The 55,932-nt window shown below is 70.3% G+C and carries 54 protein-coding genes, 2 tRNA genes and 1 riboswitch (1 of these 57 only partly in view); of the genes, 26 read left to right on the forward strand and 30 right to left on the reverse strand.

Going from position 1 to position 55,932, the window contains the following annotated elements; all coding sequences use genetic code 11:
* Positions 1 to 277 precede the first annotated feature (277 nt).
* On the reverse strand, positions 278 to 1,684 hold the full coding sequence (locus AOJ26_RS10095; protein WP_053847889.1) for a family 2B encapsulin nanocompartment shell protein: 1,407 nt from the start codon (positions 1,682 to 1,684) through the stop codon (positions 278 to 280).
* Between the two features lie 312 nt (positions 1,685 to 1,996).
* On the opposite strand from AOJ26_RS10095, the gene AOJ26_RS10100 reads away from it, so the two are divergent.
* On the forward strand, positions 1,997 to 2,587 hold the full coding sequence (locus tag AOJ26_RS10100; RefSeq protein WP_053847890.1) for an N-acetylmuramoyl-L-alanine amidase: 591 nt from the start codon (positions 1,997 to 1,999) through the stop codon (positions 2,585 to 2,587).
* Between the two features lie 22 nt (positions 2,588 to 2,609).
* Complete coding sequence (locus AOJ26_RS10105; protein WP_053847891.1) at positions 2,610 to 3,503, forward strand: 1-aminocyclopropane-1-carboxylate deaminase/D-cysteine desulfhydrase; 894 nt, start codon at positions 2,610 to 2,612, stop codon at positions 3,501 to 3,503.
* Positions 3,504 to 3,514: 11 nt separating this feature from the next.
* Here the strand turns inward: AOJ26_RS10105 and AOJ26_RS10110 are convergent, their stop codons facing one another.
* Positions 3,515 to 5,113 (reverse strand): Na+/H+ antiporter, encoded by a 1,599-nt coding sequence (locus AOJ26_RS10110; protein WP_053847892.1) that lies wholly within the window; start codon positions 5,111 to 5,113, stop codon positions 3,515 to 3,517.
* Between the two features lie 85 nt (positions 5,114 to 5,198).
* Here AOJ26_RS10110 and AOJ26_RS10115 point away from each other — a divergent pair, with 85 nt between their 5' ends.
* From AOJ26_RS10115 to AOJ26_RS10125, 3 genes are all read left to right on the forward strand, one after another.
* A complete protein-coding gene (locus AOJ26_RS10115) occupies positions 5,199 to 5,459 on the forward strand; it encodes a UBP-type zinc finger domain-containing protein (protein WP_053847893.1) in 261 nt (86 codons plus the stop codon).
* Between the two features lie 259 nt (positions 5,460 to 5,718).
* Positions 5,719 to 6,132 (forward strand): anti-sigma factor, encoded by a 414-nt coding sequence (locus AOJ26_RS10120; protein WP_006136266.1) that lies wholly within the window; start codon positions 5,719 to 5,721, stop codon positions 6,130 to 6,132.
* A gap of 17 nt (positions 6,133 to 6,149) precedes the next feature.
* Entirely contained in the window at positions 6,150 to 7,295 is a 1,146-nt protein-coding gene (locus AOJ26_RS10125; protein WP_078959827.1) for an RNA polymerase sigma factor SigF, read from the forward strand.
* A gap of 104 nt (positions 7,296 to 7,399) precedes the next feature.
* On the opposite strand, the gene AOJ26_RS10130 is transcribed toward AOJ26_RS10125, so the two are convergent.
* Entirely contained in the window at positions 7,400 to 7,849 is a 450-nt protein-coding gene (locus AOJ26_RS10130) for a hypothetical protein (RefSeq protein ID WP_053847894.1), read from the reverse strand.
* Positions 7,850 to 8,019: 170 nt separating this feature from the next.
* On the opposite strand from AOJ26_RS10130, the gene AOJ26_RS10135 reads away from it, so the two are divergent.
* Positions 8,020 to 8,988 carry a diacylglycerol/lipid kinase family protein gene (locus tag AOJ26_RS10135; protein WP_053847895.1) on the forward strand — a complete coding sequence of 323 codons (969 nt, stop codon included), beginning with the start codon at positions 8,020 to 8,022 and terminating at the stop codon, positions 8,986 to 8,988.
* Positions 8,989 to 9,309: 321 nt separating this feature from the next.
* A complete protein-coding gene (locus tag AOJ26_RS10140; RefSeq protein WP_006142322.1) occupies positions 9,310 to 9,567 on the forward strand; it encodes a WhiB family transcriptional regulator in 258 nt (85 codons plus the stop codon).
* Between the two features lie 184 nt (positions 9,568 to 9,751).
* Here the strand turns inward: AOJ26_RS10140 and AOJ26_RS10145 are convergent, their stop codons facing one another.
* Positions 9,752 to 11,218 (reverse strand): sensor histidine kinase, encoded by a 1,467-nt coding sequence (locus AOJ26_RS10145; RefSeq protein WP_053847896.1) that lies wholly within the window; start codon positions 11,216 to 11,218, stop codon positions 9,752 to 9,754.
* A 369-nt stretch (positions 11,219 to 11,587) separates the two neighbouring features.
* Complete coding sequence (locus AOJ26_RS10150) at positions 11,588 to 12,229, reverse strand: TetR/AcrR family transcriptional regulator (protein WP_053847897.1); 642 nt, start codon at positions 12,227 to 12,229, stop codon at positions 11,588 to 11,590.
* A 236-nt stretch (positions 12,230 to 12,465) separates the two neighbouring features.
* Between AOJ26_RS10150 and nagB the strand changes: the two genes are divergently transcribed.
* Entirely contained in the window at positions 12,466 to 13,251 is a 786-nt protein-coding gene (gene nagB, locus AOJ26_RS10155) for a glucosamine-6-phosphate deaminase (RefSeq protein WP_053847898.1), read from the forward strand.
* Between the two features lie 135 nt (positions 13,252 to 13,386).
* On the opposite strand, the gene AOJ26_RS10160 is transcribed toward nagB, so the two are convergent.
* From AOJ26_RS10160 to AOJ26_RS10175, 4 genes are all read right to left on the reverse strand, one after another.
* On the reverse strand, positions 13,387 to 14,871 hold the full coding sequence (locus tag AOJ26_RS10160; RefSeq protein ID WP_053847899.1) for a glycoside hydrolase family 3 protein: 1,485 nt from the start codon (positions 14,869 to 14,871) through the stop codon (positions 13,387 to 13,389).
* Between the two features lie 8 nt (positions 14,872 to 14,879).
* Positions 14,880 to 15,731: a carbohydrate ABC transporter permease gene (locus AOJ26_RS10165; protein ID WP_053847900.1), complete on the reverse strand. Its 852-nt coding sequence runs from the start codon at positions 15,729 to 15,731 to the stop codon at positions 14,880 to 14,882.
* A complete protein-coding gene (locus AOJ26_RS10170; RefSeq protein ID WP_053847901.1) occupies positions 15,728 to 16,708 on the reverse strand; it encodes a carbohydrate ABC transporter permease in 981 nt (326 codons plus the stop codon). Before AOJ26_RS10170 ends, AOJ26_RS10165 begins: the two co-directional genes overlap by 4 nt.
* A 124-nt stretch (positions 16,709 to 16,832) precedes the next feature.
* Complete coding sequence (locus AOJ26_RS10175) at positions 16,833 to 18,116, reverse strand: extracellular solute-binding protein (RefSeq protein ID WP_053847902.1); 1,284 nt, start codon at positions 18,114 to 18,116, stop codon at positions 16,833 to 16,835.
* A gap of 306 nt (positions 18,117 to 18,422) precedes the next feature.
* On the opposite strand from AOJ26_RS10175, the gene AOJ26_RS10180 reads away from it, so the two are divergent.
* The 9 genes from AOJ26_RS10180 (at position 18,423) to AOJ26_RS10220 (ending at position 28,431) form a co-directional block, all read left to right on the forward strand.
* Positions 18,423 to 19,187, forward strand: coding sequence for a GntR family transcriptional regulator (locus AOJ26_RS10180; RefSeq protein WP_053847903.1), 765 nt, complete (start codon positions 18,423 to 18,425; stop codon positions 19,185 to 19,187).
* 89 nt (positions 19,188 to 19,276) lie between these two features.
* Positions 19,277 to 21,412 (forward strand): carbon starvation CstA family protein, encoded by a 2,136-nt coding sequence (locus AOJ26_RS10185; protein WP_053847904.1) that lies wholly within the window; start codon positions 19,277 to 19,279, stop codon positions 21,410 to 21,412.
* Positions 21,387 to 21,584: a YbdD/YjiX family protein gene (locus AOJ26_RS10190; RefSeq protein ID WP_053847905.1), complete on the forward strand. Its 198-nt coding sequence runs from the start codon at positions 21,387 to 21,389 to the stop codon at positions 21,582 to 21,584. Before AOJ26_RS10185 ends, AOJ26_RS10190 begins: the two co-directional genes overlap by 26 nt.
* A gap of 124 nt (positions 21,585 to 21,708) precedes the next feature.
* Complete coding sequence (locus AOJ26_RS10195) at positions 21,709 to 21,960, forward strand: DUF3311 domain-containing protein (protein WP_053847906.1); 252 nt, start codon at positions 21,709 to 21,711, stop codon at positions 21,958 to 21,960.
* Complete coding sequence (mctP, locus tag AOJ26_RS10200) at positions 21,957 to 23,567, forward strand: monocarboxylate uptake permease MctP (RefSeq protein WP_053847907.1); 1,611 nt, start codon at positions 21,957 to 21,959, stop codon at positions 23,565 to 23,567. Before AOJ26_RS10195 ends, mctP begins: the two co-directional genes overlap by 4 nt.
* A gap of 128 nt (positions 23,568 to 23,695) precedes the next feature.
* Positions 23,696 to 24,196, forward strand: a complete 501-nt coding sequence (locus tag AOJ26_RS10205; protein WP_053847940.1) for a GNAT family N-acetyltransferase — start codon at positions 23,696 to 23,698, stop codon at positions 24,194 to 24,196.
* A gap of 22 nt (positions 24,197 to 24,218) precedes the next feature.
* A riboswitch (cobalamin riboswitch) is annotated at positions 24,219 to 24,378 on the forward strand.
* A 120-nt stretch (positions 24,379 to 24,498) separates the two neighbouring features.
* Entirely contained in the window at positions 24,499 to 26,871 is a 2,373-nt protein-coding gene (locus AOJ26_RS10210; protein WP_053847908.1) for a ribonucleoside-diphosphate reductase subunit alpha, read from the forward strand.
* Complete coding sequence (locus tag AOJ26_RS10215; protein WP_179200266.1) at positions 26,871 to 27,881, forward strand: ribonucleotide-diphosphate reductase subunit beta; 1,011 nt, start codon at positions 26,871 to 26,873, stop codon at positions 27,879 to 27,881. The genes AOJ26_RS10210 and AOJ26_RS10215 overlap by 1 nt, the downstream gene beginning before the upstream one ends.
* A gap of 70 nt (positions 27,882 to 27,951) precedes the next feature.
* Positions 27,952 to 28,431 carry a hypothetical protein gene (locus AOJ26_RS10220; RefSeq protein ID WP_053847910.1) on the forward strand — a complete coding sequence of 160 codons (480 nt, stop codon included), beginning with the start codon at positions 27,952 to 27,954 and terminating at the stop codon, positions 28,429 to 28,431.
* Here the strand turns inward: AOJ26_RS10220 and AOJ26_RS10225 are convergent.
* The gene (locus tag AOJ26_RS10225; protein ID WP_179200267.1) at positions 28,424 to 29,203 is read right to left on the reverse strand and encodes a hypothetical protein; all 780 of its coding nucleotides are present in this window, start codon (positions 29,201 to 29,203) and stop codon (positions 28,424 to 28,426) included. The genes AOJ26_RS10220 and AOJ26_RS10225 overlap by 8 nt on opposite strands.
* 27 nt (positions 29,204 to 29,230) lie before the next feature.
* Complete coding sequence (locus AOJ26_RS43440; protein ID WP_159044255.1) at positions 29,231 to 29,401, reverse strand: hypothetical protein; 171 nt, start codon at positions 29,399 to 29,401, stop codon at positions 29,231 to 29,233.
* Between the two features lie 92 nt (positions 29,402 to 29,493).
* On the opposite strand from AOJ26_RS43440, the gene AOJ26_RS10230 reads away from it, so the two are divergent.
* The gene (locus tag AOJ26_RS10230) at positions 29,494 to 30,456 is read left to right on the forward strand and encodes a GlxA family transcriptional regulator (RefSeq protein ID WP_053847912.1); all 963 of its coding nucleotides are present in this window, start codon (positions 29,494 to 29,496) and stop codon (positions 30,454 to 30,456) included.
* Positions 30,457 to 30,460: 4 nt separating this feature from the next.
* Here AOJ26_RS10230 and AOJ26_RS10235 read toward each other — a convergent pair whose 3' ends face one another.
* The 10 genes from AOJ26_RS10235 to AOJ26_RS10280 form a co-directional block, all read right to left on the reverse strand.
* The gene (locus AOJ26_RS10235) at positions 30,461 to 31,831 is read right to left on the reverse strand and encodes a cytochrome P450 (RefSeq protein ID WP_053847913.1); all 1,371 of its coding nucleotides are present in this window, start codon (positions 31,829 to 31,831) and stop codon (positions 30,461 to 30,463) included.
* A complete protein-coding gene (cyc1, locus tag AOJ26_RS10240; protein WP_086724091.1) occupies positions 31,828 to 32,913 on the reverse strand; it encodes an epi-isozizaene synthase in 1,086 nt (361 codons plus the stop codon). Before cyc1 ends, AOJ26_RS10235 begins: the two co-directional genes overlap by 4 nt.
* A 281-nt stretch (positions 32,914 to 33,194) precedes the next feature.
* On the reverse strand, positions 33,195 to 33,845 hold the full coding sequence (gene def / locus AOJ26_RS10245) for a peptide deformylase (protein ID WP_053847915.1): 651 nt from the start codon (positions 33,843 to 33,845) through the stop codon (positions 33,195 to 33,197).
* A 127-nt stretch (positions 33,846 to 33,972) separates the two neighbouring features.
* Positions 33,973 to 34,977, reverse strand: coding sequence for a tetratricopeptide repeat protein (locus AOJ26_RS10250; protein WP_053847916.1), 1,005 nt, complete (start codon positions 34,975 to 34,977; stop codon positions 33,973 to 33,975).
* Between the two features lie 104 nt (positions 34,978 to 35,081).
* A complete protein-coding gene (locus AOJ26_RS10255) occupies positions 35,082 to 36,350 on the reverse strand; it encodes an HD-GYP domain-containing protein (protein ID WP_053847917.1) in 1,269 nt (422 codons plus the stop codon).
* Entirely contained in the window at positions 36,347 to 37,654 is a 1,308-nt protein-coding gene (locus tag AOJ26_RS10260) for an HD-GYP domain-containing protein (RefSeq protein ID WP_053847918.1), read from the reverse strand. Before AOJ26_RS10260 ends, AOJ26_RS10255 begins: the two co-directional genes overlap by 4 nt.
* A gap of 124 nt (positions 37,655 to 37,778) precedes the next feature.
* Positions 37,779 to 38,081 carry a mycothiol system anti-sigma-R factor gene (gene rsrA / locus AOJ26_RS10265; RefSeq protein WP_053847919.1) on the reverse strand — a complete coding sequence of 101 codons (303 nt, stop codon included), beginning with the start codon at positions 38,079 to 38,081 and terminating at the stop codon, positions 37,779 to 37,781.
* Positions 38,078 to 38,761: an RNA polymerase sigma factor SigR gene (gene sigR / locus AOJ26_RS10270; RefSeq protein WP_053847920.1), complete on the reverse strand. Its 684-nt coding sequence runs from the start codon at positions 38,759 to 38,761 to the stop codon at positions 38,078 to 38,080. The genes rsrA and sigR overlap by 4 nt, the downstream gene beginning before the upstream one ends.
* Positions 38,762 to 39,017: 256 nt before the next feature.
* Entirely contained in the window at positions 39,018 to 39,656 is a 639-nt protein-coding gene (locus AOJ26_RS10275) for an alpha/beta family hydrolase (RefSeq protein ID WP_053847921.1), read from the reverse strand.
* Position 39,657: 1 nt separating this feature from the next.
* Positions 39,658 to 40,473, reverse strand: a complete 816-nt coding sequence (locus AOJ26_RS10280; RefSeq protein ID WP_053847922.1) for an SOS response-associated peptidase — start codon at positions 40,471 to 40,473, stop codon at positions 39,658 to 39,660.
* Between the two features lie 50 nt (positions 40,474 to 40,523).
* On the opposite strand from AOJ26_RS10280, the gene AOJ26_RS10285 reads away from it, so the two are divergent.
* The 4 genes from AOJ26_RS10285 to AOJ26_RS10300 all read left to right on the forward strand — a co-directional run bounded on the left by AOJ26_RS10285 (position 40,524) and on the right by AOJ26_RS10300 (position 44,070).
* Complete coding sequence (locus tag AOJ26_RS10285) at positions 40,524 to 41,237, forward strand: M50 family metallopeptidase (RefSeq protein ID WP_053847923.1); 714 nt, start codon at positions 40,524 to 40,526, stop codon at positions 41,235 to 41,237.
* 84 nt (positions 41,238 to 41,321) lie between these two features.
* Positions 41,322 to 42,647 (forward strand): 3-phosphoshikimate 1-carboxyvinyltransferase, encoded by a 1,326-nt coding sequence (gene aroA, locus AOJ26_RS10290; RefSeq protein ID WP_053847924.1) that lies wholly within the window; start codon positions 41,322 to 41,324, stop codon positions 42,645 to 42,647.
* Between the two features lie 12 nt (positions 42,648 to 42,659).
* A complete protein-coding gene (rsgA, locus tag AOJ26_RS10295) occupies positions 42,660 to 43,670 on the forward strand; it encodes a ribosome small subunit-dependent GTPase A (RefSeq protein WP_053847925.1) in 1,011 nt (336 codons plus the stop codon).
* A gap of 76 nt (positions 43,671 to 43,746) precedes the next feature.
* Positions 43,747 to 44,070 (forward strand): DMT family transporter, encoded by a 324-nt coding sequence (locus tag AOJ26_RS10300; protein WP_053847926.1) that lies wholly within the window; start codon positions 43,747 to 43,749, stop codon positions 44,068 to 44,070.
* A 6-nt stretch (positions 44,071 to 44,076) separates the two neighbouring features.
* On the opposite strand, the gene AOJ26_RS10305 is transcribed toward AOJ26_RS10300, so the two are convergent.
* Positions 44,077 to 44,685, reverse strand: a complete 609-nt coding sequence (locus AOJ26_RS10305; RefSeq protein ID WP_053847927.1) for a TetR/AcrR family transcriptional regulator — start codon at positions 44,683 to 44,685, stop codon at positions 44,077 to 44,079.
* A gap of 199 nt (positions 44,686 to 44,884) precedes the next feature.
* On the opposite strand from AOJ26_RS10305, the gene hisN reads away from it, so the two are divergent.
* From hisN to AOJ26_RS10320, 3 genes are all read left to right on the forward strand, one after another.
* Positions 44,885 to 45,685 carry a histidinol-phosphatase gene (hisN, locus tag AOJ26_RS10310; RefSeq protein ID WP_053847928.1) on the forward strand — a complete coding sequence of 267 codons (801 nt, stop codon included), beginning with the start codon at positions 44,885 to 44,887 and terminating at the stop codon, positions 45,683 to 45,685.
* A gap of 162 nt (positions 45,686 to 45,847) precedes the next feature.
* Positions 45,848 to 46,258 carry a cyclic nucleotide-binding/CBS domain-containing protein gene (locus tag AOJ26_RS10315; RefSeq protein WP_053847929.1) on the forward strand — a complete coding sequence of 137 codons (411 nt, stop codon included), beginning with the start codon at positions 45,848 to 45,850 and terminating at the stop codon, positions 46,256 to 46,258.
* 75 nt (positions 46,259 to 46,333) lie between these two features.
* Positions 46,334 to 46,750: a Fur family transcriptional regulator gene (locus AOJ26_RS10320; RefSeq protein WP_037720110.1), complete on the forward strand. Its 417-nt coding sequence runs from the start codon at positions 46,334 to 46,336 to the stop codon at positions 46,748 to 46,750.
* A gap of 149 nt (positions 46,751 to 46,899) precedes the next feature.
* Here the strand turns inward: AOJ26_RS10320 and AOJ26_RS10325 are convergent.
* From AOJ26_RS10325 to AOJ26_RS10340, 4 genes are all read right to left on the reverse strand, one after another.
* A tRNA-Met gene (locus AOJ26_RS10325) sits at positions 46,900 to 46,973 on the reverse strand.
* Positions 46,974 to 47,046: 73 nt separating this feature from the next.
* A complete protein-coding gene (locus tag AOJ26_RS10330; RefSeq protein ID WP_053847930.1) occupies positions 47,047 to 48,855 on the reverse strand; it encodes a tetratricopeptide repeat protein in 1,809 nt (602 codons plus the stop codon).
* A 205-nt stretch (positions 48,856 to 49,060) separates the two neighbouring features.
* A tRNA-Met gene (locus AOJ26_RS10335) sits at positions 49,061 to 49,134 on the reverse strand.
* Between the two features lie 55 nt (positions 49,135 to 49,189).
* A complete protein-coding gene (locus tag AOJ26_RS10340) occupies positions 49,190 to 52,165 on the reverse strand; it encodes a UPF0182 family protein (protein WP_078959830.1) in 2,976 nt (991 codons plus the stop codon).
* Between the two features lie 143 nt (positions 52,166 to 52,308).
* Here AOJ26_RS10340 and AOJ26_RS10345 point away from each other — a divergent pair, with 143 nt between their 5' ends.
* Complete coding sequence (locus AOJ26_RS10345; protein ID WP_053847931.1) at positions 52,309 to 52,851, forward strand: PPA1309 family protein; 543 nt, start codon at positions 52,309 to 52,311, stop codon at positions 52,849 to 52,851.
* Between the two features lie 9 nt (positions 52,852 to 52,860).
* Here AOJ26_RS10345 and AOJ26_RS10350 read toward each other — a convergent pair whose 3' ends face one another.
* The 4 genes from AOJ26_RS10350 to AOJ26_RS10360 form a co-directional block, all read right to left on the reverse strand.
* On the reverse strand, positions 52,861 to 53,955 hold the full coding sequence (locus AOJ26_RS10350; RefSeq protein WP_053847932.1) for a PDZ domain-containing protein: 1,095 nt from the start codon (positions 53,953 to 53,955) through the stop codon (positions 52,861 to 52,863).
* A 96-nt stretch (positions 53,956 to 54,051) separates the two neighbouring features.
* Positions 54,052 to 54,216: a hypothetical protein gene (locus AOJ26_RS43810; protein WP_179200268.1), complete on the reverse strand. Its 165-nt coding sequence runs from the start codon at positions 54,214 to 54,216 to the stop codon at positions 54,052 to 54,054.
* Positions 54,217 to 54,384: 168 nt separating this feature from the next.
* A complete protein-coding gene (locus tag AOJ26_RS10355; protein ID WP_053847933.1) occupies positions 54,385 to 54,846 on the reverse strand; it encodes a molybdenum cofactor biosynthesis protein MoaE in 462 nt (153 codons plus the stop codon).
* Between the two features lie 169 nt (positions 54,847 to 55,015).
* Positions 55,016 to 55,932 carry the 3' portion of an SDR family oxidoreductase gene (locus AOJ26_RS10360; RefSeq protein WP_053847934.1) on the reverse strand. It continues 199 nt past the right edge of the window, so the window shows 917 of its 1,116 coding nt (coding positions 200-1,116); its start codon lies off the right edge, out of view; the stop codon is at positions 55,016 to 55,018.

Raw genomic sequence — 55,932 nt, forward strand, 5'->3', positions numbered from 1 at the left:
GCCGTTGTCCTCCCCCCGGTGACCGACGCCTCCCTCCCCCCGGTGGTCGGCGTCCGCGCCTCGGTGCTTTCCTTCGCCAGTGCCTGTGTGCCCGTCGTGAACTCGGCCATGGAACCCCCCTCGGTCAGTCCGCGGACGGTGGCGCCTCCGCCGTGGGCGGGCGCGCTCCTCCGGGGTGTCTCCACTCCGGAGGCCGGCCGGGGTGCCTCCACCCCGGTGTCCGACCGGGATGTACCCGCCCCGGTGGACGGGGACACGGCTCCCCGGTGCAGGAACGTCACCTCCACCGGCCGATCTCGACGTTCTCCAGGACTCCGAGCGCGTCCGGCACCAGTACGGCCGCCGAGTAGTAGGCCGTCACCAGGTACTTGATGATCGACTGTTCGTTGATGCCCATGAACCGCACCGACAGGCTCGGCTCGATCTCGTCCGGGATACCGGCCTGCTGGAGGCCGATGACACCCTGGTCGGCCTCACCGGTACGCATGGCGATGATCGAGGTGGTCCGCTCCGGGGTGACCGGGATCTTGTTGCATGGGTAGATCGGCACCCCGCGCCAGGTGGGGATGCGGTTGCCGCCCACGTCGATGGTCTCGGGGACCAGTCCGCGCTTGTTCAGCTCACGGCCGATCGCGGAGATCGCGCGCGGGTGGGCGAGCAGCAGCTTGGTGCCCCGGCGGCGGCTGAGCAGTTCGTCGAGGTCGTCGGGGCTGGGCACGCCGTCGTGCGGCTGGAGCCGCTGGTCGTACTCGCAGTTGTTCAGCAGCCCGAACTCACGGTTGTTGACGAGCTCGTGCTCCTGGCGCTCCTTGAGTGCCTCGACGGTCAGCCGGATCTGCTGTTCCGTCTGGTTCATCGGCTGGTTGTAGAGGTCGGCCACCCGGGTGTGGATGCGCAGCACGGTCTGGGCGATGCTCAGTTCGTACTCGCGGGGCCGGGCGTCGTAGTCGACGAAGGTGTGCGGGATGTCGGGCTCGCCCTCGTGGCCGGCCGCGAGGTCGATCGCCTTCTCGCCGTACTTGTTGGTGCGCTGCGAGGGGATCGCGCGCTGTTGCTGGAGGTGCTCGCGCAAATCCTCGGCACGCTCGGCCACCTGGTCGACGTCCTGGCGGGGCAGCACGAGGACCGTGCAGGCGGTGGCCGCTCGTGCGGTGTACTCCCAGATGGCGTCCGGGTCGAGGAGCGCCTGGTCGCCGAAGTAGGCGCCGTCGGCGAGGACTCCGAGCACCGCGTCGTCGCCGTAGGGGCCGGTGCCGACCTTCTCCACCCTGCCGTGCGCCAGCAGGTACACCTCGTCGGCCTGGCCGCCGAACGAGGCGATCACCGAACCCGGGGTGAACTCCCGCTGCTGGCAGCGCTGGGCGAGCTCGGAGAGCACGGCGTCGTCCTCGTAGGACCTGAGCGCCGGCAGCTCGCGCAGCTCGGCGGGGATCACCTCGACCCGGTCCCCGGTCTTCACGAAGGTCACCCGGCCGTCGCCCACGGCGTAGCTCAGGCGTCGGTTCACCCGGTACGTACCGCCCTGGACGTTCACCCAGGGCAGCATGCGCAGCAGCCAGCGCGAGCTGATCTCCTGCATCTGAGGTGCGGACTTGGTGGTGGTGGCCAGGTTCCGCGCGGCCGCTGTGCCGAGGCTCTGCTGCGGCCGGTCCTGCTCGGTGCGGACCTCTTCGCCTACCGACATAAGGAATTGCCCTCCCGGTACATGCCCGGACGCGATCTCGCCCCGGCATCGATGTGCAGGAGCAAGCCTTCCTCACGGAGCGTGCCGGTGCTATTACCCGAAAGAGGGGGAATGGATCACCGCAGGGCTGGGCATATGCGCTTTTCCTATCCGCTGACGGACGGTCAGTTCGGGCCTCATGAACGGAATTTGAGTGTCCGAATCAGCTCGCACGCTGTGCGGACCAGGAGTCGGAGGCCGCCGCTTTCGGTACAAGCACCTGTGAGGGCCGGCCGCGGTCGGTGGCCGGCGCGCAGTGCGAAGGAGGGAGCCATGGCCTCACCCATGTCCGCGGGCAGATTCCTGGCCGTCCTGCGGGCGGAGGGTGCCACCGTCGTCGAGGTCGGCGACTGGGAGCACCACAACCGCAATCACGTCGGCGCCTGGGGCCCGGTGCACGGCGTGATGATCCACCACACGGTGACCAGGGGCAGCGCGGCGACGGTCGAGCTGTGCCGCAAGGGCTACAGCGGCCTGCCGGGCCCGCTGTGCCACGGAGTCATCACCAAGGACGGCACCGTCCATCTCGTCGGCTACGGCCGCGCCAACCACGCCGGTCTCGGCGACGACGACGTCCTGCGCGCGGTGATCGCGGAGAACGCACTCCCCGCCGACAACGAGGCCAACACCGACGGCAACCGCCACTTCTACGGCTTCGAGTGCGAGAACCTCGGCGACGGCGAGGATCCCTGGCCAGCGGCCCAGCTCACGGCGATCGAACGGGTCTGCGCTGCGGTGTGCCGCCACCACGGCTGGACGGAACGGTCGGTCATCGGCCACCTGGAGTGGCAGCCGGGCAAGGTGGACCCGCGGGGCTTCACGATGGCCTCGATGCGGAGCCGGATCCGGGAGCGCCTGAAGTGACCCCGCGGGTCACAATGAGGGCGTGACCGGCCTCGACACCCTGCGCCCCCGCCTTCCCTCACCCGTGCAGGAAGTGTCGGACCCCCGCTTCGCCCGGCGCGGCCTGCGCCTCCTCCTCAAGCGCGACGACCTGATCCACCCTGAACTCGTCGGCAACAAGTGGCGCAAGCTCGCGCCGAACCTCACCGCGGCCGCCGGCCGTGCCGTCGTCACCTTCGGCGGCGCGTACTCCAACCATCTGCGTGCCACGGCCGCCGCGGGTCGGCTCCTGGGCCTGCCCACGGTCGGCGTGGTCCGCGGTGAGGAACTCGCCGACCGCCCCCTGAACCCCTCCTTGGCCCGGTGCGCCGCCGACGGCATGCGACTGCACTTCGTCGACCGGTCGACGTACCGCCGCAAGGCCGAACCGGACACCCTCGCGCGCGTGCTGCGCGCGGCGGGCGCCGAGGAGGCGTACGTCGTCCCGGAGGGCGGCAGCAACCGGCTCGCCGTGCGGGGGTGCCGCGCACTCGGGGAGGAGCTGGCGGGGCGGGCCGACGTCGTCGCGATCGCCTGCGGCACCGGCGGCACCCTGGCGGGCCTGGCAGCCGGGCTCGACCCTGACCAGCGCGCCCTGGGCATACCGGTGCTCAGGGGCGGCTTCCTGACGGCCGACACCAGGGCGCTCCAGCACGAGGCCTTCGGCGGCACGCGCGGCGACTGGGCACTCGACGACCGCTTCCACTTCGGCGGTTACGCCCGCACCTCACCCGAACTGGACGCCTTCGCCGTTGACTTCGAGGACCGCCACGGCGTGCCCGTGGAACGTCTCTATGTCGCCAAGTTGCTCTATGGACTGGCCGCCCTCGCCGAGGAGGGAGCCTTCCCGCGCGGGGCGACGCTCGCGGCGGTGGTCACGGGTCGCCCCTTCCCGTGATCCGACCCGCCCTACTCGGCCGCCTCCCGGTAGGCCGCCGCCTCCTCCAGGTCCAGCCTGCGCAGCAGGGTCCGCAGCATCTCGTCGTCGATGTAGCGCAGGTCCCGCAGCTTCACGAACACCGAGCGCTCGGCGCCGATCATCTCCCTGGACAGCCGGCGGTAGGTGTCGTCGACGGTCTCGCCGGTGAGCGGGTTGGACTGGCCGAGACGCTCCCAGACGGCGTTGCGGCGCCGCTCCAGGACCGTGCGCAGGCGGTCGGCGAGGGGCGGCGGGAGGGTGTTGCGCTCGTCGGAGAGGAGTTCGTCCAGGCGCCGTTCGGCGGCCCGCGAGGCCTGCGCCTGGGCGTTGGCCTCGGCGAGGGTCTCGGCCTGCCGGTCGCGTCCGGGGAGCTTCAGCAGGCGGATCAGCGGGGGCAGGGTGACGCCCTGGACGACGAGGGTGCCGATGACCGTCGTGAAGGTGAGGAAGAGGATCAGGTTGCGGCCCTCGAACGGCTCGCCGCCGTGCAGGTGCTCCGGGATCGAGAAGGCGATCGCCAGCGAGACCACGCCCCGCATCCCGGCCCAGGCGATGACGAACGGCGCCTTCCAGGTGGGGTTGTCCTCACGCGCGCGGATCCGCGCGGACAGGATGCGCGGCAGGAAGGTCGCGGGGTAGACCCACACGAACCTCGACGCCACGACCACGAGGAAGACCGCGACCGCGTACCAGACGGCGCTGCCGCCCTCGTACTCCCCGAGACCCTTCAGCACGACGGGCAGTTGCAGCCCGATGAGGGCGAACACCGACGACTCCAGGACGAAGGCGACCATCTTCCAGACGGCGTCCTCCTGGAGGCGTGTCGCGAAGTCGACCTCCCACGCGCGGTGTCCGAGGAAGAGCGCCACCACGACCACCGCGAGGACTCCGGACGCGTGGAACTGCTCGGCCGCCGCGTAGGCGACGAACGGGATCAGCAGGGACAGCGTGTTCTGGAGCAGCGGCTCCTTGAGGTGGGTGCGCAGCCAGTGGATCGGCACCATCAGCACCAGGCCGACCGCGACCCCGCCGACCGCCGCGAGCAGGAACTCGCCGATGCCGCCCGCCCACGTGGCGCCCTCGCCGATCGCGGCCGCGAGCGCGACCCGGTAGGCGGTGATCGCGGTCGCGTCGTTCACCAGGGACTCGCCCTGGAGGATGGTGGTGATCCGGGAGGGCAGTCCCACGCGGCGTGCCACCGCCGTCGCCGCGACCGCGTCCGGGGGCGCCACCACCGCGCCCAGCACCAGCGCCCCGGTCAGCGAGAGCCCGGGCACGATCTGGTAGGCCGCCCAGCCGACGACGATGGTCGCGAAGAGCACGTATCCCACCGACAGCAGCGCCACGGGCCGCATGTTGGCCCGGAGGTCGAGATAGGAGCTGTCGGTGGCCGCGGAGTGCAGCAGCGGCGGCAGGATGAGGGGCAGGACCACGTCCGGGTCGAGCGTGTACCCGGGGACTCCGGGCACGTACGAGACCAGCAGTCCGGCGGCGACCAGCAGCAGCGGCGCCGGTACGGGGGTCCGTCGGGCGGCCGCGGCGATCGCCGCGCTCCCCGCCACCAGCAACAGCAGTGGCATCACGTCCATGACTCTCGCCCGCCCTCGCTCATCGTCGTGCGCCCGCCCTCTTTTTCCGCGCGGCCGCCCGCGCGGCCGTCGTAACCTGGCAATCATGAAACAGTGCACGCACGCCGACGCGCTGCCGCACCCGGAGCCCGAGCCGCTCAGCGAGACGTGCCCGGAGTGCCTGAGGGACGGTACCCACCCGGTCCAACTGCGCCTGTGCCTGTCCTGCGGTCACGTCGGCTGCTGCGACTCCTCGCCGGGACAACACGCGACGAAGCACCACAAGGACTCCGACCACCCCGTGATGCGGACCTGGGAACCGGGCGAGAACTGGCGTTGGTGCTTCGTGGACCACGTCCTTGTGTGACCCTGGACGCCCGGGTTCCAGGACGGTTCGACCGTCTGACGTCTGGGTACGTCAACCCGGCGCGCGTTCTTCCCAATTGGAGCCGCAAACCCCTAGACACGGAGCGTGTCCACAGTTTTACTGTGAGTAACGGCAGGGGTTGGGGTCCCGGGGACAGGAAAGTCGAGAGCGCGGTAGCGTCACCGCTGAACCACACGTCGCGTTACTCCGGGGGGCGACCCTCGGCCCCCGTAAAGCTTGTACCACCTTGGAGGTGAGGGTGTCCCAGATCGCAGGCGAGCCCGCGACCCAGGACTTCGTGGAAGTCCGGCTGCCGGCCGCGGGTGCCTACCTGTCGGTGCTGCGGACGGCCACGGCCGGCCTCGCGGCCCGTTTGGACTTCACCCTCGACGAGATCGAGGACCTGCGCATCGCGGTGGACGAGGCCTGCGCGATCCTGCTCCAGCAGGCCGTGCCCGGCTCGGTGCTGAGCTGTGTGTTCCGACTCGTCGACGACTCGCTGGAGGTCACCGTCTCGGCGCCGACCACGGACGGTCACGCGCCGTCCCGGGACACCTTCGCCTGGACCGTCCTGTCGGCCCTCGCGGGCAAGGTCTCCTCGGCCGTGGACGAGGACAGGACCGTTTCGATCAGCCTCTACAAACAACGCGGCGCGGGACCCGGGCCGGCGTGAGGAACGGGGACGGGCCGGTGCGGGACGAAGAGCGCGGCACACGGGAGCTGGCGGCCGGGGGCGGACACCTTCCTCCCCGCCCGAGCGGCGCAGACGGCCTGGGTGACGACGGCCCCGGCGGTTCCCGTCGTACGGCGGACGGCATCGACGGCATCCCCGAGCAGGCCCGGCCGCATCCGGAGCAGGACGTCGTCGACCCGACGGCGACCGGCCTCCTGGACGACGGGCAGCGCGATCGGAAAGGTGCCGTGCAGGGTGCGCCTCCGACAGGGCGGGCCGGGATCATCCCGGTGCCGACGGAGGCGAGGGCTCGTGGAAGGGCGACGGGCGGGACGATGAGCGAGCACGAGCGAAACGCAGAGGACGGCGCGGCGGGCGCGAACAACACGCCGGTCCCGCGGCACGACCCACAGGACCGCAGCGGGGCACGGGCCCTGTTCGTCGAGCTGCGCGCACTGAAGGACGGCAGCCCGGAGTACGCGGAGCTGCGCAACCAGCTGGTCCGGATGCACCTGCCGCTCGTCGAGCACCTCGCACGCCGCTTCCGCAACCGCGGCGAGCCCCTGGACGACCTCACCCAGGTCGCCACCATCGGCTTGATCAAGTCGGTCGACCGCTTCGACCCGGACCGCGGGGTGGAGTTCTCGACCTACGCGACCCCCACGGTCGTGGGCGAGATCAAGCGGCACTTCCGTGACAAGGGCTGGGCTGTCCGCGTCCCGCGCAGGCTCCAGGAGCTGCGTCTCGCGCTCACCACGGCGACGGCGGAGCTCTCCCAGCTGCACGGCCGCTCCCCCACGGTCCACGAGCTGGCCGAGAAGCTGGCCATCTCGGAGGAAGAGGTCCTGGAGGGCCTGGAGTCCGCCAACGCGTACTCCACGCTGTCCCTGGACGTCCCCGACACCGACGACGAGTCCCCGGCGGTCGCGGACACCCTCGGCGCGGAGGACGAGGCGCTGGAGGGCGTGGAGTACCGGGAGTCGCTGAAGCCGCTCCTGGAGGACCTGCCCCCGCGCGAGAAGCGAATCCTTCTCCTCCGCTTCTTCGGCAACATGACCCAGTCGCAGATCGCGCAGGAGGTCGGCATCTCCCAGATGCACGTCTCCCGCCTGCTGGCCCGCACCCTGGCCCAGCTCCGGGAGAAGCTGCTGGTGGAGGAGTAGGCCGAGCCCGGCCTGCCCGTCCGGGTGCGGCGCACCCGCTCAGGTCCCGGGACGACGGCAGGCCGCCCCGCCCGCGGATCCGGCGCCGCGCCTTCGACGTACGGCTACTGCTTGCCGTCCTGCGTCCGCCCCGGGCCCCTGATTCCGAGCGCCTGGGTCGTCGCCGGGTTGACCAGGAGGACCAGCGCGGCCACCGCGACGACCGCGAGGGCGATGCCCGCCGGGATCGCCACGCTGTCGGCCTGGAGAAGGTTGTAGGCGACGGGCAGGGCCATGATCTGGGTGATGACCGCCGGCCCACGGCTCCAGCTGCGCCGGGCGAGCAGCCCGCGCGCGGCGAGGAGCGGCAGCAGGGCGAGGACGATCAGCGTGATGCCCCCGGTGACGGCGGACTGCCGGTCGTCCGGGTCGCCGGCCAGACCCTCCACGAGCATCCAGACACCCCCCGCGACGAGCGCGAGCCCCTCCAGGGCGGCCAGGGCGGCGGCGTACGTCAGGCGCCGCGGGCGCGGACCGGCGGTCTCGGGGGTGGTGGGAGTCTGCTCGCTGCTCACACCCTGAAGGGTAGCCCTCGCCCCTGGAGCCCCCGCCGTGAGGCGCGGGCGACGCACACGCCCGCGCGCGGGTTGCCCCACGCCCCCGTGGCAAGGTTCACGCACCGAAGTCTTACGTGATCCCTACCTCGACCTGTGCCCGGTACCACCCAGTAGGTACGCTGCAACCCATGCGTGCACTTCTCGTGGTCAATCCGGCGGCAACCACCACAAGCGCACGTACGCGCGATGTCCTGATCCACGCGCTCGCCAGCGAGATGAAACTGGAAGCGGTCACCACGGAGTACCGCGGCCACGCCCGCGACCTGGGCCGGCAGGCGGCGGAGAGCAAGGACATCGACCTGGTCGTGGCCCTGGGCGGCGACGGCACGGTCAACGAGGTCGTCAACGGCCTCCTGCATGCCGGCCCCGACCCCGAGCACCTGCCCGGCCTCGCCGTGGTCCCCGGCGGCTCCACCAATGTCTTCGCCCGCGCCCTCGGCCTGCCCAACGACGCCGTCGAGGCCACCGGCGCCCTCCTGGACGCCCTGCGCGAGGGCAGCGAGCGGACGGTCGGCCTGGGCCTGACCTCCGGCACGCCCGGCACCGAGGACGAAGCCGTGCCGGGACGCTGGTTCACCTTCAACGCGGGGCTCGGATTCGACGCCGGTGTGGTCGGCCGCGTGGAGCAGCAGCGCGAGCGCGGCAGGAAATCCACACACGCTCTCTACGTCCGCCAGGCCCTGCGCCAGTTCTTCGGCGAGGCGCACCGCCGGCACGGGACGATCACCGTGGAACGACCGGACGCGGAGCCGGTGACCGATCTGGTCCTTTCCATAGTCTCGAACACCTCTCCGTGGACCTTCCTGGGCAATCACCCGATGTACGCGTCGCCTAAGGCCTCGTTCGATAAAGGCCTCGACGTACTCGGTCTCAGCCGTATGACGACGACCGCGATCGCCCGATATGGCACCCAGTTGCTCACTTCGTCCCCCGAGCGCGGCCCCCATGGCAAGCACGCGGTGTCCCTGCACGACCTGGACCAGTTCACCTTGCATTCGAAGGTGCCTCTGCCCCTCCAGATGGACGGCGACCACCTCGGACTGCGTACGAGCGTGACGTTCACAGGCGTACGCCGTGCACTGCGTGTGATTGTGTGAGCAGAAGGGGCTAAAGTCCTTTCACTCGAACGTTTAGGCCAGGGTCCACCCCATGGAAGTACGGCTGTGACCTAGTCGACACCGAGGAATCAAAAAAAACTTTCCGGAAGGGGTTGTATCCGCCGCTGAGGTTTGCGAGTCTCTACGTGGCGGTCGGGACAGCCCGCAGCACCGGCGTCCACAGACCACCGGAACCCCTCTTCAATCCACAGGACCACGCCGAGGAAGACTCGGTGGACGGCCCTTCACTTGTTGAGGGATTCGTGAAAGCGTTCACATTCACAAGCAAGTTGCACGTAATACCAAGGAGAGGTAGCAGCCATGGACTGGCGTCACAACGCCGTTTGCCGCGAGGAAGACCCCGAGCTCTTCTTCCCCATCGGCAACACCGGTCCTGCGCTGCTGCAGATCGAGGAAGCCAAGGCCGTCTGCCGTCGCTGCCCCGTTATGGATCAGTGTCTGCAGTGGGCGCTCGAGTCCGGTCAGGACTCCGGCGTCTGGGGTGGTCTCAGCGAGGACGAGCGTCGCGCCATGAAGCGCCGTGCCGCCCGCAACCGGGCCCGTCAGGCCTCCGCCTGACACACCCGCCCCGCACAGCCTGAGCTTGGCGGCGCGTACACCGCGTACGCTTCTCCCGCCCCCGAGCCGCAGCGCGCAGTACCCCCGATGCGCAGCACACGCTGGCAACGAGCATTTGAGCCCCGGACCCCTGAACGGTCCGGGGCTTTTTGCTGCGCCCCCGCACCCCGGACCGCGTACGGCTCTACTTCTGCGCCTGCACCGGCACGTCGAGGATGACGCGGGTGCCGCCCTCCGGTGCCGGGACCATGTCGAACGTACCGCCCAACTCGCCCTCCACCAGCGTGCGTACGATCTGCAGGCCCAGGTTGCCCGCGGTGTGCGGGTCGAAGCCCTCGGGCAGACCGACGCCGTCGTCCTGGACGGTGACGAGGAGGCGGGCCTCCTTGGTGGTGCCGCCGCGGACGGCCGTGACCTCGACTGTGCCGGTCTCGCCCTCGCGGAAGCCGTGCTCCAGGGCGTTCTGGAGGATTTCGGTGAGGACCATGGACAAGGGGGTGGCGACCTCGGCGTCCAGGATGCCGAAGCGTCCGCTGCGCCGGCCGGTGACCTTGCCCGGGGAGATCTCGGCGACCATGGCGAGCACCCGGTCGGCGATCTCGTCGAACTCCACGCGCTCGTCCAGGTTCTGAGACAGCGTCTCGTGCACGATGGCGATGGAGCCGACGCGGCGGACCGCCTCTTCGAGGGCCTCGCGACCGCGGTCGGACTCGATGCGCCGGGCCTGGAGGCGGAGCAGGGCCGCCACGGTCTGGAGGTTGTTCTTCACCCGGTGGTGGATCTCCCGGATGGTCGCGTCCTTGGTGATCAACTCGCGTTCGCGGCGGCGCAGTTCGGTCACGTCCCGCAGCAGGACCAGGGAACCGATGCGGGTGCCCTTGGGCTTGAGCGGGATCGCCCGGAACTGGATGACCCCGTCGTGCGCCTCGATCTCGAACTCGCGGGGCGCCCAGCCGCTCGCGACCTTGGCGAGCGCCTCGTCCACCGGGCCGCGGGTGGGGGCGAGTTCGGCGGTGGTGCGGCCGAGGTGCTGACCCACCAGATCGGAGGCGAGGCCCATGCGGTGGTAGGCGGAGAGGGCGTTCGGGGAGGCGTACTGGACGATGCCGTCCGCGTCGAGGCGGATCAGGCCGTCGCCGACGCGCGGGGCCGCGTCCATGTCCATCTGCTGGTCGGGGAACGGGAACGAGCCGGCCGCGATCATCTGGGCCAGGTCGGACGCGCTCTGCAGATAGGTCAGTTCGAGCCGGCTCGGGGTGCGGACGGTCAGCAGGTTGGTGTTGCGGGCGATGACACCGAGGACGCGCCCCTCCCGTCGTACCGGGATCGACTCGACGCGGACCGGGACCTCCTCGCGCCACTCCGGGTCGCCCTCGCGCACGATCCGGCCCTCGTCGAGCGCCACGTCCAGCAGCGGACGTCGGCCGCGTGGGACGAGGTGGCCGACCATGTCGTCCTGGTAGGAGGTGGGGCCGGTGTTGGGCCGCATCTGGGCGACCGAGACATAGCGGGTGCCGTCGAGGGTGGGGACCCACAGGACGAGGTCGGCGAAGGAGAGGTCGGAGAGCAACTGCCACTCCGAGACCAGCAGATGCAGCCACTCGAGGTCGGAGTCGTCGAGGGCGGTGTGCTGGCGGACCAGTTCGTTCATGGAGGGCACACATGCGAGCGTACCTGGGGGTATGTGAGTGACCTAAAAACACCGGCCCCGGAAACACCCGCGGGCCGCGGCGCCTGGGAAGGACCCTCAACCTTCCCGGCACCGCAGCCCGGAGCAATATCGGCCGTGGGGTGTGCGGTCCCGGTCGGCCGAGGATGAGGACCCGGGGCAGTCAGGGCAGAGAGCTCCGGTTCCTCGGTCCGCCTTCCTGTGCGGGGAAGACGGAAGTCACGGTTCAATTGTGGACTAGACCACTAGGTGTGTCCATGCGTTGGAGCCTGTTTGTTGTTGGGTCTTTGCCTCGCGGGGGCACTTACTCGGACGCCCTAACAACTCACACGCAGCCTAACGCGTGTGGGTTCATGTGCGGGGCCAGATGGCCATGGCAATTTCCGCGACAGCCTCGAGTTCCTCGCGGCTCGCGCCGTCGCGCGCCTGTTGGGACATGCCGTGCACGATCGCGCCGCTGTGCCGGGCGAGTGCGCGGGCGTCGGTGCCGGGAGGCAGCTCACCTGCGGCGATGCCGGCCCGGATACGGCTCTCGAAGGCGGCGATCAGGGCGTTGCGCCGGTCCCGCAGGGAGTCCGCGACCTCGGGAGTGGTGCAGTTGGTGGCCGCGTGGGCGATGAGACAGCCGTGCGGGCGGCCGGGTTGCGTGTAGGCGCGGGCGGCTTCCCGCAGGGTCCGTTCGACGGCGGTCCGGGCGGTGGGCTCCTCGGTCAGGGCGCGGTCCGCGAAGGCGGCGTAGCGGGTGTCGTAGACGCTCACGGCCTCCTCGAAGAGGGTGCGCTTGTCGCCGAAGGCCGCGTACAGGCTCGGGGCGCCGATGTCCATCGCGCGAGTGAGGTCGGAGACGGACGTGGCCTCGTACCCCCGCTCCCAGAAGGCGAGGATCGCCTTCTCCAGCGCGGTCTCACGGTCGAAGGACCGGGGGCGGCCGCGCGGCCTGGACACCGGGGAGGCGGATGTGACCTGCGCTTTCGTCTCGTGGCTGCTCACCATGGAGTGAATTGTATAGCGAGTACTAGAGAAAGGAGGACGGGTTGGGTACGTTCTTTCTGTAGCGGCTGCTAGGCAATGGAAGGAGGCTTCGACGGGGGCGTACAGCTCCCTGGGCCGTAGGACCCGATTCTGTTAGATTGGTCTAAACCACATGGGCCGTACCGGGGTCCGGTCGAGCCCTTTCGTTCAGACTGTTTCTACAGATCAGACCGTTTCCTCAGATCGGCAGGCCCAGCGTGGAAGTTGTCATCGTTCCGGACGCCAAGGCGGGTGGCGAGCTCATCGCCGAGGCCATGGCCCAACTGCTCCGGCGCAAGCCCGACGCCCTGCTCGGTGTGGCGACCGGCTCCACCCCGCTGCCCATCTACGAGGCCCTGGCGGCGAAGGTGCGCTCCGGTGCCGTGGACGCCTCGCGGGCGCGGATAGCCCAGCTCGACGAGTACGTCGGCCTGCCGGCCGAGCATCCGGAGTCGTACCGGTCGGTGCTGCGGCGCGAGGTGCTGGAGCCGCTGGGGATTCCGATGGACTCCTTCATGGGCCCGGACGGGACGGCCCAGGACATCACCGGTGCCTGCCAGGCGTACGACTCCGCGCTGGCCGACGCCGGGGGCGTGGACCTGCAACTGCTCGGGATCGGGACGGACGGGCACATCGGGTTCAACGAGCCGTGCTCCTCGCTGGCCTCGCGGACCCGGATCAAGACGCTCACCGAGCAGACCCGGGTGGACAACGCGCGGTTCTTCGAGGGGGACATCTCGCAGGTGCCGCACCATGTGATCACTCAGGGGATCGGGACGATCCTGGAGGCCCGTCATCTGGTGCTGCTGGCCACGGGCGAGGGGAAGGCGGACGCCGTGGCGGCGACGGTGGAGGGACCGGTCGCCGCGGTGTGCCCCGCCTCGGCGCTCCAGTTGCATCCGCATGCGACGGTGGTGGTGGACGAGGGGGCCGCTTCCAAGCTGAAGCTCGCCGACTATTTCCGGCACACGTTCGTCAACAAGCCTGACTGGCAGGGGATCTGAGGCGGTTCGCGTCTGCCGGGTCCTGCCGTCTGCGGAGTGCGGGTTCGCCGTGGCTGGTCGCGCAGTTCCCCGCGCCCCTGACGAAGACAGGTGCCGGTTGCCCCAAAGGAACCGGCACCTGTCGTGCCGTAGCCCCTACTCCCCCGCGATGACTTCCGCCGCCGCTCTGCCGCAGACCCTCGCCGCGCCGTGGGTCGCGATGTGCAGGGCTCCCCGGGCGGGGGCCTGCGGGAGGCCCATCTCGACCACGACGGTGTCGGGGCGGGTGCGCAGGACCGTGTCCAGGGCCGCTCCCATCCAGGGGTGGCGGTGTTCGTCGCGGACCACTGCCACGATGCGGCGGGGGCCGGCCGCGGCCAGGGTGGCGAGGCCCGCGTCCTCGCCGGCGAAGCTGCCCGTCTCCGTGCCGGGGAGCACACGGGCGAGTTCGGCGGCCACGCCCCAAGGCGTCTCGTCGCCGACGGCCACATTGGCCACCGGGGTGAAGGCGGCGACATAGGGCGCCGTGGTGAGGGGGGTGAAGCCGTCCGCGCCGGTGACGCGCAGCGCCCTGCGGGCGGCGCGCAGCCCCACCTCCTCGTCGGCCGGCGGCCGGCTGCCGGCCGCGGCGGCCGCCGTCCAGTGGGCCAGCGTGCGCACGCGTTCCGCCGCCTCCGCGAGCCGCTCCTCGGGGAGCTCGCCCGAGCGGACCGCCGAGACCAGCGCGTCCCGCAGGCGCCGTACCGTCTCGTCGTCGGCGAGGCCACCGCCCACGCAGATCGCGTCGGCGCCGGCGGCGACGGCGAGGACGCTGCCGCGTTCGATGCCGTAGGTGCCGGCGATGGCCTGCATCTCCATGCCGTCGGTGACGATGAGGCCGGTGTAGCCGAGTTCGCTGCGGAGCAGGTCGGTCAGCACCTTGGGCGACAGCGTCGCCGGGCGGTCCGGGTCCAGGGCGGGGACCAGGATGTGGGCGGTCATCACCGCGCGGGTGCCGGCGGCGATGGCGGCGCGGAAAGGCCGCAGTTCGCGTTCGAGGAGGACCGACTCGTCCACGTCGATGCGGGGCAGGGCGTGGTGGGAGTCGATCGCGGTGTCGCCGTGGCCCGGGAAGTGCTTGGTGCAGGCGGCGACGCCCGCCGACTGGAGCCCGGTGACGTAGGCCGCGGTGTGCCGGGCGGCCAGGTCGGCGGAGGCGCCGAAGGAGCGGACGCCGATCACCGGGTTGGACGGGTTGGAGTTCACGTCGGCCGAGGGGGCCCAGTTGAGGTTGACCCCGCAGGCCGCGAGGCGGCGGCCGAGTTCCGCGGCCACCTTCCTCGTCAGTTCGAGGTCGTCCACCGCGCCGAGGGCGTGGTTGCCGGGGAAGGAGGAGCCGGTGCGCACCTCCAGGCGGGTCACGTCACCGCCCTCCTCGTCTATGGCGACCAGGACGTCGTCGCGTTCGGCGCGCAACTGGGCCGTCAGTGCGGCCAGTTGTTCCGGCGAGGCGATGTTGCGGCCGAACAGTCCGACCGAGGCGAGGCCCTCGCCGAGGCGGCGCAGCAGCCAGTCGGGGGCGGTGGTGCCGGTGAAGCCGGGCTGGAGGACGGTGAGGGCGTCCCGCGTCAGTGTGTCTGTGCCGCTGGCGAATGTCGTCATCGGGGGCGTTATCCCTTCACGGCGCCCGCGGTGAGACCCGCGGCCATCTTGCGCTGGACGAGGAGGAAGAGGACCACGATCGGCACGGCCATCATGGTGGAACCGGCCATCATCGGGGCGTATTCGGTGCCGTGTTTGGTGGTGAAGTTGCCGAGCCATACGGTCGCGGTCTGGTTCTTCTGGCTGAGCAGCATGAGGGCGTACAGGTACTCGTTCCAGGCCTGGATGAAGCCGTAGACCGAGGTGGCGACCATGCCGGGGGCCAGCAGCGGGAAGACCACCCGCATGAAGGCGCCGGTGGGGGAACAGCCGTCGACCATCGCCGCCTCCTCCAGCTCCTTGGGGATGTTGACGATGAAACCGCGCAGCGTCCACACCGTGAAGGGGAGGATGAAGGTCAGATAGGTGATGATCAGGCCGGACAGCTTGTCGTACTGGTCGAGGTCGTTCAGGAGCAGGAAGACCGGGATGATCATCGCGACGAGCGGGACCATCTGGACCGCCAGGATGCCCACGATCACGATCTTCCGGCCGCGGAAGGAGAAGCGGGAGATGGCGAGGGCGCCGAGCGTGCCGACGAGGATGCCGATGGCCACGACCGCCAGGGAGACGATCAGACTGCGGCCGACCGGGCCCCAGAAGTCGGCGATGTCCAGCGCGCGGCTGAAGTTGGAGAACGTGATGCCGGTCGGCAGCAGGCTCGGGTCCGGGTCGATCGCGTCCTTCGCCGGCTTGAACGCGGTGTTGAGCATCCAGTAGACGGGGAAGCCGGCCGTCAGGAAGACGAGGAGGCCGAGGAGGTTCCAGCCGGCCTTGGACTTCCGGCGGCGACGGCCTCCGGCCGGGGCGAGTGCGCTCATTCGACCTCTCCGATCTTCAGCATCTGCCGCATGTAGACGGCGACGACCCCGAGCAGCAGCACCACGGTGATGAGGGCGATCGCCGAGCCCTGCGCGTAGTCGTTGACCACGAAGGCGCGGTCGTAGGAGTAGGTGGTCAGGAGCTGGAACTCCTGCTCCGGGTGGCCGTTGCGCATCACGAACACCTGCGGGAAGACGCCCATGTCCCAGATCACCGAGAGGGTCGTGAGCATCACGATGATCGGCTTGAGGACGGGCACGGTGACGTACCGGAAGACGCCCCAGGCGCTGGCGCCGTCCAGCCTGGCCGCCTCCTCCAGTTCCGCCGGGACCTGGGTGAGTCCGGCGCTGAGGGTGATGACGACGAAGGGCACCGCGCCCCACACCACGAGCAGCATGATCACGGCCAGGCCCTGGGGGCCGCTCGCGAACCAGTTGTGGCCGATCATCTCGACGCCGGGCAACTTGCTGAGCAGGGCGTTGAGGATGCCGTAGTCCGCGTCGAACAGCCACTTGAAGACCGTGGTGGCGACGATGATCGGCATGCCCCAGCTCGCCACCAGGGCGATGTTGACGAGGGTCTTCACCCAGCCGGAGACCCGCTGGAGCAGCAGGGCGATCAGCATGCCCGCGACCATCGTGAAGATGACGCAGCCGGCTGCGAAGACGACGGTCCGTACGACGACCGCCCAGAACTCGCCGTCGCCCAGCACGCCCGTGAAGTTGTCGAAGGCGACCCACTCGGCGGGCTGGAAGCCCCAGAGCTGGGACTGCCCGAACTTCTGGAAGGACAGCCCGACCAGGCGGACCAGCGGGTAGCCGAGGACCAGCACCAGGATCAGCAGGCAGGGCGCGAGCAACAGCCAGGGGGTGGCGTGGGAGGTCCGCTTTCTGCCGGGCGGGGCCGGCCTGGACGGCGGTGGTACCGACATCGGCGGCGGCACCTCGGTGGGCGTGGTGGTGTCTGCGGCACTCATGGCGCGCTCCTCAGCGGTCCCTCTGGTCGTACGAAGCGAAGCCCGTACGGCCGTACGAATGCGAAGCCCGCACGGCCGTACGGGAAGCAGGGCCCCGCCGGTCTCAACGGGGCCCTGCCTGCGGTCACTTGTTGTTGATGACCTTGTCGATCGCGGCGTCCGCGTCCTTCGCGGCGGCCTCGACCGACTTCTTGCCGGTGCCGATGTTCTGGAGCATGGTCTGCAGGACCTGCGCCTTCTCGACCTGGCCCCAGCCGGGCGCCATGGGCACGAACCAGTTGGACTCGGCCGCGGTGGCCGGGACGACGGTCGCCGGGTCGTTCTTCAGGGTGGCGAGGTCGGTCTTGTTGTTGGGCAGGTTGCCCTTGGCCATCAGGCCCTTCTGCCCGGAGGGACCGGTGAAGGCGTTGATCCACTCGGCGGCGACTGCCTGCGCCTTGGACTTCACCGGGACGGCGAGGTCCGAACCGCCCAGGAAGACGGGCATGTTCTTGCCGGACGGACCCGGCACCACGAAGTTCTCGAGGTTGTCCTTGAGCTTGCCGGTCTTGTCGTTCTTCGGGTCGGCCGAGGTCGCCCCCTCCCAGGCCGCGCCGAAGATCATGCCGGACTTGCCCTGGCCGTAGACGATGTAGCGGTCGGACTCGTCCTTGGTCTTGTCGCCGTGCATGTACTTGTCGACGACGTTCTTGAACTCGGTGAGGCCCTTGACGGACTCCGGCGAGGAGAGGTTGGCCTTCCACTGGCCGCCCGACTCGACCGCGATGGAGCCGCCGGCGTCGTAGACGAAGGACATGGCCGCGTACCAGTCACGGGTGGGCTGGTACCAGGCGGAGAACTTGTCGCCCTCCTTCTTCTGGACCTTGTCCAGGGCGGCGGTGAGCTCCGCGTAGGTCTTCGGGGTGGACTTGACGCCGACCGAGGCGAAGACGTCCTTGCGCCAGTTCCCGACCCGGCCGCCCGCGTAGTACGGGACGCCGTACACCTTGCCGTCGTAGGTCACCGAGGCCTTGAGGCCGTCGAGCCAGGCCGAGGAGTTGGTGAACTTGGCCGTGTCCAGGGGCGCGAAGGCGCCCTTGACCATGTAGCCGAGCATCTCGGTGTTGCCCATCTCGACCACGTCGGGGGCCTGGTCGGTGGCGAGGACCGCGTCGAGCTTGGTGTTCTTGTCCGGCCAGCCGTAGTACTCGTGGTTGATCTTGATTCCGGGGTGCTTCTTCTGCACCGCGGCGTCCGCCGCCTTCACCAGCTCGGGCCAGTTGTTCTGGGCGTCGACGGTGAGCCAGACGGTCAGCTCCTTGGCGTCCGCGCCGCCGTTGTCCGAACTTCCGCTGTCGCTGCCACCGCACGCCGCGACGGAGACCACCATGCCCGCGATACCGATCGCGGCTGCAAGCTTGCGCTTCACGCCACCCTCCTCAGGGATGCCCACACCCCCCGCCCACAGGCCGGGACCTGGACCAATGGTGTAGACCAGTAGGGGGAGCTTGGACCAGACCAGGAAGCCTGTCAAGGGTGCTCGAAACGGCCCTGACCAGCCGTTATACGAGCTACATATGCAGGAACCATTACTAAAGAAGCCAGCGAAAAGAGCGGCACCGGAGTACTCTCGTCCGCTAGACCACTCACCTCTGTGGACTAGACCAAAAGAGGTGGCGACGGTATACAGAAGGGATCACGATGTGACCCGCATCCGGAGCCGGGAAGGCAGACCATGAGCAGCGACGTCAGCAGTGCGGAGACCGAGGGCGGGGCAGGCGTCCGTACCGCGCGCGTGCCCAAGTACTACCGCCTGAAGAAGCACCTGCTCGACATGACGGAGACGCAGTCGCCCGGCACCCCGGTACCGCCCGAGCGCACCCTCGCCGCCGAGTTCGACACCTCCCGCACCACCGTGCGCCAGGCCCTCCAGGAACTGGTCGTCGAGGGTCGTCTGGAGCGCATCCAGGGCAAGGGCACCTTCGTCGCCAAGCCGAAGGTCTCCCAGGCCCTGCAACTGACCTCCTACACGGAGGACATGCGCGCCCAGGGCCTCGAACCCACCTCGCAGCTCCTCGACATCGGCTACATCACCGCCGACGACCGCCTCGCCGAGCTCCTCGACATCACCGCCGGCGGCCGCGTCCTGCGCATCGAGCGCCTGCGCATGGCCAACGCCGAGCCGATGGCCATCGAGACGACCCACCTCTCCGCCAAGCGCTTCCCGGCCCTGCGCAGGTCCCTCGTCAAGTACACGTCCCTCTACACGGCCCTGGCCGAGGTCTACGACGTCCACCTCGCGGAGGCCGAGGAGACCATCGAGACCTCCCTGGCCACTCCGCGCGAGGCCGGTCTGCTCGGCACCGACGTGGGCCTGCCGATGCTGATGCTGTCCCGCCACTCGTTCGACAAGACGGGCGAGCCGGTGGAGTGGGTGCGGTCGGTGTACCGGGGCGACCGGTACAAGTTCGTGGCCCGCCTGAAGCGGCCCGTCGACTAGGGCCCTTTTCGGTACCGCACGCGGTGTGGCGCAACCACGCTTCCTGCTCTACGGTCCTCCCGACTCCGTCTGGACGGGAGGACCGCCCCGTGCGTACCGCGAACGTCCGAACCATCGTCATCTGGACCCTCGTCGCCCTGGTCGGCGCGGCCGGCTGGTCCGTGCTCGCGCTCGCCCGCGGCGAGGACGTCTCCGCCGCCTGGATGGTCGCGGCCGCCCTCGGGTCGTACGCGATCGGCTACCGCTTCTACGCGAAGTTCATCGCGCACAGGGTCCTGAAGGTCGACGGGACCAGGGCCACCCCGGCCGAACGCCTCGACAACGGCATCGACTTCCACCCCACCGACCGCCGGGTCCTGCTCGGCCACCACTTCGCCGCGATCGCCGGGGCGGGACCGCTGGTCGGCCCGGTCCTCGCCGCGCAGATGGGATACCTCCCCGGCACCATCTGGATCATCGCGGGCGTCATCTTCGCGGGTGCGGTCCAGGACATGGTGGTGCTGTTCTTCTCCACCCGCAGGGACGGCCGTTCGCTCGGGCAGATGGCCCGCGAGGAGATCGGCCCGTTCGGCGGCGCGGCCGCGCTGATCGCCGCCTTCGCCATCATGATCATCCTGCTCGGGGTGCTGGCCCTGGTCATCGTCAACGCCCTCGCGGCCTCCCCGTGGGGCACCTTCTCCATCGCGATGACGATCCCGATCGCCCTGCTGATGGGCTTCTACCTGCGCGTCCTGCGCCCCGGCCGGGTGGCCGAGGTCTCCCTCATCGGCGTGGGGCTGCTGCTGCTCGCGCTGGTCGCCGGCCGCTGGGTCGCCGAGTCCTCCTGGGCCGGCGCCTTCACCCTCGCGCCCGCCACCCTGGTCGTCTGGCTGGTGGCGTACGGCTTCATCGCGTCGATCCTGCCGGTGTGGATGCTCCTCGCGCCCCGCGACTACCTCTCCACCTTCATGAAGATCGGCACGATCGCGCTGCTCGCCCTCGGGGTCGTCGTCGCGCTGCCCACGCTGAGGATGGACGCGGTGACGGACTTCGCCTCGCGCGGCGACGGCCCGGTCTTCGCGGGCTCGCTGTTCCCCTTCGTCTTCATCACCATCGCCTGCGGCGCCCTGTCCGGCTTCCACTCCCTGATATCGAGCGGCACGACGCCGAAGATGATCCAGAAGGAGACGCAGGTCCGGATGATCGGCTACGGCTCCATGCTGATGGAGTCGTCGGTCGCGATCATGGCGCTGGTCGCGGCGAGCATCATCGACCCGGGGCTGTACTTCGCGATGAACGCCCCCGCCGGCGCGATCGGCACGACGGTGGAGAGCGCCTCGCAGGTCGTGACGGGCTGGGGCTACTCCATCTCCCCCGCCGAGCTCGCCCAGGCGGCGAAGAACGTCGAGGAGGCGAGCCTGCTCTCCCGCACCGGCGGCGCCCCGACCCTCGCCGTCGGCGTCTCGGAGATCTTCTCCGAGGTCACCGGCGGAAGCCTCCGGGCCTTCTGGTACCACTTCGCGATCATGTTCGAGGCGCTCTTCATCCTGACCGCCCTGGACGCCGGCACGCGGGTGGGGCGGTTCATGCTCCAGGACATGCTGGGCAACGTGTACCGGCCGTTCAGGAACATCAGCTGGAAGCCGGGACTGGTCCTCACCAGCGCGGTCGTCTGCGCGCTGTGGGGCTACTTCCTGTGGGTCGGCGTCCACGAACCGCTCGGCGGGATCAACCAGCTCTTCCCGGTCTTCGGCATCTCCAACCAACTGCTCGCCGCGGTCGCCCTGGCCGTCTGCACCACCCTGCTGGTGAAGTCGGGGCGCCTCAAGTGGGCCTGGATCACCGGGGTCCCGCTCGCCTGGGATGCGACCGTGACGCTCACGGCCAGCTTCCAGAAGGTGTTCTCCAGCGACCCCAAGGTCGGCTTCTTCAAGCAGCGCTCGGTGTTCCAGGACGCCATCGACGACGGCAAGGTGCTGCCGCCCGCCAAGAGCATGGACGACATGCACACCGTGGTCACCAACTCCACCGTCGACGGCATCCTGACGGCCGTCCTCGCCCTGCTGATCGTGGTGGTGATCGCCGACGCCCTGCGGGTCTGCGTCCGGCACGTCCGCCGCCCCGCGCTGTCCACGCTCAGCGAGGCGCCGTACGTCGAGTCGAAAATCGTGGCCCCGGCCGGGCTGGTCCCGACCCGCGCGGAGAAGGAGGAGGCCCGCGATGCGGTCGCTCCGACGGGCGTGTAGGGCCGTCCGCTGGTACGTGCGCGAGCTGACCGACGAGTCGGCGTACGACCGCTATGTGGCCCATGTGCGCAAGGACCACCCGCAGGCACCCGTGCCGACCCGGCGGGCGTTCGAACGGATGAGAACCGCCCGTCAGGAAGGTGATCCCCGACAGGGCTTCCGGTGCTGCTGATGCCGATCCTGCTGCTTCACAGAATCGACATACCGATATGCGGACGAGGTCTTCCGCTCACGTGACGCCGTGACCTACATTGCCTGCGCGTTACAGGTGATCAGCGAGGGGACGGAGTCACGCAATGTCGGATGCACCTGAAGTGAGACCACCGGTGGTGACACCGGTACGGGTGGTGATCGCCCTCTGCCTGCTCGCGCCGTTCGTGGCGATGCTGTGGGTCGGCTCGTACGCCAAGGTCGACCCCACGTTCATCGGCATCCCGTTCTTCTACTGGTACCAGATGCTGTGGGTGCTGATCTCCACCGCGCTGACGATGATCGCCTACCAGCTCTGGCAGCGTGACCAGCGCGCCCGCCGGGGAGGCACCAAGTGAACGACGGCGTCAACGGTGTGGCTCTCACCGTCTTCATCCTCTTCTTCCTCGCCGTCACGGTCATGGGCTTCCTGGCCGCGCGCTGGCGCAAGGCCGAGAACGAGCACTCGCTGGACGAATGGGGCCTGGGCGGCCGGTCGTTCGGCACCTGGATCACCTGGTTCCTGCTGGGCGGCGACCTCTACACGGCGTACACCTTCGTCGCGGTCCCCGCGGCGATCTACGCGGCGGGCGCGGCCGGCTTCTTCGCGGTGCCGTACACCATCCTCGTCTACCCGCTGATCTTCACGTTCCTGCCCCGCCTGTGGTCGGTCTCCCACAAGCACGGATACGTGACGACCTCGGACTTCGTGCGCGGCCGCTTCGGCTCCAAGGGCCTGTCGCTGGCGGTGGCCATCACCGGCATCCTCGCGACCATGCCGTACATCGCGCTCCAACTGGTCGGCATCCAGGCCGTCCTGGACGTCATGGGCGTCGGCGGCGGCGAGAACACCAACTGGTTCGTCAAGGACCTCCCGCTGCTGATCGCCTTCGGTGTCCTCGCGGCCTACACGTACTCCTCGGGCCTCAGGGCCCCCGCGCTGATCGCGTTCGTGAAGGACACGCTGATCTACGTCGTCATCGCGGTGGCGATCATCTACATCCCGATCAAACTGGGCGGCTTCGACGACGTCTTCGGCGCGGCGAGCGACAAGTACACGGCGGCCAAGGCGGGCGGACTGGTCCCGCTGGAGGCCGGTCAGTGGACCTACGCCACGCTGGCGCTGGGCTCCGCGCTCGCGCTGTTCATGTACCCGCACTCGATCACCGCGACGCTCTCCTCCCGCAGCCGTGAGGTGATCCGCCGCAACACCACGATCCTGCCGCTGTACTCCCTGATGCTGGGCCTGCTCGCGCTGCTCGGCTTCATGGCGATCGCGGCCGGCGTCAAGGTGACCAACCCGCAGCTGGCGATCCCGCAGCTCTTCGAGGACATGTTCCCGGACTGGTTCGCGGGCGTGGCCTTCGCGGCGATCGGCATCGGGGCGCTCGTCCCGGCGGCCATCATGTCCATCGCGGCCGCGAACCTGTTCACCCGCAACATCTACAAGGACTTCATCAAGCCGGACGCGACCCCGGCCCAGGAGACGAAGGTCTCCAAGCTGGTGTCCCTGCTGGTGAAGGTGGGCGCTCTGGTCTTCGTCCTGACGATGGACAAGACCGTCGCCATCAACTTCCAGCTCCTGGGCGGCATCTGGATCCTCCAGACCTTCCCGGCCCTGGTCGGCGGCCTGTTCACCCGCTGGTTCCACCGCTGGGCCCTGCTCGCCGGCTGGGCGGTCGGCATGGTCTACGGCACGGTCGCCGCGTACGGCGTCGCCTCCCCGACCCAGAAGCACTTCGGCGGCTCGGCGAAGGAGATCCCGGGCATCGGCGAGATCGGCTACATCGGCCTGACGGCGTTCGTGCTCAACGTCCTGGTCACCGTGGTCCTGACCTTCGTCCTGAAGGCGGCCAAGGCCCCTGACGGCGTGGACGAGACCCGCCCGGAGGACTACACGGCGGACGCGGGCGACCCGGGGGTGGAGGTGGAGCTTCCGCCCGCGACAGCAGGTACCTCGCACTAACTCCTGAGGGGCGCGGGGCTGCATCGATGTGCGGCTCCGCCCCGTGGGCGCGACCAGCCACGACGAACCGGCAGCGGGCCACCGAGAGCACCCCCCTCGGCGGCCCGCTTTCGTGCACACTCACCCGCATGGACATACTGATCCGCCCCGCAGAACCCACCGACTACGAGCCCCTCGGCGAGATCACCGCCCACGCCTACCTGAACGACGGCCTCCTGGCCTTCGGCGGCAAGGACGACTGGTACTTCCAGGAACTCAAGAACGTGGCCCAGCGAGCGGAAACCGCAGAGGTCCTGGTGGCCGCGGCGGACGACCGGATCCTCGGCGGAGTCACCTACGTCCCCTCCGGCGGCCCCCTGGCCGAGCTCGCCCGCCCCGGAGAGGCGGAGATCCGCATGCTCGCCGTGGCCCACGAGGCCCGCGGCAGAGGCGTCGGACAGGCCCTCGTGCGGGCCTGCGTCGACCGCGCGGCGGCCTCGGGCTCGGACCTCGTCCTGTGCACCCAGCCCACCATGCACACGGCCCACCGCCTCTACGAGCGGCTCGGCTTCCTCCGCGTTCCCGAGCGCGACTGGCATCCGGTGCCCGGCGACGACTTCACGCTCCTCACCTACAAGTTGACGCTCTGAAGTCACCGCGACACAACATATGGGCCTGCTTTCCTCACCCGGCACAAGATGTATGCTCATGCTCGCTGTCGCCGCAGGGGAATCCGGTGTGAATCCGGAACTGTCCCGCAACGGTGTACTCATGCGTGCATAGCCGCACATGAGCGTCAGTCCGAGGACCTGCCGACAGTACGCCCGGCCGCAGTGGCCCGGGTGTTCCGACGTCCGGGCCTCGTGGAATGGGCCGGTGGACGCGACGCCGTGCGCGCTCGTGTGCTGCCCCCTGCCCTCAAGGCCCCGTGCCCAGCGAGGGAGAGCCCCACGTGACCATCGCGCCGGCCGATCCGGCTTCAGCGACCACCCCGGTGGACGAGGACGGTCCCGGAACCGCCCTGCTGCGGACCCTGACCGCGCTGACCGCCGACCTCCCCGACACCGACCCGGGACGAGTCGCCGCCGCCGCGCTGCGCGGCCGGTCCGCGCGGGGGACCTCCGCCGAGATGATCGCGGAGCTGCGCGAGCTGGCCACCGAGGCGGCGGCCGGTCTCATCTCCGAGGACCCCGCCTACAGCAGGCTGGCGGCCCGGCTGCTGACCATCGGCATCGCGGCCGAGGCCGCCTCGCAGGGCGTCACCTCGTTCACCGGGTCGGTCGCCGTCGGCCACCGCGAGGGCCTGATCGCCGACCGGACCGCGGAGTTCGTGCGGGTCCACGGCGAGCGGCTCGACGCGCTGGTCGACACCGGGGCCGACGACCGCTTCGGCTACTTCGGCCTGCGCACCCTGCACAGCAGGTACCTGCTGCGGCACCCGATAACCCGCAAGGTCATCGAGACGCCCCAGCACTTCATGCTCCGGGTGGCCGCCGGCCTCGCCGAGGACGACACCGTGCACGCCCTGGACGAGGTCGCCGCGCTCTACGGCCTCATGAGCCGCCTCGACTACCTCCCCTCCTCCCCCACCCTCTTCAACTCCGGCACACGGCACCCCCAGATGTCGTCCTGCTACCTCCTGGACTCCCCGAAGGACGAGCTCGACTCCATCTACGACCGCTACCACCAGGTCGCCCGCCTCTCGAAGCACGCCGGAGGCATCGGCATCGCGTACTCCCGCATCCGCTCCCGCGGTTCGCTGATCCGCGGCACCAACGGGCACTCCAACGGCATCGTCCCGTTCCTGAAGACGCTGGACGCGAGTGTCGCCGCCGTGAACCAGGGCGGCCGGCGCAAGGGCGCGGCCGCGGTCTACCTGGAGACCTGGCACTCCGACATCGAGGAGTTCCTGGAGCTGCGGGACAACACCGGTGAGGACGCCCGCCGTACGCACAACCTGAACCTCGCGCACTGGGTGCCGGACGAGTTCATGCGCCGGGTGAACGCGGACGCCGACTGGTCCCTCTTCTCGCCGGCCGACGTGCCCGAGCTGGTCGACCTGTGGGGCGAGGAGTTCGACACGGCGTACCGGGCGGCCGAGCGAAAGGGGCTCGCGAAGAAGACCATCCCCGCCCGTGACCTCTACGGCCGGATGATGCGCACCCTCGCGCAGACCGGCAACGGCTGGATGACCTTCAAGGACGCCGCCAACCGCACCGCCAACCAGACGGCCCTGCCCGGCCACACGGTCCACTCCTCCAATCTGTGCACGGAGATCCTGGAGGTCACGGACGACGGGGAGACGGCGGTCTGCAACCTGGGGTCGGTGAACCTCGGGGCGTTCGTCGACACGGCGACCGCCGACATCGACTGGGAGCGGCTGGACGCCACCGTCCGCACCGCCGTGACCTTCCTCGACCGGGTCGTCGACATCAACTTCTACCCGACCGAGCAGGCCGGACGGTCCAACGCCAAGTGGCGCCCGGTCGGCCTGGGCGCGATGGGCCTCCAGGACGTCTTCTTCCAGCTGCGGCTGCCCTTCGACTCCCCCGAGGCCAAGGCGCTCTCCACCCGGATCGCCGAGCGGATCATGCTCGCCGCCTACGAGGCCTCCGCCGACCTCGCCGAGCGCAACGGCCCGCTGCCCGCCTGGGAGAAGACCCGTACGGCACAGGGTGTCCTGCACCCGGACCACTACGCCACGGACCTCGCCTGGCCCGAGCGCTGGGCGGCGCTGCGCGAGCGCATGGCCACCACGGGCCTGCGCAACAGCCTGCTGCTCGCCATCGCGCCCACGGCCACCATCGCCTCGATCGCCGGGGTGTACGAGTGCATCGAGCCGCAGGTCTCCAACCTGTTCAAGCGCGAGACTCTGTCCGGCGAGTTCCTCCAGGTCAACTCCTATCTGGTGAACGACCTCAAGGCACTGGGCGTCTGGGACGCCCGCACCCGTGAGGCGCTGCGCGAGGCGAACGGCTCGGTGCAGGACTTCGCGTGGATCCCCGAGGACGTACGGGCGCTGTACCGGACGGCGTGGGAGATCCCGCAGCGCGGCCTGATCGACATGGCGGCGGCGCGGACCCCGTTCCTCGACCAGTCCCAGTCCCTGAACCTGTTCCTGGAGACGCCGACCATCGGCAAGCTCTCCTCGATGTACGCGTACGCCTGGAAGTCCGGGCTGAAGACGACGTACTACCTGCGCTCGCGCCCGGCGACCCGTATCGCGCGTGCCGCTCAGGCATCGGCCCCGGTGCCGGTCCAGCAGACCGCCGACGCCGTCGCCTGCTCCCTGGAAAACCCCGAGTCCTGCGAGGCCTGCCAGTGATGTCCACCACCCAGAACCTGCTCGACCCGGGCTTCGAGCTGACCCTGCGCCCCATGCGCTACCCGGACTTCTACGAGCGCTACCGGGACGCGATCAAGAACACCTGGACCGTCGAGGAGGTCGACCTCCACTCGGACGTCGCCGACCTGGCGAAGCTGTCCCCGGCGGAGCAGCACCTGATCGGCCGGCTGGTCGCGTTCTTCGCGACGGGCGACTCGATCGTGGCGAACAACCTGGTGCTGACCCTGTACAAGCACATCAACTCCCCCGAGGCGCGCCTGTACCTGAGCAGGCAGCTCTTCGAGGAGGCCGTCCACGTCCAGTTCTATCTGACACTCCTGGACACCTACCTCCCCGACCCGCAGGACCGGGCGGCGGCCTTCGACGCCGTCGAGAACATCCCCTCGATCCGCGAGAAGGCCGAGTTCTGCTTCAAGTGGATCAACGAGGTCGAGAAGCTGGACCGCCTGGAGTCCCAGGCCGACCGCCGCCGCTTCCTGCTCAACCTGATCTGCTTCGCCGCGTGCATCGAGGGCCTCTTCTTCTACGGCGCCTTCGCCTACGTCTACTGGTTCCGCAGCCGGGGTCTGCTGCACGGCCTGGCGACCGGCACCAACTGGGTGTTCCGCGACGAGACCATGCACATGTCGTTCGCCTTCGACGTGGTCGACACCGTCCGCAAGGAGGAGCCCGAGCTCTTCGACGACCGGCTCCAGCAGCAGGTCACCGACATGCTGGCGGAGGCGGTCGAGGCGGAGCTCCAGTTCGCCCGGGACCTGTGCGGCGACGGCCTGCCGGGCATGAACACCGAGTCGATGCGGCAGTACCTGGAGTGCGTCGCCGACCAGCGTCTGACGCGCCTCGGTTTCGCCCCGGTGTACGGCTCGGAGAACCCGTTCTCCTTCATGGAGCTCCAGGGCGTCCAGGAGCTGACCAACTTCTTCGAGCGGCGTCCGTCCGCGTACCAGGTGGCCGTGGAGGGCACGGTCGACCTGGACGAGGATTTCTGACGGGTTCGCTTCAAAACTCGGTGGATCCGGGTACGCGTGCGGCACGTCTCATCGACGAGGAGGCCACCCCATGCGCCCTGCGACCCACCGCACCGCCCTCGCCCTGGCGGCACTGACCCTGCTGCTCGCGGGGTGCGGGACCGAGGCCGGAAACGAAGGGGGCGGCGGCGACACCGTGTCGCCGTCGCCCTCGTCGTCGCCCTCGTCCGCGTCACCGTCGTCCTCACCGTCACCGGAGTGCGCGCCCGGCGGGGAGCTGGACGCCGGTGACAACGGCAGCACGGTGTGCCTCGCGGTGGGCGACACCGTCCGCGTATCGCTGGACGGCACGAGGAGCCGCCCCTGGGAACCGGTCGCCGTCGAGGGCGGCGGCCTGGAGGCCGCCAACAGCGGGATCGTCCTGCTGCCGGGGGACGCGAGTGCCGCGTACGAGGCGGTCTCGGCCGGCCGGACGGAGCTGAGTTCCCAGCGTCCCCTGTGCGCGACCGGGACCGGCCGGGTCTCCTGCAAGGGCGTTCAGGAGTGGCGGGTCACCGTGCTGGTCACCTGAGCGCGACCGCGTCCCCGGCCGACACCTTCAGCGAGGTCGTCGTGGTGCCGGGGAAGTACCAGCGCCAGCTGCCGGCCGACGTGGCGGTCACCGTGGTGCTGAGCCGGCCCAGGTTGTCGGTCTTCACGGTCTTGACCGTGGCGTAGTGGGCGGCGCCGGCCGCGCGGAACTGGAGCCTGACGGACTGGCCCGGGTAGCCGTGGTACTTCAGGTCCTCCCAGTTGGCCCGGGAGAGCTTGCCCTTGACGGTGAGCTTGGCACCCTTGGCGACGGGTTCCGGGGTCGCGTCCGTGGTGAGCTGGGCGGCGCGCTTGACCCTGTACTCGGCGATGCGATCCGAGATCCAGTAGTCGCCGTCGTTCGCCTTGACGGTGGCGTTGACCGCCCAAGTACCGGCGGACTTGTTGCTGTCGGCGTCGCTGTAGCCGGGGATCCACTCCGGGGTGATCCTCATCGTGGCCGTGCACACCGAGGTGGTCGACGACTTCTTCACGCACGAGCTGCCGACCCACTCGGCGAAGCCACCGCCTTCGTGAGCGGACATGCTGTAGGTGCTGACGTGCGAGAGCCCCTTGACCCCCGAGTCGTCCTTGATCGTGATGGCGACCGGGTAGTCGATGACCCTGGCCGTCCCGACGATGACGCTGTTGCCCTTGTTCACGACGGTCCTGGTGACCCTGATGTCACCCTCGCCCTCGGCATGGGCGCCGGTGGCCGTGAGCAGGGTCAGGGCTGCCGCCCCGCCTGCCACGGCCCACAGTCTGTGTCTCATGTTCCTCCCCTGTTGATCCAGGAGAGATTAGACCGTTCGAGCGGTCCGGTGTGCGGCCCGGTACTCGCGTGCCTTCCTGATCTGACGGTCGACGCGCTTGTCGTGCACGATCCCGATCACCGAGGGGAGGATCAGGAGGACGAAGATGGCGAAAACAGTCAGCATGGCGATCAGTCCTTCTGTCTGCGCTGAGGTCATGTCACTACTGTCGCGCCGCAGACTCCTTACAAACAGTGGCAGGACTGCCGCACACCCTCGATTTACTGCCAGCTGTGAGGCACACTGGCAGCATGCTGGAGAACGTGGCCGCCGTCGTCCTGGACGGTGTGAACCCCTTCGAGCTCGGTGTCGTCTGCGAGGTCTTCGGGACCGACCGCAGTGACGACGGACTGCCCGTGTACGACTTCGCGGTCGTCTCGGCCGAGGGCCCCCGGCTGTCCTCCCGGTCGGGCTTCGCCCTGCACGTCGAACACGGCCTGGAGCGGCTGGAGTCGGCCGACCTGATCACCGTGCCGGCCTGCGCCGGCTACGAGACGCGGGACTTCCCGCCCGAGCTGCTCGAGGCGCTGCGGAGCGCGGTCGGCCGCGGGGCCCGGGTGCTCAGCGTGTGCTCCGGCGTCTTCGTGCTCGCCGCGGCCGGCCTGCTCGACGGCCGGCGCTGCACCGTGCACTGGCACCACGCGGAGGAACTGGCGCGTGCGTACCCCCGGCTGACCGTCGAGCCGGACGTCCTCTACGTCGACGAGGACCCGGTGATCACCTCCGCGGGCACCGCCGCCGGCATCGACGCCTGTCTGCACATCGTGCGCAAGGAACAGGGCACCGAGGTCGCCAACAAGATCGCCCGGCGCATGGTCGTACCGCCGCACCGGGACGGCGGCCAGGCGCAGTACATCGAGCGGCCGCTGCCCCGGTCCAAGTGCGACACCGTCGGCGAGGTGCTCGTGTGGATGGAGCAGCACCTTGACGAGGAGGTCACCGTCGAGCAGCTCGCCGAGCGCGCGCACATGTCCCCGCGCACCTTCGCCCGCCGCTTCCAGCAGGAGACGGGGACGACTCCCTACCGCTGGATCCTGCGCCAGCGCGTGCTGCTGGCCCAGCGGCTGCTGGAGGCGACGGACGAGACGGTGGACGCGATCGCGGGCCGTACCGGGTTCGGCACCGCGGCCGCGCTGCGCCACCAGTTCCTGCGCGCGGTGGGCACCACCCCGAACGCCTACCGGCGCACCTTCCAGGGGCCGGAGGCGGCCTGACCGGTCACCGGGGCACCGGCCGCACCAGGAGCCGGTTCGGCCGCAGGGTGATGCCCGGCCGGGGGGTGTCGTCCGAGCCGGGCGCCTGCTCGAAGCGGTACTTCCGGGCCAGCGCCGCCGTGAGCAGCGTGAGCTGGGCCATCGAGAAGTGGTCGCTCGGGCACTTGCGGTTGCCGGTGCTGAACGGGCTCATGGCGTGTTTCGGAACCGACTTGGCCCGTTCGGGACTCCAGCGCAGCGGGTCGAAAGCGGCGCTGTCGTCGAAGGACTTCGCATCGCGCTGGATCGCGTACGGGCTGTAGACGATGTCGGCCCCGGCCGGAATGCGATAGCCACCGAGTTCGGTGTCCCGTACCGCCCGCCGCGTCAATATCCATACCGCCGGCCACAAACGCATGGTCTCGACCACTACATAGTTCGTGTACCTGAGAGACCGTACGTCCTCGAATGCCACGGGACGGCCACCGGTGACCGATTCGACTTCCGCACACACCTTGTCCGCGTGTTCCGGATGTTCGGCGAGCACCTGAAGCAGCCACATGATCGTGGACGCGACGGTTTCGCCGCCGGGGGTGAGTATCGCGACGACCTGGTCGTGGATCTCCTGTTCACCTATGGGGTCGCCATTCGCGTCCTTGGCCTCCAGCAATGCCGTCAGCAAATCGTCCGGCTTTTGACCGGATGCCCGGCGTTCGGCAACGATCTCGTCGACCACGAGATGCAGATCGGCCAACGCGCGGTTGAATGCGAGGTTGGCCGGCAGCGGCAGTCGGTACAGCGGACCCGCGGGTATCACCATCCGCCGGTACATCCCCCGGAAGACGGTCGTGAGCGCGACACACAGCCGCTCGGCGCGCTCGTCCATGTAGTCGCCGCGCAGCAGACAGCGGGCCGCGATCCGCACGGCCACCCGGAAGGACTCCAGGGTGGCGTCGACCGTCTCGCCGGGCTGCCAGCGCTCGGCCAGGGCCTGCGCCTCCTCCTCCATGATCGGCCCGTACGCCGGTATCGCGTCGAGCCGGAACGCGGGCTGGATGATGCGCCGCTGACGCCGGTGCTGGGGGCCGTTCGCGGTGGCCACGCCTTCCTTGCCGACCAGCCCCTCCAGGGACTCCCACAGCGGCCCGGCGATGATGAAGTCGGGGTTGAGGGCCACGGCCCCGGTCAGTTCCGGGGTGGTGGGCGCGTACACCGTCTTGGGGCCGAGCCGGAGGCGGACGACGTCCCCGTGCCGCCGCAGCCCGGCCAGGAAGGTCAGCGGGTCGCGGGCCAGGCGCAGGCCGTGGCCGAGGACGGGGACGCCCCCGCCTGCGATCGGCGGCTCACCCGACCCGGGAGCCATCGTGGTTCCGGGTTTCACGGATTCGACGGTCATTTCTCACCTGCCGCTTCGTTGTTGACGTACGGGGGCGTGGACCGGTCGTCCCAGCTTTCGACCATGTAACGGCCGGACTCGTGGTGGAACCAGTAGACGGTGCTGAACCAGTTGCGCATATTGCGGACGCAGGCCCGGACGGCGGTGCTCAGTTCCTTTCCCCGCACGGTGCCGTCATCGAGACCGGCGGCGAACCGAAGGGCGTCGGACTCGGCCACGAGGAATGCGTCCACGCATTTCTCGATCAGCCGCCGTATTTCCCGGACCGCCTCTTCGAGGGTCAGCCCCTCGTGCTTGATGAGACTGATGCCGAGATTGTGGACCTCATCTCCCGCTATTTCCTTGGGGAGTGAACAGAGGTCGTTGTACCAGGCGGCGAATTCCTGGCTCAGCAGCGCCGCCCGCCGGTATGCCGAGTTTTTCCGCACCCACTCCGGGAGTTCACACCCCGCGCTCGCCTCCAGCAGATCCGTCCAGATCCAGTGCGCGAAGGTGAGGCGGCGCAGTGCCAGGTATTCCTCGACCGTGGGGATGACTCCCTTGGTGCGATTGCGGAATTCCCGGTCGTAGGCCTCGATCACGTCGTGGAAGTGCCCGGCGAACCGGGTGTTCCACGTCTGCGGCAGGAACGAGTACAGCCGCACCATGCTGTCGGCGAAGGCGGCGACCAGCGGATCCTCGTGGTGCAGGTGGTCCCGTGGCGAGTCGAGCGCCGCGTGCAACCGGAACCTCAGCCGCCGCCACGCGCCCGGACGGCGGTGGACGATGTCACGGTCGTGCCGGTCGTCCCAGACGAAGAACCACGCGCTGTAGTCCGCTATCGCCTGGAGGACCTCGTCGGGGGCACCGAGGTAGTACCCCGCCATGAGGTCCGTGTAGCACAGTCCGTCGGCATATTCGGCAACCTTGTCCGCCGGCATGAGCCGTTTTTCCAGAAGCCAGGTCCGGGTCTTCTCCTGGAGCCTGGGCCAATACGGATGCAGTTGCCTGGGAAACGCTGCCTCGATCACCGGGAGGGAGAGCGACGGTGGAACCGCGATCGCCGTCGGCGTCGATGTGGTGCTGTGTGGGAAAGCAGGCACGAACAAACCCCTTCCAGCCGCCAGTTGGCGCACGCCCCTGCCGCTGAACCGGGCGTGCGCCGTTGCGTATCCCCGCACTTCCTATTCAGCACCACAACTGACCATTCTGGGAACGGATTTGCTTCATTCACTACCCCACAGTGTCGAGATCCTCCCCATGTGTGACTCGAATCGGATCACGAAGTGAGCACATCCGATCGAACGTGCGACGCACATGCGAACGGCGCCTGTTCGGGGAGTGACTCCTGAACAGGCGCCGTGCGCGCGGGGGTTGCGTGACGTCAGTCGTTGGCGACCACGGGGTAGCGGGGCTCGTTCTCGGCCATCTGCCGCAGCGCCTCCTTGCGTTCACGCTTGGAGAGCCGGTCGATGTAGAGGTAGCCGTAGAGGTGGTCGGTCTCGTGCTGCAGACACCGGGCGAAGTAGCCGGTGCCGCGGACCTTGACCGGGTTGCCCTTCTCGTCCTGCCCGGTGACCTCGGCGTAGTCGGGACGGGCGAGCGGCGCGTACGCGGTGGGCACCGAGAGGCAGCCCTCGTTGCTGTCGTCGAGCCGGCGCCGGTCGGCGGGCAGGTCCACGAGCTTCGGGTTGCAGACGACACCCACGTGCCGCCGGCCCTCGTCGTCCTGGCAGTCGTACACGAAGACCTTCAGGTCGACGCCGATCTGGTTGGCGGCCAGGCCGACGCCCTCGGCGGTGCGCTGGCTGGCGAACATGTCCGCCACCAGCTGGTCGAGCTCCTCGCCGAACTCCGTGACGTCCTTGCACTCCTTGTGCAGCACGGGGTTCCCGACGACGGTGATGGGCCGCGAGGTGCCGCGCTCACGCCAGGCGTTCTCCCGCTCCTCGGTGTCCTCGGTGTCGATGACGAATCCCTCGTCGTCGACGGGGAGCACGCCCGCGTGCTGCTGATCGGTGTCCTGCTGGGCCATGACCGACGGTGCCTTCCTCAAACAAGAACAGGGGGTAGCTGCGCATACAGGGTACGGGGAGCTTGCTTTTCAGGGGTGCGGGGAACTGCGCGACAAGCCCCCACCGGACCCGCACCCGGCCAACGACCTAGCAGACCTCTTCCAGATCCCGCCAGTCACGGGAATCCGGGCTGTCCGCGACCCACCCGTCCAGCAACCCCCGGACCAGCGAAGCCGGCGCGGCCACCCCGCACTCCCGCTCCGGCACCCAGAGCTGCCCGTCGGTGCGGTGCCCCAGCGGCCCGGGATGCCCCGGCTCACTGTGGTCGTGCGGATCGAGATGCTCCCCGTCGCCCTCGTCGGACGGCATCCGCGACTCGGAGCACATCCGGCACAGCAGCCGTACCGACGACGACCAGTCCTCCGCCGCGAACCCGGCGTCGGCCGCGAGCTGCTCCAGCGCGTCCCGGTCGGCCTCGGTGGCCGCCTCCAGGAGGACCACCCAGGTGGGCACGGGCGAGGGCGCCCACAGCTCGATCTCGTCGAAGACGGGGTAGGCGTGCCCGGCCGCCGTGGTCCGCTCGCCGTGCGGCACCCCGTCGTGCAGCACGACCTCGCCCCAGCGCCGCCCCGAGGACGGCAGCGGAATGGACAGCACCTCGATGCGGGCGGGGTCCAGCCGCCGCCCCCAGACCACCTCGGCCTCGCCCTCGGGGGACAGCCGTACGGCCGCGCTGCCGAGGTCCATGCCGAGCGGCTCCCCGGACGCGGTCGCTCCCCCGGCCTTCGGCCGGGAGGTGCCCCCGGGCACCCGCAGCCCGTACGCCTGCCAGGCGCGCCGGGCCAGCGGCCAGTCCTGGAGCGCGGTCGCGGCGATGCCGACGTTCCACCAGTCGGGCGCCCCGGTCTCCCGGTCGAGCAGGGCCACGGCCCGCAGTCCCGCGGCCCGCGCCTGCTCCCAGTCGTGCCGGAACTTGTGCAGCAGGGCGAGGTTGAACCAGGACTCCGACAGCCACGGCTCCAGGTCCGCGGCACGTGTCAGCAGCGCGCCCGCGTCCTCGTACCGACCGTCGCCGATCAGCGTGAACGCGCGGTCCGTGGCCTGCCGCCAGGAGGCGGAGGGCCGGTGCCGTCCCTTGCCGAAGATCCTCACGATTCCCGCCTGCCGGTTCCGTCGAGTGGGCTGGCTGTGCCCCCGGGCACCCTCTCTCCCGCATCCAACCACGTGTGCTCGGAAGGGCGCTCATTACCCATGGGTTACCCCGTCACGGGCGAGGTCAGACAGTCTCTCGACAGCACCCGGGCCAGCGCTTCCACGACCTCCGGAGCGTAGTCCCCCGCGGTGCCCAGGCGCAGCTCCTCCAGCGCGGTCAGCGGCCCGCCGGGTCCGGCGTCCCGCGCCTTCTCCTCGTAGGCGTTCACCGCCCGCACGATCCGGGCGGCCAGCGGCTGCTCCCGGCAGGGGTCGGCCTGCCGCTCCACGACCACGGCGACGGCCGCGTCGACGCCCGTCTGCCGGACGACGGCCCCGCCGAGGAGGGCGATGCGGCGCTGTTCGGCCGGCGGCAGGGCGGCGGTGGCGCCCGCGGGCACCGGGTCCACGAGGCTGAGCTGGCCGATGTCGTGCATGAGTGCGGCGTACTCCAGGACGGTGAGTTCGGGCCGGGACAGTCCCAGGTCGCGCCCGACCTCCCGGCTGAGCGCGGCGACCCTGCGGGCGTGCCCGGCGGGCGTGTACCCGGCGATCTCGGTGGCGCGGGCGAGGGAGGCGATGGTCTGCCGGTAGGTGGAGCGGACGGCGGCGTACCGGCGGACGGAGAGCTGGGTGAGCAGCAGCGGCACGGAGAAGACGGGCAGCGCCCACAGCCCCGCGACGGCGACCGCGAGCGCCATGACGGCCCCGGTGGCGACGACGGCGGACCCGATGCCGAGCAGGGCCCGCAGCTCGTCCCGGAGCAGCGGGCCGAACGGCCAGCGGGTGCGGGAGTGCGCGAGGGCGGCCGCGAGCACCGCGTCGCACAGCGCGGTGAGCGAGAGCAGGGCGAGCAGGAGCAGGGCGTAGGCGGGGCCGCTCCACTGGGCGAACGTGCCCTGGTTGTACAGGGGTTGGAAGCACACGGCGGCGAACCCGACGGTGAGGACGCGGCGGGCCGACTGGTCGGCGGTGGGCCCCTGCCCGCGCCCGACGTGCGGCACGCTGCCGACGAGGGACGCGGCGAGGACGACGGCGACGACCTGGGCGGCGCCGTGCTGCGTGGGCGTGCCGGCGTTCTCGCCGAGCAGGGCGTACGACAGCGCCCCGGCGGCACCGAGCGGCGCGGCCTCCCTGGCGTGCGGGCCGCTGCGCCGGTTGAGCTCACCGGCGGTGATCAGCACACCGAAGGCGAGGGCGGTGCCGCGCTCCTCGAGACCGGTCCACAGGACGACGGCGAGGGAGCCGAGGGCGAGCAGGGCGGCGGAGCCGTGGACGAGGGCGAGGAGCGGCGGGCGCCGCCGGGGTGGCTTCGGCGCGCCCGGGGCGCTCACCGGCGTACCTCCGGCCGCCCCGCGACGGTCGGCCGGGGGTGCGGCACGCCTGCCTCGTCGGCCGTGACGGCCGGGTGCCAGCCGTGCCGGGCCAGTGCCTGGACGAGGGCCCTCACCATCCGCGGGTCGAACTGGCTGCCCGCGCACCGCTCCAGCTCCTCCAGCGCGGCCCCCACGGGCCGGGCCCGCCGGTAGGAGCGGGTGGAGGTCATCGCGTCGAAGGCGTCGGCGACGGCCACCACCCGGGCCGACTCGGGGATCTGACCGCCCACCAGTCCGTACGGGTAGCCGCTGCCGTCCAGCCGCTCGTGGTGGTGGAGCACGGCGGCCCGCGCCTCCCCGAGGAAGGAGATGCCCCGCACCATCTCGTGCCCGTACTCGGGGTGCAGCTCGATGATCCGCCGCTCCTGCGGGGTCAGCGGCCCGTCCTTCCTGAGCAGCCGGGTCGGCACGCCGAGCTTGCCCACGTCGTGCAGGATGCCGGCGAACCGCAGCATCTCGATGCGGGCGTCGTCCATGCCGAGCTCCCGCGCGATCATCATCGACGCCTGTCCGACCCGCTCGCTGTGCCCGCGCGTGTACTCGTCCTTGATGTCGACGGCCTGCACAAGGGCCCGGATGGTGGCCTGATGGGCGGCGCGCTCCCGGTGGTACTGGGCGAACACCCACCACGACACGCACATCGGCAGCAGCACGAGCAGGGCGGCGACGGGACCGTAGGGGCTGCGCCAGAGCACGGCCGTCATCAGGCCGGCCAGGCCGTGGACGGTGACGGGGGCCAGGGAGCGCAGGAACAGACCGCGCCAGGCCCGCCGTACCGGAATCCGCTCGGCGAGTGCCAGGATCCCGCCGTCCAGCGCGCTCAGCACCAGGCAGAAGGCGAGCACCGCGAGCCCGGCCGGGAGCAGCGCGTACGGGAAGCGGGCGGCGGCGACCGCGTCCCGGCCGCCCATCGCCCCGTGCGCCCACGCGGCCGCCCACACGCTCACCGCGAGCTGCGCGGCCCGCCAGACCCGGCGCAGCCCCCGCGGGCGCCGCTCGACGGGGGACAGCAGCGCCCCCGGCAGCGCCACGAGGGCGGCGGCCGGGGGCGGCAGCAGGAAGGCGCCGGCGAGCAGCACGGGGTGGAAGGTGCCGGCGAACCGCCACCGGGCGGCGGCCCGCTCGCAGCTCGCGTACAGCGCGGCGAGGAGGGCGAGCTCCCACCAGGAGGTGCGGGTGGCCGGCAGCGGCAGCAGACAGAGAAGTGCGGCTGCGGCGACACACGCGACGTACGCACGCGCGCGTGCCGGTACCGCCTCCATGTCGCCCCTCCAGCCCTGTCCGCACAGTTGCGAGGAGCCTAGGACGGTGAGGGGAGGCGGCGCGGGGTGATCACCTGCCGATTAGCACGTTCGAGTGACGCGGGAGCTCTCCGGGAGGGGGAGCTCAGGACTCCTGGGGGGAGGCCGTCACGTCGTGCTCCGGCACCGTCTGTCCGGAGCGGATCAGGTCGAGCCGCCCCAGGACCTTGGCGCGCAGGTCGGTCGGCACGTCGTCCTGACCGCAGCAGCGCTTGACGAGCTTCTTCACGGCCTCTTCGAGGCCGTACTTCTCCAGGCACGGCGAGCACTCGCTGAAGTGCTGCTTGAACTTGGCGCGGTCGACGTCCGGCATCTCGCTGTCGAGGAACTCGTAGAGATGATCGAGTACCTCACTGCAGTCCGTCTCGTGCGGCTCTCCGCAGCTCATGAGCCCGAGCCTTTCGCTTCGTTCGACTCCCCGGCACCGGCCGGGACGAGCCCGCGCTCGCGCGCGTAGTCCTCCAACATGCCGCGCAGTTGACGGCGGCCGCGGTGCAGGCGGGACATCACCGTACCGATGGGTGTCCCCATGATGTCCGCGATCTCCTTGTACGCAAAGCCCTCTACGTCAGCGAGGTAGACGGCGATGCGGAATTCCTCGGGGATCGCCTGCAGCGCTTCCTTCACGTCCGAGTCGGGCAGGTGGTCGAGCGCCTGCGACTCGGCGGAGCGCAGACCGGTCGACATGTGCGACTCGGCACGCGCGAGCTGCCAGTCCTCGATCTCCTCGGCCGCGGAGCGCTGGGGTTCGCGCTGCTTCTTGCGGTACGAGTTGATGAACGTGTTGGTGAGGATCCGGTACAGCCACGCCTTGAGGTTGGTCCCCTCACGGAACTGGTGGAAGGACGCGTACGCCTTGGCGTACGTCTCCTGCACCAGGTCCTCGGCGTCGGCCGGGTTGCGCGTCATGCGCAGGGCGGCCGAGTACATCTGGTCGAGGAATTCGAGCGCGTCCCGCTCGAAGCGCGCGGTGCGCTCCGCGGTCGACTCCGTGCTCGCGCCCTGGCCCTCGGGCAGCTCCGCCTGGCCGTTGTCGGTCCCTGCGTCGATCCCAGTGACCGGACCCACCTCCTCAAGATTCCGGGCAGCAACGAAACCCGTGCCACCGGAATTGGAGGATAGACGACTACCCGTCCCGGCCGCCCCTCGAATCGGGGTGGTCTTGGCCGCATGCAGCACCGTCCAGTCCAGGTCAGCACGGCTGCTGCGGCTCGGGCAGAAGGTAGAACCCATGCGGCGGACTTCCTCTCCTACAACGGTCTGCGCTGTCCTCAGCGCTTCTGTCCGCCTCAACAGAGGTTCGCGGCTCGGCATTCCCGGGGTTTCACCCCAGTGACCCGACCCACTTCACGACCGCGTCCGTGATGACCGTCACGGCCTCGTCCTGGGTGATCGGGGCGCGCTTCGGCACGGCGAAGCCATGGTCGCCGTGGGGCACCTCGGCCAGTTCGAAGGAACCGTCCGGGAACTCCTCCGGCCTCCCGAACGGGTCGTTGCCGCCCTGGACGACCAGGGTGGGCACCCCGGACCCGAGGAGTTCCGCGGCCCGGGACTTCTCCGGCCTGCCCGGCGGGTGCAGCGGGAAGCTCAGGGCGAGGACCGCCGCGGCCCCCAGCTCCACGGCCGTACGGCAGGCGACCCGGGCACCCGCGCTGCGCCCGCCGGAGATCACCGGCAGGCCGGGGCGCGCGAGGGCGGGCCACAGTCCCCGCCATCCCACGTCCAGGGTCTTCGGGGCCGGCGCGAGCTTCTTGCCGGCCACCCGCCAGGGCTGCTCGACCAGCGCCACGCTCACCCCGTGACCGGGGAGCACCCCGGCGAGTGCCTGGAGGTCCCGCGCCTCGATGCCGCCGCCGGCGCCGTGGCCGACGGCCAGCACGAGCCGTGCCTTCCTCGCCGGGTGCCAGGTGATGCGGGCTTCCCCGGCCTCGGTGCCGATGATCTCGGAGGTCTCTTTGGTCACGTCAGAAGAGTGTGCCCTCTTCGGGACCGTCGAGCTCCTTCAGCAGCTCCGGCCCGTTGTTGCGGACGTTGCTGACGGCGGTGCTCACCGGATAGGCCCGCATCAGCCCCTCGGGCGGCGGTGCGAGCAGGGAGCGCAGGTCGTCGAGGTCGGTGCGGGAGGGGTCGAGCCAGGTGTCCCAGCGGTCCGGGGTCAGCATCAGCGGCATCCGGGGGTGGATGTCGGCGAGGGAGCGCGGGCCGTCGGCCGGGGAGACGGCCAGCGGGCCGGTCTCCGCCTCGGTGGTGATCACCGAGCAGGTCGCCCACCAGGCCTGCGGATGGTCGTCGGGCAGGGTCTTGTCCCGCCAGAACTCGTACAGCCCGGCCATCGCGAACACCGAGCCGTCGGCCGGCAGCACGAAGTAGGGCTGCTTGCGCGGCCGCTTCTTCTTCCCCTCGACCTCCAGCTCCCGCTCACCGGCGGCGGTGACCCACTCGTAGTAGCCGTCGGCCGGAATGATGCAGCGGCGGGTGGCGAAGGCCCGCTTGTACGACGGCTTCTCGTGCACGGTCTCCGCGCGCGCGTTGATCATCCGGGCCGCGCCCTCGGGCGTCTTCGACCAGCTCGGGACCAGGCCCCACCTCAGCTTCCGCAGCTGCCGAACCGGCCGCGGGTCCTCGACGTCCTTGAGTGGACGGTCGAGGACGGCATAGACCTCCTTGGTCGGGGCCACGTTGTAGTCGGGCTCCAGGGTCTCCTCGGGTTCCCACTTCTCGATCTCAAAGATTCCTGCGAGATCCTCGGGCCCACGACTGGCTGCATACCGTCCGCACATACGTGCCACACTGCCAGACTCCGTACGCCGAGAGGGAGCCACCGGGAAACATGGACACCAGCACAGCGACCTCTCTCTGGGACGAGGTCACCGGCCTCCAGCCCGACCCCGACCTGTGGGTGGTGCTGGCCACCCTGGTGGCGGCGCTGGCCATAGTGGTCCCGCATCCGCTGTGGCGCCTGTCGCGCAACGCCATCACCATCGCCCACGAGGGCGGTCACGGTCTGGTCGCCCTGCTGACCGGACGTCAGCTCACCGGCATACGCCTGCACTCCGACACCAGCGGCCTCACGGTCAGCCGGGGCAAGCCGACCGGCATCGGCATGATCCTCACCGCCGCGGCCGGGTACACCGCTCCCCCGCTGCTGGGCCTGGGCGGCGCCGCCCTGCTGGCCACCGGCCGCATCACCCTGCTGCTGTGGGCGGCGACGGCCCTGCTGGTGGCGATGCTGGTGATGATCCGCAACGCGTACGGGGCGCTGACGGTGCTGCTCACCGGCGGCACGTTCGTGGTGGTGTCCTGGCTCGCCGGTCCCCAGGTGCAGGCGGCGTTCGCGTACGCGGTGGTGTGGTTCCTGTTGCTGGGCGGGGTGCGTCCCGCTTTCGAGCTACAGGCGAAGCGGACGAGGGGCGGGGCGGGCGACTCGGACGCGGACCAGTTGTCGCGTCTGACGAACGTGCCCGCGGGACTGTGGCTGTTCCTGTTCCACGCGGTGAGCCTGTGCTCGCTGATCGGCGGCGGCAGGTGGCTGCTGGAGGTGTGACGCGGCCCGGAGGGGACGTCACCGTGGCGAGGCGGGCCCCGACGGCGCCGCACCGGGAACCCGGCCCCCTACTAAAGTGACCCCATGGCTTCGAACCCCTCAGACACCGCCCTCTGGCCCGCCCCCCACGCGAGCGCAGCCGTCGACGCGACGGTCCACGTACCGGGGTCGAAGTCAGTCACCAACCGGGCCCTCGTCCTGGCCGCCCTCGCCAGTGAGCCGGGCTGGCTCCGCCGCCCCCTGCGCTCCCGCGACACCCTCCTGATGGCGGCGGCCCTGCGCGAGATGGGCGTGGGCATCGAGGAGGGGGTCGGCCCCGACGGCACCGGGGAGACCTGGCGGGTGCTGCCGGCGGGCCTGCGCGGCCCCGCCACGGTGGACGTCGGCAACGCCGGCACCGTCATGCGCTTCCTCCCTCCCGTCGCCGCCCTGGCCGACGGCCCGGTCGTCTTCGACGGCGACCCGAGGTCGTACGAACGCCCGCTGCACGGCGTGATCGACGCCCTGCGGGTGCTCGGGGCGCGGATCGACGACGACGGCCGCGGCGCGCTGCCGCTCACGGTGCACGGCGGGGGCGCGCTGGACGGCGGGACGGTCGAGATCGACGCGTCCTCCTCGTCCCAGTTCGTCTCGGCGCTGCTGCTCTCCGGCCCGCGCTTCAACCAGGGCGTCGAGGTCCGGCACGTCGGTGCGACCCTGCCGTCGATGCCGCACATCCGGATGACCGTGGACATGCTGCGCGCGGTCGGCGCCCAGGTGGACACCCCGGAGTCGGGCGGCGAGCCGAACGTCTGGCGGGTGACGCCGGGTGCCCTGCTGGGCCGGGACCTCACGATCGAGCCCGACCTCTCCAACGCCCAGCCGTTCCTGGCGGCGGCCCTGGTGACCGGCGGCAAGGTCGTGATCCCGGACTGGCCGGCCCGCACCACCCAGCCCGGTGACCGGCTGCGCGAGATCTTCACCGAGATGGGCGGTTCCTGTGAACTCACCGAGTACGGGCTGGTGTTCACCGGTTCGGGTGGGATCCACGGCATCGATGTCGACCTCGGCGAGGTGGGCGAGCTGACCCCCGGCATCGCGGCCGTGGCGGCGCTCGCGGACTCCCCCTCCACCCTGCGCGGGGTGGCCCACCTGCGCCTGCACGAGACGGACCGGCTGGCCGCGCTCACCAAGGAGATCAACGAACTCGGCGGTGACGTCACCGAGACGGCCGACGGTCTGCACATCCGCCCGCGCCCGCTGCACGGCGGGACCTTCCACACCTACGAGGACCACCGCATGGCCACGGCCGGCGCGGTCATCGGCCTCGCGGTCGAGGGGGTACGGATCGAGAACGTCGCGACGACGGCCAAGACCCTGCCGGACTTCCCCGACATGTGGAGCGGGATGCTCGGGAGCGAGAAGGCGTAGGGGACGCACGTCATGCGCCGCTACGGCAAGCACACCGACGAGGACGACATCCGCAGCCGCCCCAACCGCAAGGGCAACCGGCCGCGCACGAACATCCGGCCCAAGCACGAGGACGCGTCCTGGGGGATGGTCCTCACCGTCGACCGGGGCCGGCTGACCGTCCTCGTGGACGACCGGATCGTCATGGCCATGAAAGCCCGCGAACTGGGCCGGAAGGCAGCGATCGTGGGCGACCGGGTGGCCCTCGTCGGCGACCTGTCCGGGCAGAAGGACACCCTCGCGCGGATCGTCCGGATCGAGGAGCGCACCTCGGTCCTGCGCCGTACCGCCGACGACGACGATCCCTACGAGCGGGTGGTCGTCGCCAACGCCGACCAGCTCGCCATCGTCACGGCCCTCGCCGACCCGGAACCCCGCCCCCGGCTCATCGACCGCTGCCTGGTGGCGGCCTTCGACGGCGGGCTCACCCCGCTCCTGGTGATGACCAAGTCGGACCTGGCCCCGCCGGACAAACTCCTGGAGCTCTACGGCGATCTGGACATCCCGTACGTCGTCACCAGCCGTGAGGAGCTGGAGAACGGCGACGCGGCGGCCCGGGTGCGCGAGCAGCTCGACGGCAAGATCACGGCGTTCGTCGGCCATTCGGGCGTCGGCAAGACGACCCTCGTCAACGCGCTGGTCCCGGAGGACCGCCGGCGCCTGACCGGCCATGTGAACGCGGTGACCGGCCGCGGCCGCCACACCACGACCTCGGCGCTGGCGCTGCCCCTGGCGGGCGACGACGGCTGGGTGATCGACACTCCGGGCGTACGGTCGTTCGGGCTGCACCACGTGGACCCGTCCCGGGTGATCCACGCCTTCCCCGACCTGGAACCGGGAACCGAGGGCTGTCCGCGCGCGTGCAGTCATGACGAGCCGGACTGCGCGCTGGACCAGTGGGTGGCCGACGGGCACGCCGACCCGGCCCGGCTGTACTCCCTGCGACGCCTGCTCGCGACACGGGAGCGGACCGAGGGGGACTGACCTCCCCGGTGTTTGGGTGTACGAGAGTTCGGTAAGTGCATACTCGCACTGAGCCGGACATACGGGAGGACAGCACATGGCGTGGCTGCTGGTGGTGGTGGCCGGGTTGCTGGAGACCGGTTTCGCCGTGTGTCTGAAGCTCTCCCACGGCTTCACCCGGCTGTGGCCGACGATCGCGTTCTGCATCTTCGCGCTCGGCAGCTTCGGCCTGCTGACCCTGTCCCTGAAGAAGCTGGACGTCGGCCCCGCCTACGCCGTGTGGACCGGGATCGGCGCGGCGGGCACCGCGATCTACGGGATGGTCTTCCTCGACGACCTGGTGTCGACGCTGAAGATCGTGTCGATCAGCCTGGTGATCATCGGGGTGATCGGCCTCCAGCTGTCGGGCTCGTCCCACTAGCACCCGTCACGCGTACTGCCGGTGCAGCGCGCTGCGCACCAGGTCCGCGACCCCGCCCTCGCCGGGAGGGGCGGCCACGCAGGACAGGGCGAGCCGGACGGTGAGCTCGCAGGAGCGGACGAGGTCGGGGACCTCCGACTTGTGGACGCCGGGTCCGGACAGCACGGAGACGGCCCGGTCGCGTACCAGGGCCACGAAGTCGCCGGGCGAGGGCAGCGGTCCGTCGGCCCGGCGCTGCGCCGGTACGGCCGAGGAGGACGGCACGGCCGTGAGCGTCGGCGAGGGCAGCCGCTCGCTCCAGCAGCCGGTGAGCATGGCCCGTACCAGCGCGTTCTCCCGGGCGGACGCGGTGGTCCACTCGGCGGTCGCGGTCAGCCGCTCGCGGGCGTCGCCGTGCCCGGTGAGCGCCCGGTCGACGCCGACGAGGTACCCGTCGGCCTCTCGCCTCACCAGCGCGCGGGCCAGCCCTTCCTTGCTCCCGAACTCGTTGTACAGCGTCTGCCGGGACACTCCGGCCGCCGCCGCGACATCCACCATCCTCACGGCGGACCACGGCCGACGCGCCAACGCCGCATAAGCGGCATCCAGCAGCGATTCCCGCGCAGCAGGCATCATCGCCTCCCAGGGAGCAAGCAGCTCTGCGCCCAGATTTGACGCGCACGGAAGCACTGTCAAGGGTTCGCGGGGACGTAGCCGGGCGCGGGGCCGGCGCGACGCGCCCGCGGCCGCCGCACCACCGGGCCCGGCACGCACGGGGCGTCCACACTCCGGCCCCCGTGGCACCGTACCGACACCGGCAGATACCGTTCCCACCATGCCGGACTACCTCGACGACCTCCGCCTCGCCCACGTCCTCGCGGACGCGGCCGACGCGACGACCATGGACCGCTTCAAGGCACTGGACCTCAAGGTCGAGACAAAGCCGGACATGACCCCGGTCAGTGAGGCGGACAAGGCGGCGGAAGAACTGATCCGCGGCCACCTCAAGCGCGCCCGGCCCCGCGACGCCATCCTCGGCGAGGAGTTCGGCGTCGAAGGCACCGGCCCGCGCCGCTGGGTCGTCGACCCGATCGACGGCACCAAGAACTACGTGCGGGGCGTCCCCGTCTGGGCCACCCTGATCTCCCTGATGGAGGCGGGCGAGGGCGGCTTCCAGCCCGTCGTCGGCGTGGTCTCCGCCCCGGCCCTGGGCCGCCGCTGGTGGGCCGCGAAGGGCCACGGCGCCTTCAGCGGGCGCAGCCTCTCCTCCGCGTCCCGTCTGCACGTCTCCAAGGTGGGCAGGCTGAGCGACGCCTCCTTCGCGTACTCCTCCCTCACCGGCTGGGAGGACCAGGGCCGGCTGGGCGGCTTCCTGGACCTGACCCGCGAGGTGTGGCGCACGCGCGCGTACGGCGACTTCTGGCCGTACATGATGGTCGCCGAGGGCTCGGTCGACCTCTGCGCGGAGCCCGAGCTCTCCCTGTGGGACATGGCCGCCAACGCCATCGTCGTCACGGAGGCCGGCGGCACCTTCACCGGCCTGGACGGCCGCCCCGGCCCGCACAGCGGCAACGCCGCCGCGTCCAACGGACTGCTGCACGACGAGTTCCTGGGCTATCTCAACGAGCGCTACTGAGACGCACTCCCGCGGAGCCCGTCTGAGCGCGTGCGCCCTCAATCGGCGGCGCACGCCCTCTTGTTGACCCTCGCTTTACCTGCGACTCTGAGAGGACCCTCATTTGTGAACTTGTGAACCAATGAACGAACTCATTGGTTCCCAGGAGGTGACTGCGAACCCATGCTCGTCCGCGACGCCATGAGCACGGTGGTCCTCACCATCGGCCCCGCCCACACTCTCCGCCAGGCCGCCGCCCTGATGTCCGCCCGCCGGGTGGGCGCGGCCGTGGTCCTCGATCCCGACGGCACCGGCACCGGCATTCTGACCGAGCGCGACATCCTGAACTCCGTGGGGCTGGGCCAGAGCCCGGACACGGAGTACGCCCACGCCCACACCACCACCGACGTCGTCTTCGCCACCCCGGCCTGGACCCTGGAGGAGGCCGCGCAGGCGATGGCGCATGGCGGCTTCCGGCATCTCATCGTGCTCGACGACGGCGAGCCCGCGGGCATCGTCTCGGTGCGCGACATCATCCGCTGCTGGGCACCTGCACGGCAGCGGGTAGCGGCCGGCACCGGTGCACCACATTAGACTCAATCCAAATCGAGCAGCTCTCCAAACTCACACCCGTTCGGATTCTGGTCTCCGGCTGTTAGTCTGGTGAGCATGAGCGACCTTCTGGAACGACTGCGCGGCCGTGGCTGGCGGATGACCGCACAACGGCGCGTCGTGGCCGAGGTCCTCGACGGCGAACACGTCCACCTGACGGCCGACGAGGTCCACGCACGCGCCGTGGCCAAGCTGCCCGAGATCTCCCGGGCGACCGTCTACAACACGCTGGGCGAGCTGGTCTCCCTCGGCGAGGTGCTCGAGGTCGCCACCGACAAGCGCGCCAAGAGGTACGACCCGAACGCCCACCGGCCGCACCACCACCTGGTCTGCGCCCAGTGCGGCGCCATCCGGGACGTGCACCCCACGGGCAACCCGATGGCCGACCTGCCCGACTCGGAGCGGTTCGGCTTCACCGTCTCGGACGTCGAGGTGACGTACCGGGGCGTGTGCCCGAACTGCGCGGCGGCGTAACAGCTCGCACCGGAGCCCCGGCGACCCTCGCGGACGCCGGGGCTCCGTGCTGCCCGCGGGCCTTCTGCGTGGGCCGGAAGCAGTGAGGTTCCGGCCCCGACAAACACCGAGGGCCGGAACCCTTTCGGATTCCGGCCCTCGGCCTTCAGTAGCGGGGACAGGATTTGAACCTGCGACCTCTGGGTTATGAGCCCAGCGAGCTACCGAGCTGCTCCACCCCGCGTCGATGAATGCAACGTTACGTGAAGGATGAGGCCAGAGGCAAATCGCTGTGCCGAGGTCTCCCTCACACACCGTCACGCCGACAGTTCCTCACGCAGCGCGTCCCGCAGCCGGGCCGCCCGCTCCGAGACCTCCTCGGGCCCCAGGGCCACCGCGCGGTCGGCCCACCGCTGCCCCTCGGCCAGCTCTCCCCGACGCGCGTAGACCAGGGCCAGCCGCAACGCCGCCCGTCCGTGCCCGGCGTCGGCGGCCCGGGCCCACCACACGGCGGCCTCGGGCTCGCTGCCCTCCCGGGCGAGCAGCAGCCCCAGGTTGAACGCGCCGTTGCGGGACCCCGCCTCCGCGGCTTCCCGGTACCAGCGGGCCGCCTCGACGACGTCGCCCCGCGCGGCCGCGAGCATGCCCACCCGCACCTGGGCCCGGCGGTGCCCCTGCGTGGCCGCCCGCTCGTACCACTCCTCGCACTCGCTCTTCTCCTCGTGCACCGGCTCCCCGAGGGAGTGCGCGGGCACCGGCGGCCGCCGGGCGTCCAGCACGGTAGCCAGCCGGTACGCGGCCTCCGCGCTGCCGCCGCCCGCCGCACAGCGCAGGTGCCGCTCGGCGCCGGCCTCGTCGCCCTCCCGCAGCCGGGCGATGCCCACCTGGAGTGCGGCCTCGGTGTGCCCGGCGGCGGCGGCCCGCTCGTACCAGCGCAGCGCCACGGCGTCCTCGCCCCGCCCGGCGAACAGGATGCCGAGGTTGAACGCGGCGTCCACGCTGCCGGCCTCCGCGGCCTTGGAGAACCAGGGCTCGGCCCCGGCCGTGTCCCCGCCCTGGAGCAGCAGGATGGCGAGCGCGTTGGCCGCCTCCCGGTGCCCCGCGTAGGCGGCCCGGCGGTACCACTGCTCGGCCTGCGCGGTCCGCCCCTGCTCGGCGCAGAGCAGCCCGAGGTTGTACGCGCCGTTGTCGTCACCGGCGTCCATCGCGGCCCGGTACCACCGCTCGGCGGTCTGCGGCTCGCCGCGCTCGGCGTGCAGGGCGCCCAGCGCGTTGGCCGCGTTGCCGTCGCCGTCCTGGGCGGCGCGCAGCCACCACACGGCGGCGCTCTCGGTGTCACCGGCGTCCCGCAGCAGGAAGCCGAGCGCGCAGGCGGCCCGCGCCTCACCGTCCTTCGCGGACGTCAGGTACCAGCGCCCGGCCTCCTTGAGGGCACCGCGCCGCTCCAGGATCGCCCCGAGATGCAGCGCCGCCCGGCGGTGACCGCGCGCGGCGGCCTGCCGGTACCACAGCTCGGCCTCGGCCCCGGCGCCGTGGTCCTCGCCCACGTCGCCCTCGGGAACCAGTCGGCGGTCGAGCGTGCGGGCCAGCCGGTAGGCCGCCTCCCGGTGGCCCCGCTCGGCGGCGATCCGCATCCACTGCTCGGCGCCCGCGTCGCCGCGGTGCTCCAGCAGGTCGGCGAGCGCGTAGGCGCCCAGCGCGTGCCCCTGCTCGGCGGACTGGCGCAGCCAGTACTCGGCGGCGGGCTCGTCGCCCCGCTCGCGGTGGTGGCGGCCCAGCGCGTGCGCGGCCGCGGCGGAACCGGCGACGGCCGCGATCCGCCACCAGCCGGCGGCGTCGTCGGCGTATCCGCGCTGGTGCAGCAGGACTCCCAGGTTGTTGGCGGCGGCCCGGTCGCCGGCGGCGGTGGCGGCACGCAGATGGGGCTCGGCTCCGTCGAGATCGCCGCGGCGCAGCAGGAGGGCGCCGAGGACGCTCATCGCCTCGACGTCACCGGCTTCGGCGGCCAGGCGCTGCCGGACCTCCTCGGCGGCGTCGTCAGTCGCCTCCCCGGCCCCGTCCCGCCCGGAAGGTTGCACAAAACGCCCTGTCTCGAACAGAGTTGCCTTGTCCCCCATAACGTCCATCGTCGCACCACCTGCAACCTGGGTACACCTGGTATACCGCAGCCAGTGAGGTCACTTCAGCGTTTTGTCGACATGCCCACAGAACGACAAGTGAAACACAGTCGCCCCCAACTGCCCCCGGCGGCGCGGCCGTCAGGACCTCGGCACATGCGTTCGCACATCACGAAGGCCCGGATCCTGAAAGGATCCGGGCCTTCGATTCCAGTAGCGGGGACAGGATTTGAACCTGCGACCTCTGGGTTATGAGCCCAGCGAGCTACCGAGCTGCTCCACCCCGCGCCGTTGTGTTGCAACCGTATCACGGCGCGGAGGTGGGCGTTCGGCCGGCGGTTGATCAGCCGCCGGGGCTGCTGCTCGGGCTCGGACTGCCACTGGGTTTCGGGCTGCTGCTGGGCTTCGCGCTGCTGCCGCTCTTGTCCGCCGCGGCCTGCGCGTCCTCCGCCCGCTTGAGCGCGGCCTCCAGATCCGCCTGGGCCCTGCCGTACGCCTCCCAGTCGCCCTTCTTCAGGGCTTCCTGGCCGGCCTCGAAGGCCTTCTGGGCGTCGTCCAGCGCCTGTTGGACCGTCGGGTCGCTGGAGGCCGGCGGCGGCTTGGTGGTCGTCCCGCCGTCGTCGTCCGGTGGCTCGGTGGTCGAACCGCTCGCTCCGAACACCTTGTTCAGCGCTTCGTCGAGGGTGTCCTCGAAGGCGGTGTTGCCGCCGTAGGTCACCAACACCTTCCGCAGCAGCGGGTACTTGAGTCCACCACCGCGTACGTAGACCGGCTCCACGTAGAGCAGTCCTCCGTCGAGCGGCACCGTCAGGAGATTGCCGTACTCCACATTGGAGTCGCCCCGGTTGAGGAGGCTGATGGTCTCGGCGATGTCCTGTTCGGAGTTGAACTGGCTCTGCACCTGTTTGGGCCCGTTGACCGTGGTGTTGGTCGGCAGTTTCAGGATTCTGATCTTGCCGTAGTCGCTGGTGCCCGCCTCGGCGTCGACCGACATGAACGCGCTGAGGTTGTCCCGGCCGTTGGGCGTGAACGTCGTCGTGAGCGAGAACGCCTGCGCCTTCTGGTCGGGCATCTTCATGCTCAGGTAGTACGGCGGCACCGCGTCGCCCGACTTGTTGGTCGGGTCGTCCGGCACCTGCCACACCTCGCTGCCGCTGAGGAAGGTGTCCGCGTCCTCGACGTGGTAGCGCGCCAGCAGTTCACGCTGGACCTTGAACAGGTCCTGCGGGTACCGCAGATGGGCCATCAGGTCGGTGGAGATCTCCTTCTTCGGCTCCACCGTGCCGGGGAACGCCTTCATCCAGGTCTTGAGGACCGGGTCCTTGGTGTCCCACTGGTAGAGCTTGACCTCGCCGGTGTACGCGTCGACGGTCGCCTTCACCGAGTTGCGGATGTAGTTGACCTGGTTCTGCTGGGCCACCACCGCCCGCTGGTTGTTCGTCGCGGTCAGCGAGTCGGCCGTGGTGTCACCGAGGGTCGTGCGCGAGGAGTACGGATATCCGTTGGTCGTCGTGTAGGCGTCGACGATCCACTGGATCTTGCCGCCCACCACCGCCGGGTAGGCGTCGCCGTCGATGGTCAGCCAGGGGGCGACCGCCTCGACGCGCTGCTTGGGCGTGCGGTTGTACAGGATCCGCGAGCCCTCGCCGATCGCTCCGGAGTAGAGGATCTGCGGCTCGCTGAACGCCACCGCGTACGCGGCCCGGTTGACCGGGCTGGAGAGGTTGACCCCGCTCTTGGCCTTGTAGCTGTAGGTCTTCTCGCCGGAGTCGTCGGAGTAGTCGATCTCCTTCTGGGGACCGCCGACGATCGAGTAGGTGGTGGTCTTCTCGCCGTAGTACACGCGCTGCTGGTACGTCCCGAGGTCGCCCTGGGAGGGCAGGTTGGACTCGGTGAAGACCGGGCGGCCCTCGTCGTCGGCCTCGGTGCCCTTGGCGGCGACCACGCCGTAGCCGTGCGTGTAGCGGAAGTGGTCGTTGATCCAGTTGTTCTTCGGGATGCCGGCGAGGTTCAGCTCGCGCAGCCCGATGACCGTGTCCTGATCCCCGGCGTTCTTGCCGTCCTTGCTGTACCGGTCGACGTCCAGGTTGGTCGGGAACGCGTAGTAGTTACGCATCTGCTGGAGCTGCTGGAACGTCGGCGAGACCACGTTGGGGTCCACGACCCGGATGCTGGCCGTGGCGTCGACGTCGTCGCGCAGCTTGGTCTTGTCCGTGGTGGTGGACTTGCCGTCGTACTCGGTGACCGAGGCGTCGTCGATGCCGTAGGCCTCGCGCGTCGCCTTGAGGTTCTTCTCGACGTACGGCGCTTCCTTGGCCTGCTCGTTCGGCTGGACCTGGAACTTCTGGACGATCGCGGGGTAGAGGCCGCCGATGAGGATCGCCGAGAGCACCATCAGGCCGAAGCCGATCACCGGGAGCTGCCAGGTGCGCCGCCACAGGGTGGCGAAGAACAGCAGCGCGCAGATGACCGCGATGCAGAACAGGATCGTCTTGGCGGGCAGATAGGCGTTCGCGTCGACGTACCTGAGACCGGTCCAGCTGTCGGTCGCCTTGAAGTCGCTGGACTTGACCGCCAGGCCGTACCGGTCGAGCCAGTACGCGACGGCCTTCAGGGCGACGAAGACGCCGAGCAGCACCGACAGGTGGCCGGTCGCGGCGGCCGTGGCCCGCGCGCCCGGGGAGGTGATCCGCAGACCGCCGTACAGGTAGTGGGTGAGCGCGGCGGCGATCACCGAGAGGATCGCGGCGGCGAAGCCGAAGCCGAGCAGGAACCGGTACCAGGGCAGGTCGAAGGTGTAGAAGGAGATGTCGAGGTGGAACTGCGGGTCCTTCTCGCCGAAGGAGACGCCGTTGACCCACATCAGCCAGGTCCGCCACTGGCTGGAGGCGGAGGCGCCGGCGATCAGGCCCACCAGGGAGACGATCCCGAGCAGCAGCCACTTCTTGTACGGCGCGATGCCCATCCGGTAGCGGTCGAGGTTCTGCTGCTCCATCGACATGGCGCTCAGCGGCGGGCGCAGCCGGTGGGCCAGCCAGATGTTGAAGCCGACCGCGAGGGCCATCAGCAGACCGAAGACGAAGAACAGCCCGATCTTGGTCCACAGGGTGGTGGTGAACACGGACGAGTAGTTCACCGAGCGGTACCAGAGCCAGTCCGTCCAGAAGCCCGCGAACATGGTGAACGCCATGCCGAGGACGGCAAGGACGCCCAGCGTCATGAGCAGGGTCCGGGCACGCCGGGACGGGCGGCCCACTCTCATCCGCGGCCCCGTCGGGCCTCCGCCGCGGTCCGGCATCTGGAAAGCCAAGGTGCGCACCTCGAAGTTCGCTGTCGATCCGTCAGGCCCTCGTGTTCGCGGGCCCTGCATGGCCCCCCGTGATCGCGGGCCCACACCTATGCAACTTACTCACCGTTTACTCGGTTCCCGATTCCGGTCACGAACGAGGCAGGATTGTGACCATGTCCAACACCCCCATGGCGGCGAACCCGCTCACCCGGGCCGTTCTCGAGATCGACGAGTACGCCTCCGGCCTCGGCTGGGACCAGCCCGCCCGTCTCTTCGCCCTCGTCGACACCGCCCGGCTGCGCGCCCAGGAACCCGCTCTCGCGAGCCAGCTCGGTCTCCAGGAGGGGCAGGAGTCCGCGGGCTTCACCCCCATCGAGCAGGAGGAGATTCCCGCGGGCAAGCCGCTCGACGAGTTCCTCGGCACCATCGCCTGGCCCGACGCGGTCGTCGGCTGCGCGCTCACCGTGGAGCGCCTGATGCTGCCGCCGTCGGCCGAGGCGTCCGTCCCGCAGGGGCTGACCGAGGCCAAGCTGGCGAAGTGGGTCGCCGGGCACCCGGACCGCCAGGAGGTCCGGATGACGGTCGCGGTCCTGCGCGACGGCAGGCGCGACTCGGCTCTGCGGCTGCGCGAGAAGGACTCCCCCACCGAGGTCCTCACGGGCGGTGACCTGGTGCCGGGTCTGGCGGAGGCGCTGTCGGCGACCTTCGCGGAGTAGCCGCCGCGGTTATCCCTCGGTGCACTTCGGCAGGTCGGACGTCCTGCCCTCGCGGATGTCCTTGAGCGCGCCGAGGGCGTCCCCGATGGTGTTCACCTTGACCAGGGTGAGCCCGCCCGGGGTGTCCTTGGCGGCGGCCGCGCAGTTGTCGGCGGGCGTCAGGAAGTACTGGGCGCCCTTGTCGCGGGCGCCGACCGTCTTCATCTCGATGCCGCCGATCGGGCCGACCTTGCCGTCGTCGTCGATCGTCCCGGTGCCGGCGACGAACCTGCCGCCGGTGAGGCTGCCCGGGGTGAGCTTGTCGTAGATGCCGAGCGCGAACATGAGGCCGGCGCTCGGGCCGCCGACGTCGGCGAGCTTGATGTCGATGGTGAACGGGAAGGTGTGGTCGGTCCCGGCCGCGATCCCGACGACGGCGCGCTTCTCGCCCTCGTCGTCGGACGCCCTGGTGGTGATCGTGACCTTCTCGGTCTTCGTGGCCGTCCGGCGCGCCTTCTCGGCGGCGGCCTGCTCCTTCGCGGGCACGATCGTGAACACGACGTCCTCACCGGGCTTGTGCTTGGTCACCAGCTTGGCGACGTCGCCGGGCGCCTTCACCGCCGTACCGTCGACGGCCTTGATCACGTCACCGGCGTGGAGCCGGCCCTCGGACGGGGAGTCCTTGACGACGGTCGAGACGATCACCCAGGACTGCACCGGGACGTCCAGTTCCTTCAGCGCGGCGACCTTGGCGCTCTCCTGGGACTGGCTGAACTCCTCGGCGTTCTCCTGGGTCGACTGCTCCTCGGTCTTGCCGTCCGGGTAGAGGGTGTCGTGCGGCACGACCTTGTTGTCGTGCGCGAGCCAGCCGTACACGGCCTCGACGAGGTTCATCTTGTAGTCGGCGCTGGTGACCCGGACGGTGGTCATGTTGAGGTGACCGCTCGTCGGATACGTCTTGCGGCCGGAGATCTGCAGCACCGGCTCGCCGCCGTGGTCCCCGAGCGTGTTCACCGTGGGGCCCGGTGACATCTCGGCGTAGGGCACGTTGATGAAGACTCCCGCGCAGAGGAGCGCGATCAGCATCAGTGTGGAGGCGAGCATCGTCGCGGTGCGGCGTGGCATGGCATGACAGTACGGGACGCACCTGTCAGAGCTTCGTCAGGGCGCCGCCGTCCCGTGGACGTCAGGTGCGGAGTGCGCTCAGGTGCCGGGGTGCGGTCAGGTGCCGGAGTGCGACTTCTCCATCGCGGCACGGAAACGGGCGTAGCCGTCGAGCTCGGGGCCGTCGCTGCGCGCCTTCCGGGTCCGGTTGGCCCAACTGCCCCACAGCCCCCCGAGGACAGCGGCCAACAACGGAATCAACAACCAGACGAGCGCCCCCATGCCGACCTCCCGACCCCACACTGAGCCACCGCAGCGAACTGACTGATCAGCAGATTAACCATCCGCACTGACAACGCTCACGCCAGGGGTGCGGTTACGCAACCGGAGGGGTGAAGGAAGGGTTCAGCAGACGCCGACGGCGGGCTCAGCAGGGCGCCGACGGCGGGCTCAGCAGGCGCCGACCCATTCCTCCGTACCGTCAGAAAACGTCTGGTGCTTCCAGATCGGCACCTCGTGCTTGAGATCGTCGATCAGTTTCCGGCAGGCGTCGAAGGCCTCGCCCCGGTGCGGGCAGGAGACGGCGACGACGACGGCGAGGTCCCCGACCCCGAGGTCCCCCACGCGGTGCACGGCGGCGAGGGCCCGCACCGGGAACTCGGCGACGACCTTCTCGGCGACCCTGCGCAGTTCGGCCTCGGCACTGGGGTGGCACGAGTACCCGAGCCTGTCGACGTCGGCGCCCCCGTCGTGGTTCCTGACGGTCCCGACGAACAGGGCGGTCCCCCCGGCCGCGTCGTCCCCGACGGCCTGGAAGACCTCGTCGAGGGAGAGGGGGGTGTCACGGATGGCGAGAAGCTTGATGGGCTCGTCGGCGGTCTGCTCACCGGGGTGATCGAAGGTGGGTGCCATACGTCCATCGTGCCGCACGTGGCGATCCACCAGGAATAGAGCTTTCATACAGGCGGGCACATCATGTCACCGGTGCATACGCCAACCCTCAGGGGCGCGGGGAACTGCGCGACCAGCCACAGCGCACCCGCAGCCGCCCGCCCGCCTCCCGCGGCACTCCCTCAAGCGCTCAGATCCGCCGCCGAGCCTTCCGCGCCCGCCGCACCACCGCCGCCGCACCCAGCAGCGCGACCGTCGCACCCGCCGCGCCCGCCGCCGTCGCGTCCTTGCGCCCCAGCCGCCGCCCGGCGACCGTGTGCCGTCCGGCGACCTCCTCCAGCAGCTCAGCAAGGACCTCCTCGTTGGTCCACCGCGGCCGCCATCCGGCGTCGTGCAGCCGGCTCCCGCTCACCACCCAGGGGTACATCGTGTACGCCAGGTCCCCCGCGGGGGACGGCGTCAGCCCGATCCGGTGCAGCCGGGCCGCGGCCCCCAGCGCGACCGCCGACGGCAGCTCCATCCGGCGGATCCCGCTGAGCTCCTCGATCTCCTCCTGCTCCAGCCACCCGTCGCACCCGACGGCGAGCTCCCCGTCGACCTTCTCCAGGACGGCGTGCTCCAGAGCGCTGCACAGGTCCTCGACGTGGCAGAACTGCCAGGCCGGCCGGGACCCGGCCACGACCAGCAGCCGCGGAGACTCGAAGTACCGGGTCAGAGCGGTGTCGGTACCGCCGCCGACCAGCACGGCAGGGCGTACGACGGTGACGTTGAGCCCGGGGTGCGCGCGGGGCGCCCGCCGTGCGAGCCGTTCGATCTCCAGCAGGTCCCCGACCCCGGTCGCCTCCGCGGTGGCCCGCAGTTCGGCGTCCTCCGACAGGGGCAGCTCGTTGTCCGGCAGCGCCCCGTAGACCATCGCGGAGGTGCACAGCACGACCCGGTGCACACCCGCGGCCGCGGCGGCGGTCAGCACGGTCTGCGTCCCGCGCACGTTGTAGGCCGTACGCGCCGCGGGGTCGGTCTCCAGGTCGAGGTCGAGCGCCAGATGCACCACCACGTCGGCCCCGCGCAGCTTCTCCGCGATGGCGGGATCCCGTACGTCCAGGATGT

Source organism: Streptomyces sp. NRRL B-24085, from assembly GCF_001282115.1.
GTDB lineage: Bacteria > Actinomycetota > Actinomycetes > Streptomycetales > Streptomycetaceae > Streptomyces.

Excerpts from the sequence above, each read along its gene's own strand:
- AOJ26_RS10095 (WP_053847889.1), bottom strand. The coding sequence starts at position 1,684 with ATGTCGGTAGGCGAAGAGGTCCGCACCGAGCAGGACCGGCCGCAGCAG.
- AOJ26_RS10195 (WP_053847906.1), top strand. The coding sequence starts at position 21,709 with ATGTCGGATGCACCTGAAGTGAGACCACCGGTGGTGACACCGGTACGG.
- AOJ26_RS43810 (WP_179200268.1), bottom strand. The coding sequence starts at position 54,216 with ATGGGGGCGCTCGTCTGGTTGTTGATTCCGTTGTTGGCCGCTGTCCTC.
- AOJ26_RS10135 (WP_053847895.1), top strand. The coding sequence starts at position 8,020 with ATGCGTGCACTTCTCGTGGTCAATCCGGCGGCAACCACCACAAGCGCA.
- AOJ26_RS10230 (WP_053847912.1), top strand. The coding sequence starts at position 29,494 with ATGCTGGAGAACGTGGCCGCCGTCGTCCTGGACGGTGTGAACCCCTTC.
- AOJ26_RS10150 (WP_053847897.1), bottom strand. The coding sequence starts at position 12,229 with ATGGTGAGCAGCCACGAGACGAAAGCGCAGGTCACATCCGCCTCCCCG.
- AOJ26_RS10165 (WP_053847900.1), bottom strand. The coding sequence starts at position 15,731 with ATGAGCGCACTCGCCCCGGCCGGAGGCCGTCGCCGCCGGAAGTCCAAG.
- hisN (WP_053847928.1), top strand. The coding sequence starts at position 44,885 with ATGCCGGACTACCTCGACGACCTCCGCCTCGCCCACGTCCTCGCGGAC.
- AOJ26_RS10285 (WP_053847923.1), top strand. The coding sequence starts at position 40,524 with ATGGACACCAGCACAGCGACCTCTCTCTGGGACGAGGTCACCGGCCTC.
- AOJ26_RS10235 (WP_053847913.1), bottom strand. The coding sequence starts at position 31,831 with ATGACCGTCGAATCCGTGAAACCCGGAACCACGATGGCTCCCGGGTCG.
- AOJ26_RS10305 (WP_053847927.1), bottom strand. The coding sequence starts at position 44,685 with ATGATGCCTGCTGCGCGGGAATCGCTGCTGGATGCCGCTTATGCGGCG.
- AOJ26_RS10190 (WP_053847905.1), top strand. The coding sequence starts at position 21,387 with ATGCGGTCGCTCCGACGGGCGTGTAGGGCCGTCCGCTGGTACGTGCGC.
- AOJ26_RS10320 (WP_037720110.1), top strand. The coding sequence starts at position 46,334 with ATGAGCGACCTTCTGGAACGACTGCGCGGCCGTGGCTGGCGGATGACC.
- rsgA (WP_053847925.1), top strand. The coding sequence starts at position 42,660 with ATGCGCCGCTACGGCAAGCACACCGACGAGGACGACATCCGCAGCCGC.
- AOJ26_RS10100 (WP_053847890.1), top strand. The coding sequence starts at position 1,997 with ATGGCCTCACCCATGTCCGCGGGCAGATTCCTGGCCGTCCTGCGGGCG.
- AOJ26_RS10170 (WP_053847901.1), bottom strand. The coding sequence starts at position 16,708 with ATGAGTGCCGCAGACACCACCACGCCCACCGAGGTGCCGCCGCCGATG.
- AOJ26_RS10330 (WP_053847930.1), bottom strand. The coding sequence starts at position 48,855 with ATGGACGTTATGGGGGACAAGGCAACTCTGTTCGAGACAGGGCGTTTT.
- AOJ26_RS10300 (WP_053847926.1), top strand. The coding sequence starts at position 43,747 with ATGGCGTGGCTGCTGGTGGTGGTGGCCGGGTTGCTGGAGACCGGTTTC.
- AOJ26_RS10280 (WP_053847922.1), bottom strand. The coding sequence starts at position 40,473 with ATGTGCGGACGGTATGCAGCCAGTCGTGGGCCCGAGGATCTCGCAGGA.
- def (WP_053847915.1), bottom strand. The coding sequence starts at position 33,845 with ATGGCCCAGCAGGACACCGATCAGCAGCACGCGGGCGTGCTCCCCGTC.
- AOJ26_RS10315 (WP_053847929.1), top strand. The coding sequence starts at position 45,848 with ATGCTCGTCCGCGACGCCATGAGCACGGTGGTCCTCACCATCGGCCCC.
- AOJ26_RS10205 (WP_053847940.1), top strand. The coding sequence starts at position 23,696 with ATGGACATACTGATCCGCCCCGCAGAACCCACCGACTACGAGCCCCTC.
- AOJ26_RS10180 (WP_053847903.1), top strand. The coding sequence starts at position 18,423 with ATGAGCAGCGACGTCAGCAGTGCGGAGACCGAGGGCGGGGCAGGCGTC.
- aroA (WP_053847924.1), top strand. The coding sequence starts at position 41,322 with ATGGCTTCGAACCCCTCAGACACCGCCCTCTGGCCCGCCCCCCACGCG.
- AOJ26_RS10160 (WP_053847899.1), bottom strand. The coding sequence starts at position 14,871 with ATGACGACATTCGCCAGCGGCACAGACACACTGACGCGGGACGCCCTC.
- AOJ26_RS10345 (WP_053847931.1), top strand. The coding sequence starts at position 52,309 with ATGTCCAACACCCCCATGGCGGCGAACCCGCTCACCCGGGCCGTTCTC.
- AOJ26_RS43440 (WP_159044255.1), bottom strand. The coding sequence starts at position 29,401 with ATGACCTCAGCGCAGACAGAAGGACTGATCGCCATGCTGACTGTTTTC.
- rsrA (WP_053847919.1), bottom strand. The coding sequence starts at position 38,081 with ATGAGCTGCGGAGAGCCGCACGAGACGGACTGCAGTGAGGTACTCGAT.
- AOJ26_RS10110 (WP_053847892.1), bottom strand. The coding sequence starts at position 5,113 with ATGGACGTGATGCCACTGCTGTTGCTGGTGGCGGGGAGCGCGGCGATC.
- AOJ26_RS10225 (WP_179200267.1), bottom strand. The coding sequence starts at position 29,203 with ATGAGACACAGACTGTGGGCCGTGGCAGGCGGGGCGGCAGCCCTGACC.
- AOJ26_RS10140 (WP_006142322.1), top strand. The coding sequence starts at position 9,310 with ATGGACTGGCGTCACAACGCCGTTTGCCGCGAGGAAGACCCCGAGCTC.
- AOJ26_RS10220 (WP_053847910.1), top strand. The coding sequence starts at position 27,952 with ATGCGCCCTGCGACCCACCGCACCGCCCTCGCCCTGGCGGCACTGACC.
- AOJ26_RS10145 (WP_053847896.1), bottom strand. The coding sequence starts at position 11,218 with ATGAACGAACTGGTCCGCCAGCACACCGCCCTCGACGACTCCGACCTC.
- AOJ26_RS10115 (WP_053847893.1), top strand. The coding sequence starts at position 5,199 with ATGAAACAGTGCACGCACGCCGACGCGCTGCCGCACCCGGAGCCCGAG.
- AOJ26_RS10260 (WP_053847918.1), bottom strand. The coding sequence starts at position 37,654 with ATGGAGGCGGTACCGGCACGCGCGCGTGCGTACGTCGCGTGTGTCGCC.
- AOJ26_RS10350 (WP_053847932.1), bottom strand. The coding sequence starts at position 53,955 with ATGCCACGCCGCACCGCGACGATGCTCGCCTCCACACTGATGCTGATC.
- AOJ26_RS10215 (WP_179200266.1), top strand. The coding sequence starts at position 26,871 with ATGTCCACCACCCAGAACCTGCTCGACCCGGGCTTCGAGCTGACCCTG.
- AOJ26_RS10355 (WP_053847933.1), bottom strand. The coding sequence starts at position 54,846 with ATGGCACCCACCTTCGATCACCCCGGTGAGCAGACCGCCGACGAGCCC.